The sequence below is a fragment of the Chryseobacterium indologenes genome, assembly GCF_018362995.1.
GTDB classification, from domain to species: domain Bacteria; phylum Bacteroidota; class Bacteroidia; order Flavobacteriales; family Weeksellaceae; genus Chryseobacterium; species Chryseobacterium indologenes_G.
Map to the genome: position 1 here is coordinate 1151244 of NZ_CP074372.1, position 57671 is coordinate 1208914.

The window sequence follows — 57671 nt, forward strand, 5'->3', positions numbered from 1 at the left end:
TTCGGGCAGTCCCCAGGTTTTGAGGACACCACTTCAGCGTGCATCGGACAGGTATAATACGTTTTTGTATTTTGTGCGAAAGTAAAAACAGAGAATAACAGCACCAGAAACATTATCAGTTTTTTCATAATATTTCAAAGTTTTTAGAAGTTGTACAGCTTAAAGTCAATTATAACTTAAGCTATACAACTTGTTATTTTAAAGAATAATAGACTAATTATTTAATCTCTGACTTTACACTTCCGCATGAAAGCATAGACTTCCCGTAGTATGGGTTGGCAATCTGTTTTTCATCGCTCAGCCAGCTGCCGTCTGCCATTGGGCAATATTGTACATAGACTGGGTTTTCAGAAAGTTTGAACTCCTTGGTTAAAGCGATCATATTGTCTGAAAGGTTGAGAAAGGTTTCTCTTTGGGCAGTAACATTTCTTGCTTCGGAAATAACAGAAGCATCTTTTCTGAGAACATTAAGATTCCCTTCCGAAACCATTTTATAGTCAATGGTTGAAGCTGTTTTAATGAATTCTGTTGCAGCTTTTGAAGTTTTGTCAGCATCATCTGAAGCTAGTGCTGATTTGATTGCGATATAGTTCTGATACAGCTTAGAAACCTGAGCATCCTTTTTAGATTGTGCTGATAGTGAGATAACTGAGAATATAGATAAAGCTGCTGTGATGATATATTTTTTCATTGTTTTAAATTTTAGAATTAATTTTTAATAAAGAATAATGGTAACGCATCAGGAATATGCATCAGGACATGTCGCCTGTAACTGTACATGGTAATGATACAGAAAACGACAGACGGATTCTAAATTCTAAAATTACAATGATTGATATAGATTGGGACCGGCTGGTATTCAGGCGGTGCATTAATCTGGATTTGAGTAAATTTGGTGGCTGAAAAAGACTTATCAATAACAGCAAACTGATGTTTCACCGGAATTTCTGAAATCTGGCCTAAAAAGTCAATTTTAAGCAAATCTGATTTCTGGGAATCATCTACTTTTACTACTTTGATCTCTGTTTTGCAGCATCCTTTTTTGTCTTTAACGCCGCATTTAGCACAGATACCATCTGTTTTCTGGCTTACAGAAACAAATTCCTTCATGCAATAATGAATGCTAAAAGCCGCTCCGGAAGAAAACCCGAAGTAGAAAATAGAAAACAATATGGCAAGAATCTTTTTCATTGATAGGACAAAGATAAAAATATCTCTGAGACCGTTGTTATAAAATTTGGTAATGATGTTACAAAATTCGGGTAAAATAAAAAGCTTCCGAATTTCTCCAAAAGCTTTTATTTATTTTTTGAGAGATTAACACCAACCTCATCTTTTAATTTTTTACAGTTTAAATTCTAACTTCACATTGAAGAAACGTCCTGTAAGACGTACCGGAACAGGATACATATAATTGCTGTTATAGTCAGTGATCCATTGATTCGCTACTGTGTTGTTGATGTTGAATGCGTTGAAAACCTGAACTCCTAATGTCAGCTCCTCAAAATTACCCCAGAATCCTGATCTTTTATTTTTCTCTTTCGGATCAATGAATACTTTTGTCAATCCCAAATCTACTCTTTTATAAGAAGGAAGCGTCTGCTGATAATTATAAGCTGCATTAAAATCCGGCTGCCCGTTACTGTTGAATAGTACAGGAGCACCTGTCGGTAATCCCATAGCATATACTAAAGTAAGGTTCACCCGCATAGACGGGAAGCTTGGCATATAATCCTGATAAAACATCGCAAATCTTAATCTCTGATCTGTAGGTCTTGGAATATCACCTTTTCCATCAATATTTTCGTATACTCTGGCATAACTCGCAGACAACCATGAATCTACACCAGGTACAAACTCACCAAATAATCTTGTATCAATACCATACGCATATCCTTTGGAATTATTCTGCCCGGAATAACGGATTCTCACATTATCCATATAATACGGAATCAGATTATCCATTTTCTTATAGTAAAGCTCTGTCGTAAGCTTAAATGGTCTGTCATACATCTGGAACTCATAATCATTGGCAAGAATCACCTGAATAGAGCGCTGTGACTTTATATTGGAGTTAAAATTACCATCCAAATCTTTAATCTCTTTATAGAAAGGAGACTGATAGTAGATTCCTCCTGAAATTTTGAACAACATATCGCTGTCCCAATCAGGTTTTATCGCAAACTGAGCTCTTGGAGAGAATATCGTTTCTTTATTGAAGCTCCAATTCGCAACACGTACTCCGGCATTTACAAACACTTTACTGGCTCCCCAGTAGAATTTTTGTGAATATTGTGCATATGCTGAAACTCTTGTAGGTTCAATATTATTCTGTCCTGCAATATAATATGCCAGTTTAAGGTCACCGGTAGTTCCTGTTCTTGGATCAATAATTTCCGGTCTTGGAAGGCTGTATCCTGCGGAGTCTACCAATTTCCATTCATTGGTAAGATCTTTCAGGTTTTCTTTCTCATATTTAAATCCAACTTCAAAGTCGGTGTTTACATTAGGAGAAAATTTGGCTCTGAACTGTGTTCCGTATGTTCTTACAAATAAGTCATTTCTTGCATGCTCTATCTGTCCGCCAACATCGAAAGAAGTCACAGGCTGCTGTGTTACCGGATCAAACGTCTGAAGCTCATATGCTGACTGAATGGTATAATATTCTCTTTCTCTGTTCTGATACGCAAAAGCATCCAAAGTAAGCTTCCATTTGTCAGCCGGCTTATAATTCATGGAGAATGTCCCCATCATATTTTTATACTGGTCGTTTTCTTTCCCAGCATATCCTATATTTACAGTGATAGGCTGCTGAAGACTTCCGAAAGTAACACTTTTTGCCTTAGGAATCATCTCGTAATCATTCTTGGAATAATATCCGATAAATGACATGGAGAATTTATCACTGACATGATAATTCAGATAAGACTGGAAATCCCAATACGTCGGGTTAAAGTCCGTATCTTCCTTCAAGGTATTAAGAACAAGATTGGTGTTTCTGTATCTTCCCGAAAATAAGGCTGTAAATTTTTTATTTTTTGAAGCCAGACCTGTTGTCAGTCTACCTCCAATTAAACTGGCCTCTCCTGAAACTTCAAATTTTTCAGGTTCACGGTAATAGATATTTAAAGCAGAAGACATTTTATCACCATACTTGGCTTCAAACCCTCCTGCAGAGAAATTGACCGCAGAAACCATATCCGGATTGATGATACTCATCCCCTCCTGTTGTGAGTTTCTGATCAGGAAAGGTCTGTAGATCTCAATATCATTGATGTAGATAAGATTTTCATCATAGTTTCCACCACGAACCATATATTGGGAAGACAGCTCGGTATTGGAGTTTACGGAAGGAAGTGTCTTAAGCAATCCTTCAATTCCACCGTTGATAGAAGCTACAGATTTTGCTTCTTTTGCTGAAATTCTCACATTGGTAAGGTCGTTTGTTCTTCCTGTTGCTTTTTTCTGGAAGACAACTTCCTCTATATCGGTTACTCTAGTGGTCGCTGTATCCTTTTTTCTTTGTTGGGAGAAAATCAGAAACGGGACCATAAGGCTTAGCGGTAAAACTAGTTTTTTCAAAAGAAATGTTTTAGAATTTCTAAAATTAATGTTTTTTTAACAATTACAAAATCGATTCTCTAATTCTTGTCAATTTTTGTAACAAATCTTCTAATAAATCTAACCTTAGCATGTTGGCACCATCAGATAAAGCGGTTTCCGGTGTAGGATGTGTTTCGATGAAAATTCCGTCTGCTCCTACTGCAATTCCTGCTTTAGCAACAGTTTCAATAAGATCCGGTCTTCCACCTGTAACCCCTGAATTCTGGTTAGGCTGCTGTAAAGAGTGTGTAACATCTAAAATAACCGGAGCATATTCTCTCATGGTAGGAATTCCTCTGTAATCCACGATAAGATCTGTATATCCGAAAGAATTTCCTCTTTCAATAATCGCTACTTTCTGGTTGTCAGAATCTGTTACTTTCTGAACGGCAAACTTCATTGCTTCCGGTGAAAGGAACTGTCCTTTTTTAAGGGTAACACATTTTCCTGTTTTCGCAGCTGCGATTAATAAATCAGTCTGACGAACAAGGAATGCCGGAATCTGCAGAACGTCTACATATTGTGCTGCCAGCGCTGCATGCTCATTTTCATGAATATCTGTTGTTGTAGGAATATTAAAGGTCTCTCCCACCTTTTTAAGGATTTCAAGGGATCTTTCTTCACCAATGGTTGTGAAAGAGTCTACACGGCTTCTGTTAGCCTTTTTGAAACTTCCTTTGAAAATATATGGAATATTATATTTATCTGTGATATTGATTACTTTTTCAGCAATTCTCAATGCCATATCTTCCCCTTCAATAATACAAGGTCCGGCAATAAGGAAAAAGTTTTTTGAATCTTTGTGCGAAATATTATCTAAATACTGAATCATTTTGTTGTAATTAAAAAGTTCAGTAAAAATACTGAGAAAGTTTCACAAATGGAAATTATTTGGTTGCTTTAACAGGCTATGGTTGCAATAGTTTTTAACTCATTTAGATTTTTGATTATTAATTAATAGATGCTTCGACAGGCTCAGCATGACAACTCTAATACTAGCTGTTTTTATTAACGTGTCCTTACAATAGACATATGGTAATCAAAAGAATATTGAATTTCCGGTTTTTGAATTGACAGATGCTTCGACAGGCTCAGCATGACAACTCTAATACTAACTGTTTTTATTAACATGTCCTTACAATAGACAATATGGTAATCAAAAGAATCTTGAATTTCCGGTTTTGAATTGACAGATGCTTCGACAGGCTCAGCATGACAGTCCTAATACTAGCTGTTTTTATTAACGTATACCTTACAATAGACAATATGTTAATCAAAAGATCTTGAATTTCGGGTTATGAATTGACAGATGCTTCGACAGGCTCAGCATGACAAATCTAATACTAGCTGTTTTATTAATGTGAAAATTATAATAAAACAGTATAAATAATCAATGTACAAACACGGCAAGGCCACATCACATTAGCGTCATTTTTTAGTGATGTCATGCTGAGCCTGTCGAAGCATCCGCAATAATTTATTTAGAATTTCTTCAGAATTTTCTCAAAAGTATTTGCATTCCTGCTGGTCAACTGATCTTTAAGACTTTTCTTTCCCAAAACCTTCCCAAAGGTAGAATCCAATGTATTCCCTTTCGGGACCTGCCAGTAAAATATATCATTGATAATCTCGGCCTTTTCTCCTTTTGCCTGGGCAGCTTTTTGAAACTCCTCCATCAAAACTTTTTCCACGCCCGGAATTCCTACAAAACTATAAATATGGAAGTTTTCATTCTTCTCAAAAGGAATACTCTTCCAGAAAACTTCTGTCTCTGCCTGAGATTTTACAAACAGAAAAGCTTCATAAGAAAAATGTTCTGACATTGCTTTTTCAAGGACGGTCTTTAGCTCTTCTACACTTTTATCTGAAGAAAACACAATATTTCCAGAAGCCAATATTGAGCTCACCTCTTTCATGCCGGCATCTTTAAAAACCTGGCAGACATCAGCCATTTTCATATTGGTTCCTTTTACGTTGACACCGCGGAGAAAAGCACAGTATTTCATTTTTTCAGGGATTAGGGATTAGATACTAGGTTGTGAGTTTGAGGGTTTGAGGGTTTGAGAGTAAAAAGTTATAAGGACTCCTTATTTTTTAATCTTTAAATGCTTAAATATTTCAATCTTTTAATCAACCCTAATGTACAAATTATAGTCTGTTCCGGAAGGTTTCAGGTTGTAAATTTTTTCTAAAATCTTATTATCACTTTTCAGATGATCTTTCACTCTGAATTCCTTCAAAAGTCTATAATGGGTTTGATAATAGAATGAATTCGCATTGTTTCCTTCGTATAAATTTTGGTAAGAAAGAAGATATTTCGGTTTTCTTGTTTTTACAGTATTGATCCAATAGTTTACTTTATCCTTTTTAATCTCTTCCTGAATCTGTTTATCAACCAATCCAACCTCATCAATTGTTTTTAATCCTGAAAAGTAAGGTACATAACCCGCCGGTTCCAGTAAGATCCATTGATTTTTATCTTTTTCATATTGATTTAAAAACGTTCCGATTGTTCTGCGGTAGTTCCACTCTCCGTTTCCTGTTGCAATACAGTGAACAGTCTGGAAGACAAGCATCGGGAAAATATAAAATACAACAAGTAATGACAGCCATAGGTTTCTCTTCTCTTTCTGCTCTAATACAAAAATAAGAACCGGAACAAAAAGTAAAAGCTGCGGCACCCAGTAATACCAGTCGAACAAGCTCTTTTGAGAAATAAAAATCATTTGTTTTACCCATCCGAAAATAAAGATCATCCATAAGAAATAATTTCTCTGTTCTCTTTGTCTGATCAGATAAATAAAGCAAAGCAGTTCAAAGATCAACACCACAACTGTAATCGGATTAAAATCTCCCGGAAGTTTCAGCATTCCCCAAAAGTTTCCAAAACTCTTAAAAAAGTAGCCAATATGCTGCTGGATCGTAAAGTTCTCACTGTAAAGAAGCTTTTTGGCTGTAATGGTATTATTAACCAACTCACCAAAATAAAACCAATTGAAAGCAACCGTTGATAAAACACCCAGAATGCCTCCAAAAATATAATTCCATCTGATTTTTCTGTTCCAGAATATATCTACAAGAAATACAATTCCCAGGAATATCACGGTATCGATTCTTGTAAACATGATTAATACCGGAAGAAGTGTCAATACCCATTTTTTTCCTTTATGGAAGCCATAATACAGCAATGCCATCTCGAGGAAAAACAGGATTCCGTATTCCATTCCGAGGATTGATATTTTAATGGCTGGTGGTAAAATACCGATCAAAAATATAAAGATTGCTTTATTCCACGGGTTTTTAAGAACCAAATGGGAAAGCAGTAAAGTTCCTATCGTAAACAGTATGGAATTAAAAATCAAAAGAGGTTCAATAAAGTCTTCTTTTCCAAAAACAAGATTGAAAATATATGATACAAACACATAAAGATGAGTGGTAGATGCAGAGATTTTAGTATCTCCGTTGAAGCCAATTACACCGTAATCCAAAAGATTCTGGGCTACTCTCCAGGTAATAAATGCATCTTCCTGGATGTAGTGCGTCAATAAAAAAAGTAGTTTAAAAAGAACCGTAACAATTACGGCATAGATTGGGAATTTGCTATTTTGTGTTTCAGCCATTATGTATTTTTACTTTCACAAATATAGCCTTAATATTCAGGAATCCCAATAATAAAAAAACGGGACCGAAGTCCCGTTTTAAGTATTTTATTTAGTTGCTTTGATAATCGCAGTAGTAATCTGATTTTCTTTTTCTTTTGAATAAGTAGAATCGTAAGGTTCCATGACATCAAATAAATACTGATAGAATGGCGTGATCTGCTGTACATTTTCAGACTCTTTCATCGCCTTCTCTTTGCCCATTTCCTGAAGATCTTTTACAAATACATTGAACTTCTTATCAATAGGCTCAATAGATTTTACAAGATAAGCATATGCTTTTTCTTTCTGTCCGATCTTAGTGTAAGCATCCGTTACAGCAGCTACTACAAGAGAATATTCCATAGGTTTTGTTCTCATTTGTCTTCTCAGGTAACTTTGATCTGCTTTGGAAAGACTTAAATAATAATCGTATTCTTCAAAGATTCCTTTTTTAAGCACTTCAGCAATCTGAAGACCTTTCTGCTCCTGCCCTGCAATGATATATCCTGATACAATTGAGCTTAATGAACGAGGGTCGTTATATTTCTCAGCAGGAATTTCTTTGGCTGCAAGATCCAGAATTTCTAAAGCTTTAGCTTTTTGTCCGCTCAATGCAAGTGCTGCTGCAGCTCTGCTCGCTGACATTCTGTAACTGATGATATTGGAAGTAGCCGTTTCATCAAAGTGAGCATTTAAGTTTTTGAAGTTCCCCCATCTGAAGTTTTTCACCACATTATAAAGAGAATTCGCATCTACTCTTCCCATATCTCCATCAGCCGTCGGAGGCGTTTGGATAGGGATTAATCTGTAACTGAATCCGTCAAACTGAAGGTAATCGTTAAGATAGAAAATATTTTCACTGTCATAGATACCTCCTGATGAGAAGTTGATCGGACGTTTCCAGTCGAAGTTCGCTAAAAGATCCATCAAAATCAGGTTGTTCTTATACAATGTATTTCCTTTGTAAGTAATCATAATCTGATTGGCTACATTCGGAAGATCTTCTTTGTTGATGATTCCTGCTTTTAAAGCATTTTCTTTATTGACAGGAAGAATGAATTTGTTTACCGGAAGGATATTGTATTTTTCAAATTTCTCTTCCCCAAAGTACATTTTCAATAATTCGTCTTTTTCAGGAGATTTGAATTTAATGAATTCAATTGCTTGTTTCAATGTTAAAGAATCCTGAGTAAGATACTTTCTGAAAGACTGAAATTCTGTTTCCGGTGCTCCCTGTTCTTTCAACATAGAGAAAACACCTTCCCAATCTTCTTTCTTCATCATATAGATCTGGTCATTTACACCATCTCTGTAATCTTCATGAGTCAACTGGCTAGGGATTCCCATAGCGTTGTAAGTTCTTCTCTTGATCTGATCAAGGTTCCAGGGCGTTGAAGCAAGGGTAAAGTTTACTACCTTCACATCATCTCTGAATCTTTCTGTTTCCTGAATGGCCCAAACTGGATACGTATCATTATCTCCGTAAACGAAAAGGATATCGTTTTTCGGTAATGATTTTAAAACTGAATATGCATAATCGTAAGCGGTATATCTGTTGCTTCTGTCATGAACATTGTAGTTCTGAAAGCCCATCATGAAAGGCACACCTAATAAAACCACTCCTAGAGCAATGTTAGCTCCGTTTGATTTTATTTTAGACTGCAGGAACCATAGAATTGCTCCTGCTCCCATACCAATCCAGATTGCAAATGCGTAGAATGAACCTACCATTGCATAATCTCTTTCTCTTGGCTCAAAAGGTTTTACCCCTGTATAGAAAATAATCCCTACACTTGTTAATATAAATAATGATAACAGTGCATAGAATCTTCCGAAGTCCCTGTTTAACTGGAAAAAGAATCCAATAAGACCTAAAATCAACGGAAGGAAGAAGAATTTTACCGTACTTTCATTTTTGAATTTAGCAGGCAGCTTATCCTGGTTTCCTACGTTTACATTATCTATAAAAGGAATTCCGGAAATCCAGTTTCCTTTTGTGCTTTCCATGTTTCCTTCAAGATCGTTCTGTCTTCCTACGTAGTTCCACATCAGGTATCTTACAAAGTAGTATCCGTTCTGGAAAGAAATGAAATACTCCATATTTTGAAGGAATGAAGGCTTCTGAACATTGATAAGGTTATAAGGTTTTACTTTCAGATAATCTGCAGCAGTGATTGATTTGTCTTCATATTTTGCTCTCAGCTCGTCAAAAATCTGCTTAGCCTGTGGGTTATCTGCCACGTCTTCATTTCCATAATTGAATGTAAAATCAGGAGCTCCATACATTGAAATATAGTTAGCCATTACATCTTTATCCTCATTAAACATTCTCGGCATTAAGCTTACCTGAGATTTGTTGAAAACATAATTGAAACGGTCTCCTGTCTTTCTGTATGTTCCGGTTTTCTCATCTTTTTCATAGATCTCACCGGTTTTTTGTGTCTTAAAGCTTCCGTCTTCATTCTTTTCAATTCCGTTAGCATCAAGGAATGCTGTATAGTTCTGTCCGTAGATCGTAGGCCAGTCACCATACTGCTCTCTGTTATAATAATCCAGCATACCAATTGCAGTATCAGGATCATTAAGGTTCATTGGCGGATTAGCATTTGCTCTGATAGGAATAACCATCCAGCAAGAGAATCCGATCATCATGAAAACCACAGATAATGCAGCAGTCTGGTAGATGTTTTTCTTTGCTTTTCTTGCATATTTGATTAAGAAATAGCAGATCGCTACCATTAAAACAAAAGCGGCAATTGTTCCGGAGTGGAAAGGAAGTCCAAGACCATTCACAAAGAAAATCTCAAGTCTTCCGAACATTGTCATAATCAAAGGGAAGATAATTTTGAAAACAATAATCAAAATCCCCAGTGTAATAAGGTTGGCCCAGATAAAGTTTTTCCAGGTAAACTTATAGTTTCTTGCATAATATACCAGACATACTGCAGGAATTGCCAGCATACCCATCATATGCACCCCTACAGAAAGTCCTAAAACGAAGAAAATAAGAATAATCCATCTTTCACTGTCTCCCGCTTTGTACTCATTCTCCCATTTGGTGATTAACCAGACCAAAAGCGCGATAAACATAGAAGCCATAGAGTAAACCTCTCCTTCTACTGCAGAGAACCAGAATGTATCTGAGAAGGTAAAGCAAAGTGCTCCTACTGCTCCTGCAAATAAAATAGAGATTTCCTGATGTTTTGTAATTTCTTCAAAATCTTTGTTCAGAAGTCTTCTCACAAAATGTGTGATCGTCCAGAACAAAAATAAAATAGTCAGCGCACTGAACAATGCAGACATCGCGTTGATCACGATGGAATAATTTTCGCCTTTCCCTAATGCAAAAATGGCTGCCACGGCACCCACTATCTGGAATAAAGCTGCTCCGGGAGCGTGCGTTACTTCAAGTTTTACTGCAGAAGAAATGTACTCGCCACAATCCCAAAAACTGAAATTGGGTTCTATGGTGGACAAGTACGTGAAAAACGCAATGACGAAAATCACCCATCCTAAAACGGTGTTCCATTGCCTAAAAGTCCAATTTTTCATAGTATTAAATCAATTATGCGAAAATAAGGCTTTTATCTTATTTTATGCGGGTTTTAACAAAATTTAAAAATTTTGGCGTAGTATTTGCGATTATAGACGTGTCAAAACTGTAAATACGAAAATAACTTTTTACAAAACTATGCCCTAGAAATCAAACAAAAGTTTAGTAATTATTTATTTTTTTGTATTTTTGCAGTCAGATTTTTATTGAAAATAACAAATAATGAGTAATGTTTACGATAATATTCTTGGCCTGATAGGACACACTCCGATGGTGAAGCTAAATACTGTTACAAAAGATATTCCAGCAACCGTTTACGCCAAGTTAGAATCATATAATCCTGGACATTCTACCAAAGACCGAATCGCACTTCATATTATAGAGAACGCAGAGAGAAAAGGCCTTTTAAAAGAAGATTCTGTAGTTGTAGAAACTACATCCGGTAATACCGGGTTTTCTATTGCGATGGTATGTATCATTAAGGGATATAAATGTATTCTTGCAGTAAGTGATAAAACAAAACCTGAGAAAATTGCTTATCTGAAAGCATTGGGTGCTACGGTGTACATATGCCCAGCCAATGTGCCGGCAGATGATCCGAGATCATACTATGAAGTTGCTAAAAGAATCGCCCAGGAAACTCCCAATTCTATTTACATCAATCAATATTTTAACGAGCTGAATATTGATGCGCACTATCAGACTACAGGTCCCGAGATCTGGGAACAGACGGAAGGTAAGATCACTCACCTTCTTGCCTGCACCGGAACCGGAGGTACGCTATCAGGTTCCGCAAAGTTTTTGAAAGAGAAAAACCCGAATATCAAGATTATCGGAGTAGATGCGGATGGCTCTATACTAAAAAGCTATCACGAGACAGGAGAAATTCACAAAGAAGATGTACATCCTTATCAGATTGAAGGAATGGGTAAAAACCTGATCCCTGCTGCCCTGCTTTTCGACAAGGTGGATGAGTTTGTAAGGGTAAATGATGAAATGTCCGCGTACAGAACCCGCGAAATTGCTTTGAAAGAAGCCATCATGGGAGGTTATACTACCGGAGCTGTAACACAGGGATTGATGCAGTATGCACAGTCTCATGAGCTTACAGAAAATGACTTGGTTGTTTTAATATATCCTGACCACGGTTCAAGATACATCACTAAAGTTTACAGTGATCAATGGATGGCCGAACAGGGATTTGTCAACAACTGTGTTCACAATTATGACGAAGTTTTCAAAACGGAGTTTATCAAATAAGAACGAATAAAATCACGATACAAATAAATAAAGCCTTTTGCGTATTCAGACAAAAAAGGCTTTATTACTTAAAAATTACGATACAATGTTGGATATTTTTGAAAGAATAAAAGAAAATCCAGGACCACTTGGACAATTTGCAGATTATGGTGAAGGCTATTTTATTTTCCCGAGATTAGAGGGACCCATCGGCCCTAGAATGCAGTTTCAGGGGAGAGAAGTAATTTTCTGGAGTGCCAATGACTATTTAGGGTTGTGTAATCATCCTGAAGTAATAGAAGCGGATGCAAAAGCGGCTGCAGAATATGGAATGTTCTATCCAATGGGAGCAAGAGCGATGTCTGGAGAAACAGATCAGCACCTTCAGCTGGAAAGAGAATTGGCAGACTTTGTAAAAAAAGAATCAGCATACTTATTGAACTTCGGTTACCAGGGAATGGTTTCTACCATTGATGCTTTGGTAAGCAGAAATGATGTAATTGTTTATGATATGGATTCTCATGCCTGCATCGTGGATGGAGTAAGACTTCATTCCGGGAAGAGATTTACCTACAAGCATAATGATATGGCAAGCCTGGAGAAAAACCTTCAGAGAGCAACTAAAGTAGCTGAAGAAACAGGAGGTGGTATTCTTGTGATTACAGAAGGAGTTTTCGGGATGAGAGGACAACAGGGAAAAATCAAAGAAATCTGCGATCTTAAATCTAAATACCAGTTCAGATTATTGGTAGATGATGCCCATGGTTTCGGGACACTTGGTAAAACAGGTGCCGGTGTAGGTGAAGAACAGGACTGTAATGATCAGATTGATGTATACTTCTCTACGTTTGCTAAATCAATGGCTGGTTTCGGAGCATTCCTTGCGGGTGACAAAGAAATCATCAGATACCTGAAATTCAACCTTAGATCACAAATCTTTGCAAAATCTCTTACGATGCCAATGGTAATCGGAGGATTAAAAAGATTGGAGTTGTTGAGATCAAAACCTGAGATCAAAGCTAAACTTTGGGAGAATGTTTACAAACTACAGAACGGACTTAAAGAAAGAGGATTCAACATTGGAGATACCAACACTTGTGTAACTCCGGTCATGATGCAGGGAACTCCGGTAGAAGCTACTCTATTGGTAAAAGACTTAAGAGAGAAATACGGTATCTTCACATCTGTGGTAGTATATCCGGTAATTCCAAAGGGAATGATTCTTTTAAGATTAATTCCTACCGCTTCCCATACAGACGCAGAGATTAATGAAACTCTGGCTGCATTTGAAGCAATTCATGATAAACTAGTAAGTGGTTACTATAAAGAGCAGGAACAAAAATTACTGCAGGAACAAGGATTAAGTTTTAAACCGATTTAATTTGAAAATAAAAAAAACCACTGATTGATTCAGTGGTTTTTTATTTAAATACCGATAACAATACATGAAACTTAAAGGTTACGCATTGGGGATTCTGTCAGCTGTTTCCTATGGACTGATCCCGATTTTTATTCTGCCTATCAAGCAGGCACATTTTTCATTGGACATTACCCTGTTCTATAGATTTTTCTTTTCAGCTTTAATGGTTGGAGGATATTTGCTGTATTCCAAAGAAAGTTTTAAAATCAATAGAAAAGAAGCGTTAATCCTGGCCATACTTGGAGTCTGCTATGCTCTTTCTTCAGAGTTTTTGTTTTTAGGGTATGATTTTCTTACTGCCGGAATTGCTTCTACTGTTTTATTTATTTATCCGGTTATCGTAGCCTTGATTATGTTTTTCTTTTACAAGGAGAAGCTTACCAGGTTATCCGTTGTTTCTTTGCTTCTTGCTTTCACAGGAGTCATTGTGTTGTGCCTGAAAGGTAACGGATTGGAAATTAATTTTACAGGATTGGGAATTGTAATGCTCAGTTCATTATTCTATGCGCTGTATATGGTTATTGTGAACAAATCGAATATGAAGGTTTCCGGGTTTAAGCTTACTTTCTACTCTATGCTTTTCACATCCACGTTCTTTATGACAAAAGCTGTGGCGGCTCATGAGTCGTTCGCTATTCCTTCAGCAGAAATCTTTTTTAACTTTCTTATTTTTGCATTCCTTACTACAGTGATCTCCAGCCTTTGTCTTGTGTATGCAATCAAATATATCGGATCTACTCCTGTATCTATTCTAGGTGCTCTGGAACCGGTAGTTGCTGTACTGATTAGTGTATTGATATTCCATGAAAAGTTTACCAGCAACTTACTGATCGGGATTACCCTCATTTTGATGGGCGTTACTTTAAATGTCATTACAGACCGTAAAAATCTGAATCATGTATAATGATAGCTTTTTTAGGTCTTCTTTAAATAATATTTTACGATACAAATAAGATCAGTTTTACTGATTAAAAAAGAACTCATTCGTTTCTTTTATCTGATTTGAAAAATATTAAAAAATAAAGCTGTCTCTCTGGCATAAAAAAATTTATCTGACTATATTGCAATGGTCTATTGATAGGCATTCCCTCCTATAACAGATCAACGCATTTAGTTTAAAAGCCGATGAAAGAATTACAAAAACTCACGAAAGATCAACTATATAAAAGACTCAAAGAAAAATCCGAAAATCTATATACGATCGCTCACGAAGCTCTGGAAAACAATTTCTTCAATGAAAGCTCTTTAGATGAAGAAAGCCTTGCCGAGTTTCTTGAAATGCTGGATGATGAAACGGCAGAAAAAATAAAAGACGCTTCACTTCACATTAATAATGAAGATGACGCTCCCGGGATTGTCCTTATAGAAAACGAAAACACTATTTCTCTTGAACTTGTTACCAAAGAAGATGAAGGTTATAAAATCATTTTCATAGAAGATGATATCCATTTATCCAAAACCCTTTTTGTTGAAGACTTTATCGTCCTCATTACAACAGGTAATATACAGGCAGAAAATATCATCATCAACGGTTCACTTTACTGTGCCGGAAATGTTACCAGCAAAGTATTATTCGGAGCATCAGGTAATGATAATGAAACGTATATCGGTGGAAGTATTATGACTTCTCTTATTGCAGAAAACGGACATTATACTGTTGCCGAGGGAAATATATATTCCAGATATTTAATTAGTTTTCATAATGAAATAACAGGAAAAACAGGAAAGTTCATCGAGAATATCAGCCTGGAAAAACCCAGTGAAATTGGATTACTGAACCCCGAGATTCTGGACGAGGACGGATACTTTGATGAAGATTCTTTTTTAAACTTTATTGATCATAATCCTCCGGATACCTTATTTGTTAAACCGACTAACTTATTTTGATATCAATTATCTTAATATCATCATTTTACTATTCATATCCTGGTTTAAATTGCTGCAGAAATAATAAAGTGATTAAATCCCCATAGGAACAGATTCTCAGAAACCAAAGTGCTAAAGACTTTTCTTCACTGTTTATAATCAGGAGAAAAAATTTTTTTCTGAAAAAACTTTAGAATAACTTTGCAAAAAATTTCTGTTGAAAGACCTGCTTCTTATTACTCCGCCTTTTACCCAACTTAATACTCCTTATCCTGCAACGGCTTATATTAAAGGATTTTTAAATACCAAAAATATTTCCTGTTATCAGATAGATTTGGGGATTGATGTTATTTTGGAATTATTCTCAAAAGACGGAATTCAGAAGGTTTTCAGCAAAAAAATTGATCTTCAGGATACCTCTGAAAATTCGCAGAGAATCTATGCCTTAAGAGAAGAATATATCAAAACCATAGATCAGGTTATTCTGTTTTTACAGGATAAAACGCCCACATTGGCAAGACAGATCTGCAGTATGAATTTTCTCCCCGAAGCTTCCCGCTTCAACCAGCTGGATGATATGGAATTTGCTTTTGGAAATATGGGACTTCAGGATAAAGCCAAACATTTGGCAACCTTATACTTAGAAGACATATCAGATTATATTGTTGAAAATATCGACTCCGATTTTGGTTTCAGCAGATACGCTGAACGTCTCGGGAAAAGTGCCAATTCTTTTGATGAATTATATTCAAAATTATCTGGTGATCTAACATTTATTGATGAATTTACATTAAAAATTCTTCGTGAAAAAATAGAAATGGTTCAGCCGAAACTGGTTTGTTTTTCAATCCCTTTTCCCGGCAATCTGTACTCTGCTTTTAAATGTGCGCAATGGATCAAAAAGAATCATCCTCACATCAAAATTGCGATGGGCGGTGGTTTTCCCAATACTGAGTTAAGGGAAATTAAAGACCAGAGAGTTTTTGAATTCTTTGATTTTATTACCTTAGATGACGGTGAACTTCCTATTGAACTTCTTCACCAAAATTTAGAAATTTCCAATGAGGAAGGTGAATTTAAAAGAACTTTTCTCCTCGAAAATCAGGAAGTTGTTTATAAAAATAATTCTAAAAGACACGATTACAAACAGGCTGATATCGGCACTCCTGATTATACGGACTTAAGACTCGATCAATACATTTCCGTTATAGAAATCGCCAATCCCATGCATAGTTTATGGAGCGACGGAAGATGGAACAAACTCACGATGGCTCATGGATGCTATTGGGGAAAATGCACATTTTGTGATATTTCATTAGATTACATCAAGATTTACGAACCTATTTCTGCTAAAATACTGGTAGACCGGATTGAAGAATTGATTAAAACAACGGGTGAAACCGGATTCCATTTTGTGGATGAAGCTGCACCACCTGCCCTGATGAGAGAAGTTGCTCTGGAAATCCTCAGAAGAAATCTTGTCGTTACCTGGTGGACAAATATCCGTTTTGAAAAAAGCTTTACCCGTGATTTATGCTATCTTCTGAAACTTTCAGGATGTGTTGCTGTTTCCGGAGGGCTTGAAGTAGCCAGTGACCGATTGTTAAAATTAATCGACAAAGGAGTTTCTGTGGAACAGGTTGCCAATGTAACAAGAAATTTTACAGAAGCCGGAATTATGGTGCATGCTTATCTGATGTATGGCTACCCTACCCAAACTGTTCAGGAAACGGTTGATTCTCTGGAAATGATTCGGCAGATGTTTGAAATGGGAATTCTTCAAAGTGGTTTCTGGCATCAGTTTGCCATGACTGCTCATTCACCTGTTGGAATGAAGCCTGAAGATTTTGGCGTTGTTCCGGTAAAACAAGAAATTCTGTTTGCCAATAACGATATAGACTTTCAGGATAAAACCGGAATTGATCACAACAAGTTCAGCTTCGGATTAAAAAAATCTCTGTTCAATTATATGCATGGAGTAAATTTTGAACTGCCGCTTCAGGAGTGGTTTGATTTTAAAATTCCAAGAACAACAATTCATCCGGATTATATTCATGACTGTCTTCTAGAAAATGGCCAGTTTCAGTTGAAGACCAACTCCAAAGTTATCTTTCTGACCAAAAATGTAATCGCTGAGAATCGCGTAAAAAATAAAAAGAAATATTCTGGTACATATACGTTACTTACATTCCACTTAAAAACCAATATAGTGAAGGTGGAACTGGAACAGGAAAAGGCAGAATGGCTGATGAATGTATTGGATGAGAATTCTATTGAAAACGCAAAAAAACCTACTATTCAGCAACTTAAGAATCAATTTGAAGAGAATTTTGAAGATTTTGAACTATTCTGGTTTTCAAAACCGATGCAGCAATTGAAGGAAAACGGGGTGATTTTAAGTTTATAAAAATTTTCAATTTTTTCTCAGGGATTTTTAAAATTGAGAATTTTCTTTGAATTTTCTTTTCTGAATGTATAAAACCTGTTTTTGAAAGGATCATAATATCTCACAAAAACATACATCGAAAATTCTCACCATCATCGAATAAAACGGCAAAATATTCCCCTCCTCCGGAGGGGTGGCAAAAATTCAAAGAATTTTTGACGGGGTGGTTAGACTAAGAGGTTTCCAACAAGTTTTGGCTAAAGCCAAATGAGTTATCTATAATAAAAAACGGGCTAAAGCCCGTTCCTATTGATATAAAAATATATTTCTTTTTAATTAGGAGTTTCTTTTGATACGTCACCCACAGATACTTTTTCCTGTATTTTAATAAAATTAGGATCCATGATAGCCATGCGCTCTGCAAGTGCCTTATAAGTTGGAAACTTCAGAATAGAAGCTCTTCCAGACATTTCCTTATAAATGGTAAAAGATTTTCCACCTGCTGTTTTTAATTGCTTTGTGGTAGTAATATACCTCCCGATAAGTTTACTTTTAGCATCGTAAATCTCAATATCTATGGAGGTTTTATCCATGATGGTATCATCTGAACCGAAACTTATTGGTAGATTAGTAAAATATCCCACCGGAACGCCATTACTCAGGATCTCTCCCACTTTATTGACCTCAATATTCATCTTATCAATCTTCTTTCTGATAGCATAAGCATCTTTGGTCTTAGTATCCAGCTTTCTTTTCGGAACATTTGAAAAGATTTCGTCAAGGTTTTTCACATTGATTCCTTTATTATCAATGATTTTAAGATCCTTAACCGAAGTAAAGACCGCTGACTTTTCTTCACCAGAGAATGCTGAAGGTGATGAATAATCAATCTCGATTGTTTTCTCCCGGTTATAGACTCTATTGATGCTGATATAGCTGTCGCGAACAGAATCAACGATACTTTTATCAATGAATTTTATAGTATACATCGGGGTCTCCTTCAGATCCATAAACGTATATTCGCTGGATTTGCTGGTCAGTTTCGCTACCGGAATCCCATCCAGGTTGATAATTCCTCTTTTGGTTTTTATATTCTGAGCATGGAGGAAAACACCCAGAACTGTAAAGAATATGATTATGCCTCTCTTCATACAATCAGACTTTTACAAATAAAAAAAGTGTAACACAAAGTTACACTTTCTTGAAAATATATTTAGCTTTTCATTTAATTATTCACAAAGGATAATTCCTTTATCATGATTAAATTCTACAACACCGCTTTTGATAGCATAAGCAAAAACAGAGTCTTTTCCAGCTTCTTTGGTAAAGTTTTTAGCAAAAGCCTCATCAATAGATTTAGCAAAAAGCTTTACATTACCTCCGACTAAAGAAGAAACAATTCCCGCGTGGTTTTTCATGATGTGAAATTCACCATTTTTTCCAGGCAACAATACTGAATCTACTTCTCCTTCAAAAACTACGTATTCTGGTGTTAAAATTTTTATATTCATTTTTTATGAATTATAGATTATAGATTTTAAATTTTAAATGAATTTTTTTCAATCTAAAATCTAAAATTTAACATTTAAAATTTTCTTAAGCGTTTTCAGCTAACATTTTTTGTCCTGCTTCGATAGCTTCCTCGATAGTTCCTTTCAAGTTGAAAGCAGCTTCTGGTAAGTGATCTAATTCACCATCCATAATCATAGTAAATCCTTTGATTGTATCTTTGATGTCTACTAATGATCCTGGGATACCTGTAAACTGTTCTGCTACGTGGAAAGGCTGAGATAAGAATCTCTGAACTTTTCTTGCACGGTATACAACAGATTTATCTTCTTCAGAAAGTTCTTCCATACCAAGGATTGCAATGATATCCTGAAGAGCTTTGTATCTCTGAAGAATTTCTTTTACTCTTTGAGCACAGTCATAGTGTTCCTGACCGATAACTTCCGGAGCAAGGATTCTTGAAGTAGACGCTAGTGGATCTACCGCTGGGTAAATACCTAATGAAGCAATCTTTCTGTCAAGTACCGTAGTTGCATCCAAGTGAGCAAACGTAGTTGCAGGAGCCGGGTCAGTTAAGTCATCCGCAGGTACGTATACCGCCTGTACTGAAGTAATTGAACCGTTTTTAGTTGAAGTAATTCTTTCCTGCATCGCACCCATTTCAGAAGCAAGAGTTGGTTGGTAACCTACCGCTGATGGCATACGACCAAGAAGTGCAGATACCTCAGAACCAGCCTGTGTAAAACGGAAGATGTTGTCTACGAAGAAAAGTACGTCTCTACCTTGTCCGCTTTCTCCACCGTCTCTGTAGTACTCAGCCAATGTAAGACCAGAAAGTGCTACTCTAGCTCTTGCACCTGGCGGCTCGTTCATCTGTCCGAAAACGAATGCTGCTTTAGAATCTTTCATAGCTTCTAAGTCTACTTTAGAAAGATCCCAACCTCCGTTTTCCATAGAGTGCATGAAATCATCACCATACTTGATAATACCTGATTCCAACATCTCTCTTAAAAGGTCATTTCCTTCTCTCGTTCTTTCACCTACTCCGGCGAATACAGAAAGACCTCCGTGTCCTTTTGCAATATTGTTAATCAACTCCTGGATCAATACTGTTTTACCTACACCGGCACCACCGAACAAACCAATTTTACCTCCTTTTGCGTAAGGCTCAACTAAGTCGATTACTTTAATACCTGTAAATAAAACTTCTGCAGAAGTTGAAAGTTGATCAAATTTTGGAGCTGGTCTGTGAATTGGTAGACCACCATCCTTAGAAATATCTTGAAGTCCGTCGATAGCATCACCAACAACGTTGAATAGTCTTCCGTTTACAGCCTCTCCGATTGGCATCATAATAGGATTTCCGTATCCAATTACGTCCTGCCCTCTTTTAAGACCGTCAGTAGCGTCCATTGCGATACATCTTACTGTATCTTCGCCAATATGTTGTTCTACCTCTAAAACTACTTTTTCACCGTTTTCTTTTGTAATTTCTAACGCGTCATAGATTGCTGGAACAGCTTCCACATCTGTGAAGACAACGTCGATTACCGGACCAATAATTTGAGAAATTTTACCTTTAATTTGGTTTGCCATTGCTAAATTTTTTCTTGGTGCAAATATAGTGATTCTTCATAAACCCGCAATTGGTAAAAAAAAGATTTTTATCATGCTTTTGAGAATAGATTATTTTAGTATTATACGGATAAAACAATGAAGCAGTGCTGCAATATTAAGGTTATAGGTATTACGCCATTGTTATATTGATACATTGGCACATTATTTCTATATTTGCAGTCAAATTTTTCCGTTTTGAAAGTTTTCAAGAATTTTACAGATTATTCCTCTCAGAAGCCTTTAGCATTGTCTTTAGGAATGTTTGACGGGGTACATCTCGGGCATAAGAGTATTATTGATGAACTGACTAAAGTAGGTACAGAGAACAATCTGGAAACTGCAATCCTTACTTTCTGGCCGCATCCGAGGTTTGTTTTTAATCCTAATGAAGATTTAAAACTTCTGAATACCTTAGAAGAAAAAAAGCAGCTGGTTGAGAAATATGGCGTTGATAATCTATTCCTGAAGGAGTTTGATGAAGAATTCAGAAACTTAACCGGCGAAGAATTTGTACGTCAGATCTTAATTGATAAGCTTAACGTTAAATACCTTATTATAGGATACGATCATTCTTTCGGAAAAAATAAAAGCGGAAATTTTGAACTTCTTCAGAAATTATCCAAAGAGCTGGATTTTGATGTGGAACAAATGGAAGCAATCAATATTCACGAAAACAATATCAGTTCCACAAAAGTACGTAATGCACTTTTAACAGGAAATATCAAGGAGGCCAACGAAATGCTGGGATACTCCTACTCTGTTTCAGGAACTGTTGTTCATGGGAAAAAAATCGGGAGAACAATTGGCTATCCCACAGCCAATATTGATACGAAATCTATTAAGCTTTTACCTAAAAAAGGAGCTTATATTGTAGAAGTATTTGTAAAAGGCAACCAATATAAAGGAATGCTGAGTGTGGGAACCAACCCTACGGTAAATGGAGAAAAGCTCACTGTGGAAGTTTATATTCTTGATTTTGACGGAGATATTTATGATGAACAAATTACAGTAAGCTTCAGAGATTTTCTTCATGATGAAATTAAATTTGAAGGTCTTGAAAAACTGATTGAAAGGCTGGATGAAGATAAAAGATTAACACAGGCGTATGATTTCAAGGAGTAATAATTTTGATTTTCTAAGGCTTGTTTTTGCAAGTCTTGTTATTATTACCCACTCCTATGCTCTTTCCGGAGCTACTCAAGGCGATCCTTTATCACAACTTACCAACAGCCAGATGGAATTCTCTTATCTCGGAGTTCATGGTTTTTTTATTATCTCCAGATATTTAATTTTCAAAAGCCTGCTTCGCTGCAAAGGTCTGCTTGATTATTACTGGAAAAAGACTGTTAAGACTGTTTCCTGCGTTATTCGTAGTGCTTTTTCTCACCGTTTTGCTGGCGCCTGCAGTGTATGAAAGTTCCGTTCCTTATTTACAGAACAAATCCGTTTACACTTACATTCCTCAAAATTTAACCCTGTTTTTCCGTCAGAAAGGTATTGACGGTGTTTTTGAAAACAATCCTTACAAACATAGTATCAATGGGAGTTTATGGACCATATGCTACGAATTCAGCATGTATGTGATGGTCTCTTTGCTGTTCTTTATCCGTAAAAAAACTTTTGTAAAAGCCGTTGTTATCCTGTTATTTATATCAAGTTATATCTTAACTATTTTCCAGCCTTATTTTCTATATGGAGTTTTTGTGAAACTGGGACTGGGAAGTAATCATTTTTATAATCTGATGTGCTTTTTTGCAGGAGGAATGGTACTGACTTACCTTAATGCCAGTAAAAGGACACAAAACATACTTATTATAGCATCTTTTATTGTTCTTAATATCAGTTTATATTTAAATATTTTCAAATATACCTGTTATATTACGCTGCCTTTACTGGTTATTCTTCTTGGTGAGAGATCTACCCGATATCTCAATAAAGTAGGAGAAGTAATTGGAGATACATCGTACGGAATTTATATTTATTCTTTTCCGATACAGCAGGCACTAGTCTATTTTTTTAAGCTTGACACAGTTATGCTATTTATATTTTCACTGCCACTTTCAATTCTACTTGGATATATTTCATGGCATCTGATTGAAAAGAGAGCATTAAGTTATAAAGATTTATTTGCAAAAAAGGCTATTCAGTGATGAACAGCCTTTTTATTTATTTCAATACTTTTAGATAAATTTTCTGGGTTTCATTATTCAGTTTCACAGTAGGAAACTGCTTATCGTAATCAATAAATATATCTCCTTTTTCATCAGCTTTTCCGTTGCCATCAGAATCCCAGCTTATTGTTACATAATATTTTGCAGGTCCTGCAGGTTTTGGATTGATCTTGCTTTCAGCATCTTTAGGTATTGGCAAATTGATGGTGAAAGGTATCGATTTCTGCTCGTATTCTTTTTCTGTAATTAAAGTAGCGGGAGCATCAGCCAGTTTTTCGTCCATTCCATATAAGCTTACCTTTAGCAATGCATTCTTTATGGTAAGATTATCTGTTCCTGAAAATTCTATTTTAATATTTTCGGGAAGTGTTTCAGTAGCTGAGACAGCTGAGGCAGGGTTTTCAGCAGTACTTTTCTTTACTGGCTTGGTGCAGCTTGACAGCATCAATGTACCTGCTGCTACGAATAATAAAAGGTGGTTTCTCATTTGTTCTTTATTTTGTTACTAGGTAAAATATATTTCACTGGTCATAGATAACAAATTTTATACCTCAATTTATTCTTACTATCTTATAAAGAATTTACTGCATTCTGAGCCTTCTTTGTCAGGGATTTAAAAACCAAATCATAGGAATGGTCAATGAGTTTAAAGATCAGATCTCTTTTCAAACCATCTGCTGTTACAGAGTTCCAATGGGTTTTGTTCATGTGATAAGCGCCTGTAATTTGAGGATACTGTTCACGGAGTTCTGCGCTCCATTCGGGATCTGTTTTTACATTTATCGATAACGGCTGTCTTTCAAGGCCCATCAGTAAAAACATTTTGGTGTCTACTTTTAATACAAGAGTCTCGTTATCAAACGGAAAGCTTTCCGTAACTCCTTTTTTGGCAAGACAGTAATCTAAAATTTCGTTGGCATCCATGCAATTATTAGTAATGGGTGATAAGCAATTAGTAGTGATTAAATGATATAATTCTTTAATCTTTAATTCAAATTTAGTAAATTTAAGAAAGAAATAATCTCACAAAACCACAATTATTATGAAAGCTTTGGTAATAGGTGCTACAGGCGCCACGGGAAAAGATCTTGTCAATCAGTTATTGAACGACAAAGAGTTTGATGAAGTGGATATCTTTGTAAGAAAGCCTGTTGATATTCAAAATGATAAGCTAAAAGTTCATGTGGTGAATTTTGAAAAGCCAGAGGAATGGAAAGATATGGTGAAAGGAGATGTGGCGTTTTCGTGTCTCGGAACAACTTTAAAGGATGCCGGAAGCAAAGAAGCCCAGAAAAAAGTAGACTTTGACTACCAATATGAATTTGCGAAAGCTGCGAAAGATAATGAAGTAGAAGATTATATTCTGGTCTCAGCTTACGGAGCAAATCCACAGTCTAAGATTTTCTATTCCAAAATGAAAGGTGAACTGGAAGAAGCTGTAAAGCAGCTGCATTTCAATAAGATCACTATTTTCAAACCGGGAATGCTGGAACGAACAAATTCTGAACGAACCGGAGAAGTTTTAGGCAGCCGGATTATAAAGTTTGCCAATAAACTAGGATTATTAGAAAGCCAAAAGCCGCTGCCCACCGATATTCTGGCAAAAGCAATGATCAAATCTTCAAAAATAAAAAGTAACGGATACTCCAGCATAAAGCTTGGAAATATTTTCTGTTTTGCGGAGAAAACCAATGAATAGTTAAAAGATGCGGGTTTCGGGTTTCGGGGACATGTTAAAGTTGAAAATTTTCTTATTAATTTCCCTAAAAACTAAAACCTGCTGCCTCTCATCTATTACCTGCTATTTTGTGATTTTACTTCCCATTTTTTGTCCTAGCTTTTCATATTCGATATCATTAGGCTCCCAAAGTTCTATTTTGTTACCTTCTATATCCATAATATGAATAAATTTTCCGTATTCATAAGTCTCCATCTTATCAACAATGGTTACATTTTCTTTTTTTAGCTGCCCGATGAGTTTTTCAAGGTTTTCTACCCGATAATTGATCATGAAATCTTTTTCAGAAGGCTGAAAATATTTTGTTTTTTCACTGAAAGGACTCCATTGGCTGAATCCTTTTTTAGAATTATCCGCTCCCTGATACCACTCAAATACAGATCCATATTCATTGGTGGCAAGTCCCAGATGGCTTTCGTACCATTCTCTCATCTTTTTAGGATCCTTACATTTAAAAAAGATTCCACCGATACCGGTTACTCTTTTCGTTTCATCAGATTTATTTTCTGTAACGGCTTTAAAAGCAAATCCCAACATAAAGGAAGCCAGGATACAAAGGGTAAAAATTATTTTCTTCATAAGGAATCATTAATGGTTGTAAAATAAAAAAAGTGGATGTAAACACCCACTTGTAAAAATATACTTTTTTCTCTTTATTTAAGATATTTTGTAATAGCCTCGTCAGTAGGCTTTGTAGTACTTACAAAAGAATCGATCAGTTTTCCGTTTTCGTCTACCAGGAATTTTGTGAAGTTCCAAAGAATAGTTGTATTCTTTACTCCGTTTAGCTCCTGTTCTGTTAAATACTTGAATATTGGAGCGGTATCATCTCCTTTCACAGAAACTTTAGCTGCCAAAGGGAATGTCACCCCGTAATTTTTCTGGCAGAAAGCGCCAATTTCAGTATTGGTCCCAGGTTCCTGTCCTCCAAAATTATTGGCAGGAAATCCTACTACTACCAGTTTATCTTTATATTCCTCATATACTTTCTCAAGATCAGCATACTGAGGGGTAAACCCACATTCTGAAGCGGTATTGACAATCAGGATTTTTTTCCCTTTGAAATCTGCAAAATTGATTTCTTTCCCATCAAGACTTTCTACTTTGAAGTCGTATATTGTTTTTCCCATAAGTTCTGTGGTTTTGGCTTTAGAAATTTCACTTTTTTGGTTGGTGCAGCTTTGCAGGAATGCGATACAAGAAAGCATCATTAAAAAAATATTTTTCATTTTTTATCATTTTATGCAGGCGGGCTGCAGTTAAATTAAAATTTAAAAATGTTTGCCGGAAAAACTTTGTTGATTTCTATTTTATTTAGTAACATCACATAATCTCCGTCTTTTTTGGTACTGGAAGACTCAATTCTGAAAGGCATTGTAAGGTTTCCTATTTTTTTAAAATCAGAATAAACAAGCGTTTCGTCTTTTTTCACTTCTTTTATCAACATATAAGTTTTTGTATCAAAATAATACATGTTCTTATTGACATTTTTGGTAAGTTCTACTTTATGGCAGTAGATCTCTCCTACTTTTTCTTTTCCAAGGTATTTGGCATCAAAACCTTTATTTTCCCAATCAATGAAGTCATTATCAAAACTTTCCGGTACATATTCAGGATATTCCTGAAGTTTATTGGCAGCATAGTTCATTGCATATCCTTTTGTTCCATCAAAACCTTCAATTGCCGTTTCTTTTCCACCGGTAGTAATTAATGTTTTAGTAAGATTCGGACGCTGCTGATAAATTTTTATCGGATATTCATCTTTGATTCCCAATACCACTTTTCCCTGAAGCAATACAGAATTTAAAAGTTTCCAATTGGTTAACCCTCCGGATAATTCAATGTTTTTGTCTATAATTTCCTTTGCGGTCTGTGCCAATATCACATGCGAAAATATCAGTCCAAATACTAATAGTAACTTCTTCATTAATTTTATTTATAAATTCAAATATAGGGGGATTTATGTAAAATTGCAAAAAAAGGCGAAAGAGCAAATCTGTGAATCTGCTTTTTTGCCTCAACATTTTTTAAATCAGCTTTCTGGCTTTTTCCAGGTCTTCCGGTGTATCAATACCTACTCCTATGAAATTGGTTTCTATCATTTTGATTTTCATTCCATATTCCAGGTAACGGATACATTCAATTTTTTCGGATATTTCCAATGGTTTCATTTCCAGTTTTGAAAACTGCAACAGCGCTGCTTTCCTGAAAGCATAGACCCCAATATGTTTAAAATAACTTATATCATAAGAAACTTCCCTGTGAAAAGGAATTACAGAACGGCTGAAATACAGCGCAAAATTATTATTATCTGTAATAACTTTTACATTATTCGGGTTTTCAACTTCCTCTTTTTCATGCAGCTGTATTTTCAGAGATGCCAGGGAAATCTCCTGCTGATCATCGTGTTTAAAGACTTCAATCAGCTGCTGTAAAGGTTCCAGCTTAAGAAAAGGTTCGTCTCCCTGAACATTGATCACAATATCGCAGTCTATATTCTGTACGGCTTCTGCAATGCGGTCGCTTCCGGTCTCATGCTGTCCTGTCATAACGGCTTTTCCGCCATTTTGTACAATTTCATCAAAAATAATTTCAGAGTCTGTTGCTACAAATACTTCGTCAAACAGTCCGGTTTCTACTACATTCTGATACGTGGTCGTAATAACGGTTTTTTCTCCTAAAATCTGCATTAGTTTCCCGGGAAAACGGCTTGCTTCGTAACGTGCAGGGATGACAGCGATTATTTTCATTCAATAAAAATATTAAGTAATTCTCTTTAATTCAACAGGTTTCATTCCAGTATTTACAATCGTTGGAATGTTCCTTTTATATTGAGATCAAATGTAGTGAAAAGTATCTTATTTACTCTACAAAACAGAGATTTCGACAGTTTAAAAAGAAAGTTTTACGCCTATCATATTATATTCCCATTGGCGGGATGCCGTAAAGTTGAGATTATATTTTGTTTTTCCGATGGTTCCTTCTGAAGAAGTATATCTGCTTTTTGAAATGGTTTTTCCAATAAAATATCCCATTAATAAAGCCAGCGGGTAATCTGAAGCCCAGTGAACTTTACTTTGCATCATCTGAAAACATAAGGCTCCTACTAAGGTGTACCCTACCGGTTTTATCCATTTTGCATCCGGATAATTGTCTGCTATCACAGTGATTCCGGCCATAAAGGTTGTTAAGTGTCCGGACGGCATTGCATCATAATTTGAGGTATTCTTTCCAAATTCTGAAAAGCTTGGAAAAGGATTCCATGCACCTCCTTTATTACCGTTTATCTCTGCAATAAAAGGGCTTTCTCTTCCGGTAATTCTTTTAATAGTTTGGGTGAAAACTCCGGAAAGAATTAAACTTTCCACCAAACCACTCGCTGTAGCCTGCGCCCTGTAATCATTTTTAATTAAACCATATGTTCCGAAACCAATTCCCAGTAAAACCAGCGTGGAACCATTTCCAATAAGATATAAAGTAGAGCCAATATCTTTAGGGATTTTAAAAACACCACCTATTTTATTGTAGTTATTATCTTTATCCATTCCCCATCTTTCTCCCAACTCTCTTGAATTGTCAATCAGTTTCTGGTCCACCGGCAGGAGAATCAGAGTAGCTGCAACGGCACCTCCAAGATAATAAGCATTATCTTTGGCAACAAAATCTTTATTTGTATTGATAAAGTTTCTGGGTAATTTCGTTACAAAATCCAAGAATTTGGGCTTTGGGTAAGTTCTGACAGAACCGTCTTTCAAAGTGTAAGTCTGTACTTTTGGCAGCTCAGATTCCTTAGGTAGTTCTTTTATTTTCAATGTATCAACTTCTTGTGAGCATACCAATATTGAAACTGGTAAGAGTAGAAATCTCAGTTTTTTCATCGTGTAATTTTCGACTTTATTATATTTAGGTGTGTAAAAGTCTCAAAGATAATTCCTAGATGAGTGTTGTACAAAGTGGTTGTTAACTTTTAATGTTTATTTAATCTTTTACAGATAAACGTACATCTAATTCAAATGTTTGATGTTTATATTGTATTTGAAACGCTTCGACTCCGCTCAGCATGACACAATTAATACTCATTTTGGGATTTAACGATGCCATGCCGGACAGAGTCGAAGCATATATTTTTTTATGGAAAGACTACTTTAAATTATTCAAAGCACTTTCCAGTTTTGGAAGCATTACTTTAATCTCATCGGTAGCCAATCCTCCTACAGAAGCACGGAACCAAGGTTCAGATTTATCTTCTCCGAAGGCTGAGAATGGTACTAAAGCCACTCCTGCTTCATTGATCAGATAAAATACAAGGTCTGAAGAGTTTTCAATCACAGCTCCGTCCGGCTTTGTTTTTCCGATATAGTTTAACTTAATGGTAAGATAAAGAGCTCCCATTGGCTCAATACTGTCTACTGAAAGTCCTTTTCCTTTTAAATCCTGAACTCCGTTGTGAAGAACTTTTAAACTCTCTTCAAGCTTACCTTTAAAATCCTCAACAAAAGTATCTACATTTTCAGAATTTTCATAGAATTTAGCAGTGGCTTCCTGCTCTGGTTTCGGTGCCCATGCTCCAACGTGGGTAAGAAGCGCTTTCATTTTATCAAGGATATGCGAAGGCCCGAATCCCCATCCTACACGTACTCCTGTTGCTGCAAGGCATTTTGAAATACCGTCGATATAGATTGTATAATCTTTCATTTCAGGGAAAAGAGAAACCGGATCTACATGCTCAGCTCCAAAAGTAAGACAAGAATAAATCTGGTCATACATTAAGTATAACGGTTTTTCGTCTGCTCCCCTTTTTTTGTTTTCAGCGATCACCAATTCACAGATTTCTGAAAGCTGTTCTTTTGTAAACATTGTTCCTGTAGGGTTCAATGGAGAACACAATGCCAATAATACAGCTCCATCCAAATGAGGTCTTAAATCATCTGCTGTTGGAAGGAAGTTGGTTTCAGGTTTTGTTTTTACTTCTACAGCATTGGCAGAAGTAAGATAAGCATAGTGATTGTTGTTCCATGATGGTGTAGGATACACTACTTTATCACCTTCGTCTACAATTGTTTTGTATACGGCATAGATCAAAGGTCTTGATCCGGCAGTGATCAAAATATCCTCTGGAGAATAGTCCAGATTCCATCTTTTTTTAAGGTCTTTGGAAACTTCTTTTCTTAAAGATAAAAGTCCGTTGGCAGGCGGATAATTCGTCAGATTATTCTGATATGCTTTCTGAATCTCTTCCTTCAGCAATGCCGGAATAGGATAGATATTAGAATTCAGATCACCAATAGTAAGATTGGCAATTTCTGCTCCCTTTGCTTTTAGATCATTTACTTCGTTACCAATTTTTACAATTTCAGAACCGATCAGGTTCGCTGCTAATTTTGAAACTTTCACTTTTTCTTATTTTAAATTTATATTATCTTTCTCCATTGATCTTCTCATATATTTCATCTACTGGCATTTGTGCATCAAAAAGGGTTATTGCTTCTTTTACTTTTTTTGCCGTATTGGAATTCGGATATTTTTTAATTATCCTGTTGAATTCCGCTCTGTTTTCATCGTTTAGTTTTCCGGTTCCTTTGTCCATGTCTCTTTCAAAGGTTGGTGTGTTGTCCATTCCCAAAAGATAATCAGACAAATATATTTTATAATCCTGTTTTACAGCCTTTATAAGATTGCTCTTAGGGTATTTGTTCATAAAGTTTTCCCAGAACATAAGCCTGTCTCCCAGCTGTTCCCAGGTAATTATTAATCCAGCATCAGCTGCATAATTGGATTCACTTTCTTTATCAGTCTGTGAAATATAGACTTCATAATCAGGAGTTACTTTATTCTTAAACATGGAAGAATAATATCCCGGAACGGTCCAGATTTCAGTCATTCCTTCTCCTACTTCCCTGAACTCAAGGCCTTCTTTTTTCAGTTCTGAAACTAATTTTTTAACATTGTCCGGTAAGTTGTACTGATCCTTATCATAGTTATAATAATTCACATATTTATCTAAAATATCAGTATGCAGGGTCATCAGACATTCTGTATACTTTCCTCTTATTTTTAAATAATCTTCGTATACATTGTCATTCTGCTCCGGACTGTTTCCAGCCATTTCTTTTTCGATTTTTGTACGGTACCATTGAAGTGATGTGATATAATCCTCCGTTTTATGAGCTGGAGAACATGCTGTATCTATCGGTTTGTACTGATCTTCTTTGGTTTCTGTAGTAGCAATCGAATCATTTTCAAGTTTGGTCTCTGAAACTGCAGTTTCCTTTTTACAGGAAACTACAGCTGCAGAAAGCAGGCAAACTGCTATTATTTTTTTGATCATCTGCTGTTTTCGGGGAAATTAATCCAGTTTCAAATCTGTTTTAACAGCTCCGATTTTAGCTTCCAATGATTTTAATTTATCTCTGAAATCCGCTTCTGAAGTAACAGAATCTTTTACAGAAACATAAAACTTAATTTTAGGTTCTGTTCCTGAAGGTCTTACGCATACTTTTGTTCCATCCTGGGTGTAATAGATCAATACGTTAGACTTTGGAATATCATTCATTACTTTTTTCTCGTTGGTAGAAATGGTAAGGCTTGTCTGTTCTTTGAAATCCTTTACTTCTTCCACTAATGATCCCGCCAGCTCTTTTGGAGGGTTTTCACGGAAGTTTTTCATCATATTTTCAATCTCTTCAGCGCCTTCTTTTCCTTTTCTTACAATGTTGATTAATCCTTCGTAATACATTCCAAGGTCTTCATAAATCTCGATCATGTACTGATACATTGTTCTTCCGTTCGCTTTGCACCATGCTGCAATTTCACAGGCTAAAAGAATACTTCCACAAGAGTCTTTATCACGAACGAAATCTCCGGTCATAAATCCGAAACTTTCCTCACCACCACATACAAATTTCTGTGTTCCTTCTGCTTCACGGATCATTTTTCCGATCCATTTGAATCCGGTAAGACCTACTTTACATTCTACTCCGAATTTTTGTGCAATATCAAAGAAGATATCTGAAGTTACGATCGTAGAACCAATAAATTCTTTTCCTGTTATTCTTTCTTGCTTTCTCCATTCATTCAGGATATAATAAGTAAGGATCGTATTGGTCTGGTTTCCGTTCAACAGCTGCATTTCACCATCAAGATTTCTTACCGCAATTCCTAATCTGTCCCCATCCGGATCTGTTCCGATCACGATATCTGCATTGGTAATTCTTGCAAGATCCATTGCCATTTCCAATGCTGCAGGCTCTTCCGGATTGGGAGAGTCTACTGTTGGGAAATTTCCGCTCGGGATCATTTGTTCTCTCACAAGATCAACTTTCTTGAATCCTGCTTTTTCAAGAGCTTTTGGAATCGTTGTATAGGTTGTTCCGTGAATAGATGTGAAAACAATATTTAAATTTTCTTTTCCAACATTCTGATAGGTAGAGTTTTCAATACATGCATCGATATAGACATCATCCTGCTCCTCTCCGATCCATTCGATAAGATCATCATTTCCGTTGAATTTAATTTCTTCAAATTTTACAGAATATACTTCCTTAATAATGGCTTCATCATTAGGCGGAACAATCTGCGCTCCGTCATTCCAGTATACTTTATAACCGTTATATTCCGGTGGATTATGAGAAGCTGTCAGTACAATTCCTCCGTTACATTTTTTATCACGAACGGTGAAAGACAATTCCGGAGTAGGTCTGTGATCTTTGAAAAGCAATACTTTAATTCCATTTGCAGTCAAAACATCAGCTACCAGCTTTCCGAATTCTTTTGAGTTATTACGAACATCATAAGCGATAGCCACTTTAATCTCTTCACCTTTGAACTGCTGTAACATGTAGTTTGCCAATCCTTGGGTAGCCTGTCCTAATGTATATTTATTCAAGCGGTTGGTTCCTACTCCCATTATTCCACGCATTCCTCCTGTCCCGAATTCCAGTTCTCTGTAGAAAGAGTCTTCCAGATCCGGAGAATTGCTGTCGATCAACGTCTGTACAGCATCTCTTGTTTCTTTATCGAAGGTATCACTTAACCAAAGTTTCGCTTTTTCTAGTGTATTCATATTTATATGTTGTTCTTTTATAGTTTGTAAAATTCCTAGTTTCTAGTTTAAATAATACTGTTTTTAATCCAGTTTTTTGTTTTCAACTTTCGTCGTCTTATCGATTTTGAAGGCTCTGATCGGATCATTATAATAAACAAATTTTGCTGTATTCTGAATATTTCCTTTCAAAGAATCTTTCACATTTACTTCTGCATAATTTCCGTTTTTAGAATCAATATTCAGATTGGTGATTTTCCAATACGGAGCAATTAAACTTGCTGTATCTGAAATCTTTATAACAGCTTCTTTGGACAATCCCAGGAAATTAGCGCGGCTTCTGTTATGCATTTCCACTTCTGCTCTTCTCGTGTTGACAGATCCCATGAAACTTGCATTATTTTTCATATTAAGTCTGAAATTGTCGGTCTTTATTTCACTTGAGATATTCACTTCCACAGAGTCGGAAATAGCTACTTTTTCCAGGTTATATTTTGAATAAATAGTTACATTATAAAAATCTACACCTTTTGTACCTCTTTTTTCTTTAATGAAAAGTGTTTTGTCTTTTACATCCACATCCAGATTGCTCGCCACATTCGGATAGGTTTCAATCTCTACAAAATTCTTTGGACCTTTGGCATAAAATACACGGAATTTCCCTTCCAGATCAAGGTTGACGAACTCTGAAACATCCACATCCTTCTTTTCAATATTTCCTTTCGGAGAAACTTTTCCACAGGAAACTACTGCCATCAGCATCAATGTGTATACAACTTTTTTCATATTTAATTTTAAATATTCTATATTATAACCGTAAAGATATTTACTGAAAATCTTTGAAAGCTTTTTTCATAGCTCTTACTGGACTTTCAATATTACTTTTGAACAAAAATAGGATTAAAATTTCTAAAAATCTTTGTCTTTTGACAATAAAATACCTGATAATTTTCAATTTTTTGCTTTTCGGGAAAGACTATTTCTCCTTTCCTTTTATTTTTTATAAAACCAGGTTTTAGGGCTGCCAGCAAGTGAAAACAAAAGCAGATGATCTTTACTTATACCTGAAATTTTCATTGGGGTTTCCTCTTTATCATCATTATACTTCATTTTCAACAGATCATTTTCTACCTGATAAGTCCCGCTATTCCCCATCGAACTGAAAGTTTTATCCTTATAAAAAGTGAGAATTCCTGTTCCGTATCTGGAATTGGTTGTATTGGTTTTCAATGTATCTGCCTGATGGATTTCCCCATCATAAATATCAATAAATTCCCAGGAACCAGAAAGTTTATTTGATGAACATGAGGCAGCAAAAAGTAAAAGAAAATAAAAAAGAATAGGTTTGAGTTTAAACATCCGGATTAAAAGTTTTTATAAAATTACAAAAAAGCACCCTGCTGACAGAGTGCTTTTATTTGAAGATGAAGCTGTTATAATGAATTGTGATGTATTATTAAAAACCACAAATTACACTAATTTTTTACACTAATATCACAAATACCAATAGCGTCATTTGTGAAGCATTCGTGCCATTAGTGTTTAAAAATTATATCACTTCGTCGATATTATAGTTCTTGTGCTCACGATTGGTTCTGATAATCATTTCTCCTAAGAATCCTGCTACAAAAAGAAGGCTTCCCAAGATCATCATTGTTAAAGCAATAAAGAACCATGGATTATTGGTAATTAAATGCCCGTAGATTCCTCTTGCAACATCGATCAGTTTAGAAATTCCCAGCCAAAGTGCAGAAAGAAAACCAACAATAAACATTAACGTTCCTACTGCTCCGAAGAAATGCATTGGTCTTCCTCCAAAACGGCTTACAAACCAAAGCGTTATCAAATCCAGAAAACCTCTTACAAATCTTTCTGTACCGAATTTTGAAGTTCCGTAAGGTCTCGCCTGATGCTGTACTTCTTTTTCCGTGATTCTTCTGAAACCTGCATTGGCAGCCAGTACCGGAATATAACGGTGCATATCTCCGTAAACGTCAACAGATTTTACAACCTGCTTTTTGTACGCTTTCAAACCACAGTTGAAGTCATGAAGATAAACTCCAGAAACTTTTCTTGCTGCTGCATTGAATAGTTTTGACGGAATATTTTTCGTCATTACATTATCAAAACGCTTCTTTTTCCAACCGGAAACAATATCGTAGTTATCATGGACTACCATATTGTACAGTTCCGGAATTTCTTCAGGGAAATCCTGAAGATCGGCATCCATAGTAATTACCACATCTCCGTTTGTTCTTTCAAAGGCTGCATGAAGCGCCTGTGATTTTCCATAATTTCTGGAAAATTTAATAGCGTGGATCTGAGGATACTGAACTTTCATATTCTCAATAATACTCCACGACAAATCCGTACTTCCATCGTCTACAAACCAGATTTCATAAGATAAATCACTGGTTTTGCATACTTTATCAATTCTTGAAAAAAGCTCTTCCAGAGAGTCTTCTTCGTTCAGTAACGGAATAACTATAGATAAATTCATTTAATTTTAATAAAAATTAGGCTTGATTTGTTTCTTCGGGCTGATGTATTGTTCTTGTTCTGAAAAATGCTCCGAAAAACACCGACAAAACTACGTAAAATATAAGAATTGCTGCAAAGTATCCTGAAAAATGACTTGCAGTAAGCATATCTTTTCCTTTAACAGCTTCCGGAGTGAAGCTTTGTAGCCTTTCTTTGTACTTCTGATCCAGCTCATCAATATCTTTCTGATGCTTCAGAATTTTTCTTGCAGAGGTATATTCTGTATCCAATTCTGATTTTTGTCTCTGAACATATTGGTAGTTCAACAGCTTTTTGGCCGCCGGATCTACAAAGTTTAAAAAGGCATAAATACTGAAGATGGAAAGAATTCCTCCGACAAACATCGGAACGAATGCTCTTTTGAAAGCGTCTTTGAATTTTACTACTCTATGGTTGTTCCAATAGGATTTTACAGACCAGAAAGCAGCCCCCGCATAGAGAAGAGGCAAAACAAAAGCATTGGCTTTCAAAGAGATATCAAAATAATTGATTCCTGAGAAAAAAATGTAAACTACAAAGAAAACGATCATTGTAGCGATAAAAAGTATAATTCCTAGTGTTGATGGACTTTTCGTCATATTTAAATTTTTAGAAAAAAGTTGAAAAATTTTCCCTCTAAATGTCAGGCGTTTAGCTTTACCACTGCATTTTTTCAACTAATTTTCTTTAATAAAGTTTTGAAGTTTATAAAATATTCCTACCTTTGCAACGGCAAGTCCTAAACAACCAGCTCCTGAGAATCCTCCAGGGTGGGAACGCAGCAAAGGTAATCGGTCGTAGCGGTGTGATTTAGGTAGCTTGCCATTTTTTTTTGGTTTAAAGTGAGAAGAGAGGTAATTTGATAATTATCTTTTTTTGTTTTTAATACCTTACGCATCATTTTCATTTTTTCTAATTTTCAGATTACCGACTCCCGTTATTGATTAAAATTCGAACGTCTCTCCTAATTTCGGTAAAACAAGTTCTACATTTTTATCTGCAAAATGTTTTAATGCACTTTCATGATTGATCTCAATGGCAGGAAAAGTATCAAAGTGACATCCGATTACTTTTGGAGTTTTCAATAGTTCTGCTGCTGCAAAAGAAGCTTTTCTAGGACACATTGTGTAGTGACTTCCGATGGGAAGGATAGAAAGATCAATCTTTCCGTATAATCTTGGGAATAGCTCCATATCAGCCATTACTCCTGTATCCCCGGCCAAATAGATGTTCTTACCTTCAGGAAGTCTGAAGATATACCCTACAGGAACGCCTCCATAGCTCCCATCCGGGAAAGAACTTGTATGATGAGCCGGAACCATGGAAATTTTAAGATCGTCGATTTTTGCTGATCCTCCGAGGTTCACATCGTCTTTGTTTTTTGCCTGTTGGAAGTAACCGCATACTTCAGGAACTCCAATGACGGTAGCTTCAGGGTAATGCTGTAAAACTTCCGCTACATCAGCAATATGATCACCATGTGCATGAGTCAGCAGGATGTAATCGATTTTTTGAGCAGCAATATCAAACCCTGATTCTGCTTTTTTGTAGTTGTAAAAAGGGTCGCTCAAAATTGTTTTGTCCTTGTAAGTGAACAGGAAACAATTTTGCCCTAAGAATTGTATTTTCATTTTAAATTTAGTTTCAATTGTTATTAAACACAAATGACTCAAATAATTTCACAAACAACACCATGAGATTAGTGATATTCGTGAAAGCATTCGTGCCATTCGTGTTTTCTTTAATTTATTATTTCGATAGGAATTTATCTTCAATAAGTCTAAGATTAATCCCATGTTCCAAATATGCTTTACAGCCATCTAAAACCGTTGTAAAACCACCTGTATTGTCATTAATTACTTTTAACAGATCTTCGCCATTCTGGCTGAATCCGTAGCTCTTAATGATAACAAGAGTTCCTTTTTCCATGGTTTTGAATTCATAGTCTACATTTGTTGAAGGATCTCCCCACTCTGTTCTGATCAGTTGGTTCGGAATGATCTGATGTACATTTACTGCGTTTTTCACGCCATACATTTCCCATTCCCAGGTAATAGTTTTACCTTCTTCTAATTTTCCGGTAGATTTTGTGAACCAGAAATTCGTTGTTATTTCAGGATTGATAAATGCTTCAAAAACATCTTCAACCGGTTTTCTGATAAGCATTTGAGCTTCAACATAGACATTAGAACTCATAATATACTATTTTAGATTTAGTTAAATAAATTAAGTCCGGCTGCCGTAAGAATGGCCATTACAAACGTCATGATACCTACCTGCTTTAAATATTGGTCTAATTCTTTTGGTTCTTTTACAGATAAAATCTTTCTTCTCAGCTTTGATAGAGGAATCAGCAAGATCATTACGATGAAAACGTAATAATTTTGCTGCTGCATAAATCCGTTTATTCCCAAAAATGCAAGAATCAGCAATAAAGGAAGCTGCAACAGAACCATTTCATAGATCATTGCGTTTCTGAATCCTATTCTCAAGGCAAAGCTGTTTTTTCCTGATAGTTTATCGCTTTCAATATCTCTCATATTGTTCAGGTTAAGAACTGCCATACTCATCATTCCAACAGCCGTTCCAGGTAATAACATATCCCAGCTGAAGGTTTTTGTAAATAAGAAATAGCTTCCACATACAGAAACCAGTCCGAAGAAGATAAACACGAAGATATCTCCCAGTCCCATGTATCCGTAAGGTTTTTTACCTACTGTATACCCAATCGCTGCCAGAATACTTGCTACCCCCAGTCCTATGAAAATATAAAATTCATTCATATAGTTGGGAATGAAAGCAACGTACAATAAAGCAATAGTAGCAATGAAAGACAATGCTGCGAAAAGAATCACTGCATTTTTCATCTGTTTTGCCGTAATTTTTCCTGATGCTACAGCTCTTGCTTCAGCCTCATTGATTCTCTTGGCATCGGTACCTTTTACTCCATCACCGTAGTCATTGGCATAATTTGATAAAATCTGGTATAAAAGCGTTACCAAAAGAGCAAGTGCCAGAATCTTCCAGTCCCAGATTCCACCTTCTCCGTAAAGTCTCCATTTTGCAATGAAGGCTCCCATAATAATTCCGCTTAAGGAAAGCGGTAAAGTTCTTAGCCTTGCGGCTTTTATCCAATCAGTCATATATTTATAAGTAATGAGCAATGGGTAATAGGTAATGAAAAATTGCTCATTACTTATTTCCCATCACTAATGTTAGGATATCCATTGATCTTCTCCGAAGTTTGGTTTTCTTTTTTCAAGGAAAGCATTTCTTCCTTCCTGAGCCTCTTCTGTCATATAGGCAAGACGGGTTGCTTCTCCTGCAAAAACCTGCTGTCCTACCATCCCATCATCTGTAAGGTTCATAGCGAATTTCAGCATTCTGATGGAAGTAGGAGATTTTGCTAATATTTCCTGAGCCCATTCGTAAGCTGTATCTTCCAACTCAGCATGAGGAACTACTTTGTTTACCATTCCCATCTCGAAAGCTTCCTGCGCGGAGTAATTTCTTCCTAAAAAGAAAATTTCACGGGCTTTTTTCTGTCCTACCATTTTAGCAAGGTAAGCAGAACCGTAACCACCATCAAAACTTGTAACATCAGCATCTGTCTGCTTGAAAATAGCATGTTCTTCGCTTGCTAACGTTAAATCACATACAACATGAAGTGAGTGCCCTCCACCAACTGCCCATCCAGGAACTACTGCTATAACTACTTTAGGCATAAAACGGATCAAACGCTGAACTTCAAGGATATTCAAACGGTGTCTTCCATCTTCTCCTACGTATCCCTGATGCCCTCTGGCTTTTTGATCTCCTCCACTACAAAAGGCCCATCCACCGTCTTTAGGGCTTGGTCCTTCTCCTGAAAGCAATACAACTCCTATTGAAGGATCTTCATAGGCATCATAAAAAGCATCGTATAATTCTGAAGTTGTTTTAGGCCTGAAAGCGTTACGTACCTCTGGTCTGTTGAAAGCAATTCTTGCTACACCGTTAGATTTTTTATAGGTAATATCTTCGTATTCCTTGGCGGTTTTCCACTCGATCATCTTATAAAAATTTTTCTCAAAGATACGGAATTACAGAGAAATTATCTGTGTGAAATTTACCCATCATTTCAATAAGGAAGAGAAATTTTTCATCCAAAAATTCTACTTACAAATATTGGATAAAAATGTATTTTTCAGAATGAGCAACGGACTCTGTTTTCTTACAAAACAAAAGCCGGAACATTGCTGTTCCGGCTTTTTATAATTGAGTTATCAAATGATTACTTTGTTGCTGCAGCACTAAGCTCAGCTTCTTTAGCTTTCATTTCTTTAACTTTTTCAATGTTTTTAGTTACTACATAAATTTCTTTTAATGCAGAAACAGCATCAATGCTCTTAGGATTTGCTTTATACCATCCTTCAGCGTATGGTAATGCTTTTCCAAATCTTTCTCTTCTTGCGTCGATTAATTTAGAAGCTTCATCCGGTTTGTCTTTTCTCAATGCATTGATCTCTCCTACTACTTTAGCATCATCACCAATAGTTGTATACACTAAGTTCTGGTATGCATCAGAGAAGTCAGGCTTAAGTTCAATTGCTTTTTTAAATGCTTCTAAAGCATCATTAACAGTCGCAGGATTTTTAGCCTGCATTACCCCAAGGTTGTACCAGTTTGTTGCATCGTTAGGGTTCTTAGCTAATTGTTCTTTCAATCCGGAAACAAATTTATCTGTATTTCCTGACTGAAGATATGCTGTAGTCTGAGCTTCTTTAAGCTTAGCACTGTTTGGGAATTTAACTAATCCTTTTTCGATAACAGCAAGAGCCTCAGGCGCTTTTTTTGCATTAAGAAGTAATGAAGCCAGAGTTTCATACAAATCTGGTTCTATACTTTTTGTCTGCTCTGTTTTGAAGTCAGAATAGTCCGGGTTCTTTTTCATAAGCTCCCAAGTCGCTTTATCAAGATTCACTACCTGTCCTGTTTTCTTCTCTTTTGCAGTATATGTAGTTTCTACTCCTGTAAATCCGGAATTAACAAGGTCTGTATATATTTTGATAGACTGATCACTGTTATTCGCTAACGCATGGCTAAGTCCTGCATAATACATATATATTTTGTTGTCTTGTCCATTAGCCTTCAATAGGTCATAAACTTCTATAAACTTAGGTGCTGCAGCTGCATAATTTTTTGCATTATATGCATCCATAGCAACTTTGTTAGCTTCCTGAAGCTGAGCATTTAAAGCAGCAGCATCTTTTTTCTGCCCAAAAGCAAAAGCAGACGCTACGATAGCCATTCCTAAAATTAGTTTCTTCATAATAACTATTTTATATTTATATTGTACAATTTATTCTTCAGAATCAGAATTCTCATTTTCCTCTGCTGCATTTTCATTTTCAGCCTGAGGGATTGTATCGTTTTCCTGGTTATCAGCTACAATGTCTGTTCCTTCTTCAATTTCTTCAGAATCTTCTTCTACATCCTTATCCATCGCTACTTTTGCAATAGCTGCAATTTCGTCATTTTTCTTAAGATTGATCAGTTTCACTCCCTGAGTATTTCTACCCATTACTCTCATTTCATCCATTCCCATTCTGATCGCAACACCGGATTTATTGATAATCATCAATCCGTCTTCGTCTGTTACGTTCTGAATAGCAATCAGATTTCCTGTTTTTTCGGTAATGTTCAGAGTGATAACTCCTTTTCCACCTCTGTTTGTAATTCTGTAGTCTTCTACTGCAGTTCTCTTACCGTATCCTTTTTCAGATACTACAAGTACTGTTTCATTCTCTACATCGTTCACAACAATCATACCAATAGCTTCATCACCATCTTCAAGCAAGATTCCTCTTACCCCGATAGATCCTCTACCTACTTCTCTTACTTTTTCTTCAGGGAAACGGATACATTTACCATTTTTAGTAGCGATCATAATCTGAGATGTTCCGTTAGTAAGGTAAGCACCCAACAACTGGTCATTATCTCTGATCTCAATAGCATTCACCCCATTTACTCTTGGTCTTGAATAGGCTTCTAATGATGTTTTCTTGATTGTACCGTTTTTGGTAACCATCACAACGCTCATTTGATTTACATATTCGGAATCCTTCAGGTTGTTGGTTCTGATATATGCTTTGATCTTATCATCCGGTTCAATGTTGATAAGATTTTGTACTGCTCTTCCTTTTGCTGTTTTGGAGCCTTCCGGAATTTCAAATACTCTTAACCAGTAACATCTTCCTTTTTCTGTAAAGAATAACATATACTGGTGGTTGGTTGCAGAAACAATATATTCAAGGAAATCGGAATCTCTTGTTGTTGCTGCTTTATTTCCTACACCACCTCTACTTTGAATTTTATATTCTGAAAGTGAAGTTCTCTTGATGTATCCTGCGTGAGATATGGTAAGAACTACAGCTTCGTTCGGGATAATATCTTCAATAGACATTTCACCTCCTGAGTAATCAATTTCTGTTCTTCTTTCGTCTCCGTATTTTTCTTTGATTTCGATCAATTCATCCTTGATGATCTGGAATCTTCTTGGCTCATTAGCTAAGATATCCTCTAGATTTTCAATTTCTTTCATGATGGCATCGTATTCATCACGGATCTTATCAAGCTCCATTCCTGTTAAACGAGCCAATCTAAGATCAAGGATCGCCTGAGCCTGAATGTCTGAAAGTTCAAACGCTTCAATCAAGCCTTCTTTTGCAGCCTGAGGGTTTGCACTGTGACGAATAATAGAAATCGCTCTGTCTAAAGCATCCTGAGTTCCGATCACTTTCATGAATCCTTCAAGGATGTGTGCTCTTTCTTTTGCTTTCTTAAGCTCAAACTGAGTTCTTCTTACGATTACCTCATGCCTGTGCTCTACAAAGTGATGAATGATATCTTTGAGGTTCAGCTGCTCTGGTCTTCCGTGTACCAATGCAATATTATTTACACTGAAAGAAGTCTGAAGCGCTGTATATTTATATAATAGATTAAGAACAACATTTGGAATAGCATCGTTTTTCAATTCATAAACAATACGAAGCCCTTTTCTGTCCGATTCATCTCTGATCTCGTGGATACCTGGGATTTTCTCATCTTTAACAAGCTCAGCTGTTCTTGCGATCATTTCCGCTTTGTTAACCTGATAAGGAATTTCACTAACGATAATAGCGTTTCTGTTTCCGATTTCATCAAAGCTAACCTTAGCTCTTAAAACAACTCTACCTCTTCCTGTATGGAATGCATCTCTTACTCCGTCATAACCGTAGATAATACCTCCTGTAGGGAAATCCGGAGCAATGATGTGCTGCATCAGCTCATCAATCGTAATTTCTTTATTATCGATATAAGCACAGATAGCATCTACAGATTCTGATAAGTTGTGTGGCGCCATATTGGTAGCCATCCCTACTGCAATACCGGAAGTACCGTTTACCAAAAGGTTCGGGATTTTAGTTGGCATTACTGTCGGCTCCTGTAAACTGTCGTCGAAGTTATTCTGGAAATCAACTGTTTCTTTATCTAAGTCTGAAAGCACCTCATCAGAGATTTTTTTCAATCTTGCCTCAGTATAACGCATTGCTGCAGGCGGGTCACCATCCATTGAACCAAAGTTACCCTGGCCGTCAACCTGAGGATAACGTAAGCTCCAGTCCTGAGCCATTCTTACCATAGCATCGTATACAGAGGAATCTCCGTGCGGGTGATATTTACCTAAAACATCCCCAACAATTCTCGCAGATTTTAAATATTTTCTATTAGAAAACACCCCTAATCCATACATACCATAAAGTACTCTTCTATGAACAGGTTTCAAGCCGTCTCTTACATCCGGCAACGCTCTTGAAACGATAACGGACATCGAATAATCGATATAAGACGACTTCATTTCATCAACAATGTTGATAGGAATCAGTCTTTCTCCTTCTTTTTGCATAAACAAATTTTATTGTAATGATATTCAAACTCTTAGCTGTAAGTCTGAAAATTATTTATTTCCAATTTTTATTAACGGGCTAATTTACGAAAAAAATGCCGATTTTTGCTGTAGAATTTATCCAAAAAATCTTAAAAATTCATAAAAATATGGGAGTATTAAGTATAACTTTCCACTGTACGAAAGATAACCTGGAAGAATGGGAAAATTATATTGATGAAACATTGGTTTTAATGACTGAGAACCTGATGGATGTAGACAAATATATTCTTTCTGAAGTACATAGTGATTATATTGAAGATGGTAAAAATTACAACCTCTTACTAATCTTTGAAAATGATGAATTGCGGGAAGATTTTATTAAAAGCGAGCTTTTGAACATCTCTGAAAGAATTGAGAAAAAGTTCGGGCAGGAAGTAATGATCTTTAATACCTACCTGAATCCGAAAAAAACGAGATTATAATGTATAATAAAAAGCACTGAAAAATCAGTGCTTTTCTTTTTTATCTGTGATGTCCATGACCACGGCCTCTGTGATGATGACCGCGCTCTTCATAAATATACACTTTCTGAACATGGCCAGGTGCATAATATCTTGCACTTCCTCCATAATACCTTTTTGCATGGCCCGGTGGCATTCTTCTTCCATAAGGCTCACTCACCACACACGATGACAGCATTAGCAGAACGATGCCTACCCCAGCAATTTTAAACAAACTTTTCATTATTTTCACTTTTTCAATTTCGATAGCGAAATATATCAATGTTAATGCCAAAAGAAATTGAAATAAAGCTAATATATGTTAAAACTGTTTCTAGTTTTTCATTTCACACAAGTGGTTAATAGCCACTTCTTTTTTTCACCTGCCCCGGTGCATAATCCTTTGCGCTTCCTCCATATATTTTCTTAGCCTGTCCGGGAGGAAGTGTTTTAGCCCGGTGTCCATTATCATGAACGACGCAGGATGACAGCATAAATGCCACAATAAGTACTCCGGTAATTTTAAACATATTTTTCATTATTTCTATTTTTTCAGTTTAATATTACAATGGTAGTGCCAAAAAATAAAAATTCAAAGCTCAAGGTTTAAAGTTTAAGGTTTAAGGTTCAGAGTTTAAAGTTATGGAGCTATCATAAATTGGTTGCCAATTCAGAACTCATCATTTATAATTTTTTAAATGATTTCGCTTCTCTTTTCCATCAATACAAGATCTTTCCACTCTCTATTAAGCTTTCCGATTTTTTTACGAACTCCCACTACTCTGAAGCCATTTTTCTGATGTGATTTGATGGCCATTTCATTTTCGGAGAAGATATTGGTCTGCAATGTCCAGAATCCGTGGTCCTCGCTATCCAGAATTATCTTTTTAAGCAATATGGAACCCAATCCCCTTCCCTGGTATTCGTTATCAAAATAAATGCTTACTTCTGCAACTCCTTTAAAACTTTCTCTTTTGCTGATTGGTTTCAGAGCGCACCATCCTATTACTTCATCATTTTCATTTTCAAGTACCCAGCGGCAGTCATTGAAATATTCCATACTCCAGGCTTCAGCGGTAGGAACTTCTGTTTCCAAAGTGGCAATTCCACCGTCTACTCCCTGACGGAAGATCTCAAGCACACGGGTTTCATCACTGGGCAACATTTCTCTTAATTCGTAATTCATCTTATTTAATGGTATTTTCTTTTTATTTTCCTTTTAATTCTTGAATAGTGGGTCTGTTTGCTTTTCTCATCCTGAGAAACGACACTGATATTCCCATCCACTTCCAGAACGGAAAGTTTTACATTGTCTATGTTTTCAATTCCATGTTCTCTTATTGCTTCTTCCAATTCACTTTCTGTAATTTTCACACGGTTCAGGGCTGCCTGATCTGCAACGCCATCTCTGATAAGAATTACCGGCTCATCCTCCATAAAGGTCTGAAAGGAACGGCTGGAAAACATGATCCTTTTTAAAATAAAGTTAGCAACAAACAAAACCAATGCCGCAATAATTCCTCCCTGAAGAGAAGTGTCAGGACCTACCATCGCATTCTGGACAGCATTTGAAATCAGCAGCAACAATACTACATCTCCTGCATTGAGCTGAGAAAGCTGATTTTTACCAAATAAACGGATAGCAATTACCATGAAAAGGTAAACGCAGAGAGAACGGACAGCAACGTTAAGAATAGGATCCACAATTTTTTTTATCTACTCAAATGTATTGATTTTTTGTTATTGTATGAATGCTGCGGAATAAATATGTTGTTAATTACCGGATAGTGATTGGTTGTTTACAGAAAGAGATTATTGGTATAAGATTTGACAGCCTTCATAACATTATAATTCAAAGATGAAAAAACAACTATTTTTATATCTGGCTATTTTCCTGATTTTTACTGCCTGTAAAAAAAATGACATTCAACCTGGAGATAAAGCGATCAATGAGAAAGTGAATGAGCTTTACACTCAATATGGTAAATCTAATGAAGCTTTCTATAATCAGGCAATCTCCGGGGACTTATTTTCTAAGGATTTAAAGAAGGTTTTGGAAGATGCGATAAATGCTTCAAAAGCTGATATTGAGAAGGTAAAAAACAGTGATCATCCTGATGAGAAACCCCTGATCTTTGAGGGCGCAATGTTTTCAAGTTTATACGAAGGGTATACCAGTTATAAAATACAGTCTGTTACAACGAATGATAAGACAGCAGAAGCGCTGGTAGAGTTTGAATACAATATGGCTAGCCCCAAAGTGACATGGATGGATACCATACACCTCATCAATACTGAAAAAGGATGGAGAATAGACAATATTACTTTTGACAAAATCGGAAATTCCAAAGATCTTAAAACGAGATTAACAGAGTTTGTTCAAAGTACACAGCAGTAGAAAAGCCGCTTATCAAGCGGCTTTATTTTTTTTACGGACATTGAACGATTGGAACATCACTGCAAATTACTTTATTTGCCCATTCGCAAAACGTACAGTATTTTTTAGGCTCTCCTCCGTACACTGACTTCAAATCTGACTTCGTCAGCTTCTTTAAATTTTTCATATAGTTTTAATTTTATGGTAGAGCAAAATTAAAACTATATGATTATTCTTTATTACAACTTACTTTGATAAGTTTTCATTATTCACACTTTCATGAATAATATGTAATAAATATTATCTGCTGTGGATCTCTACGGTTACAGGCATTACGTAAGTGTAGGCAACCATATTATCAGTCAGTTTATTGCGGTCTACTTTATAATCAAGATCGCTTAATACTGTTTCGATTTCTTTGCTTACGGTTTTACAATCCCCTGTAGAGTGTACATTTACAATTTTACCATTTTTTGCAATATCAAATTTCACTACTGAATTTACGGTTCCCTGCTTGTAATCAGGATTGGTAAGGTCAAAATTGGCTTCCAGTTTATTTCTTATATCTGTAAAAGTCTCACTCTTATTCAGCTGAATAGGCTCAATGGTATTATGATTGGTAGTTTGGGCTTTGGCAGTGTTCAAAACGGCAGCAAATCCACAAACGAAAAGTGAAGCAAACAATATTTGAATTCGATTTTTCATAACTAATTGGTTTTAAATATTATACTAACCTTTTTTTGTATCTCTTACCCAAAGTTATTAAAAATAATTCATATTAATTTTACATTGAGTTAACATTGAGTTAACATTAAGATTTAATTAATTGATTTACAGCGCGATAAATTTTAAAAATAATTGAAAAATTAATATTGGAATGCGATTTTAAGCATAAAAAAAGGCTAAACCCTGATTAGTTTAGCCTTTTTTATATGAATTTTTATGAAATACTTATTCAAGTTCTCTCTTCAAAAACTTCCCTGTCAAACTTTTCTTAGACTTCACAATTTCTTCTGGAGTACCCTGTGCTACGATCTGTCCTCCATGCTTTCCTCCTTCTGGTCCAACGTCGATAATATGGTCTGCTAATTTGATTACATCCATATTATGTTCGATGATAATGAACGAGTTTCCAAGTTCTACCAATTGATTGATGGCTTCCATCAGAATTTTTACATCTTCAAAGTGAAGTCCTGTAGTTGGTTCATCAAGGATATAAAGGGTGTTTCCGGTTTGTCTTTTTGCCAATTCGGTGGCTAACTTGATACGTTGCGCTTCACCTCCTGAAAGGGTTGTCGACTGCTGTCCCAGAGTAATATATCCTAATCCGACATCCTGCAGCGTTTTTACTTTGGCAAAAATCTTAGGAATCGGCTGGAAGAAATCTACCGCTTCATCAATGGTCATATCCAGAACATCAGAGATTGATTTTCCTTTGTAACGAACTTCAAGGGTTTCTCTGTTGAAGCGTTTTCCGTTACAAGTTTCGCAATGAACGTATACATCCGGAAGGAAATTCATTTCGATCACTTTCAATCCACCACCCTGGCAGGTTTCGCATCTTCCGCCTTTTACGTTGAAAGAGAATCTTCCCGGCTTATAGCCACGGATCTTACTTTCCGGAAGCTCAGCAAAAAGGTTTCTGATATCAGTAAACATTCCTGTATAGGTAGCAGGATTAGAACGTGGCGTTCTTCCGATAGGAGTCTGGTCAACGTCTACAATTTTATCAATATTCTCTAACCCTTCAATTTTTTTATAAGGCAAAGGTTCCTGAACTGCTCTGTAGAAGTGTTTGTTAAGAATCGGATATAATGTTCCGTTAATCAAAGAGGATTTTCCGCTTCCTGAAATTCCGGTTACTACTACCAGTTTTCCAAGAGGGACATCAAGGGTTACATTTTTAAGGTTGTTTCCTGTAGCTCCTTTTAAAACAATATTTTTACCGCTTCCTGCTCTTCTTTCTTCAGGAATTGCAATTTTTCTTTTCCCATTGATATATTGAGCAGTGATGGTATCTGCTTTTAACAGGTCTTTTGGTTTTCCCTGCCAAAGGATTTCTCCACCGAATTTTCCGGCTCTTGGACCAATATCCAGCACCTCATCAGCTTCCAGAATCATGTCTTTGTCATGTTCTACCACCAATACAGAGTTTCCGATATCTCTAAGGTTTTTCAGGGAATGGATCAGTCTTTCGTTATCTCTCTGGTGAAGCCCAATACTAGGTTCATCAAGAATATATAGGACATTCACCAACTGAGATCCGATCTGTGTCGCCAGACGGATTCTCTGTGATTCTCCTCCTGAAAGGGTTTTTGAACTTCTGCTCAAACTTAAATAATCCAACCCTACATCCAGCAAAAACTGAAGTCTGGTTTCAATTTCTTTTAAGATCTCATGAGCAATAATTTTATTTTTTTCCGAGAATTTATCTCTAACATCAGCTAACCAGTCTTTTAAGTCTGATAAGCTTAAACCATTGATCTCAGCAATATTTTTACCGTCAATTTTAAAACTTAAGCTTGAAGGCTGAAGACGTGTTCCATGACATTCCGGGCAGGTTTCTTCTGTTGTGAAGTGTCTTTCCAGCAAAATAGCTTCGTAAGATTCTCTTTCCTCAATAATTTCTTCCATGAAAGCAATCAGACCATCAAAACCAATTTTTATTTTCTTGGTAATTCCTGCATATTTCAGGTCTTTATTGAATTCTTTATGGCATCCGTTGTAGATATAATCCAATGCTTCTTCAGGAATATCCTGCAAAGGCGTTGTTAATCCCAGTCCGAAAATCTCAAGAATATTTTTGATTTGGGAAAGAATCCATTTATTGGACTTGATATCTTCCAATGGTAGTAATCCTCCCTGATTGATTGACAATTTAGGATTGTCTATGAAATAATCGGTATTGATATTTTTGATGGTTCCCAATCCTTTACAGTTCGGGCAGCTTCCTTTCGGAGAGTTGAATGAGAAAGTATTCGGTTCCGGCAGTGCCAGAGAATGACCTGTTTCTGCATCCATCAGGTTTTTGGAAAAATATTCAATGTCTTTACTTCCCAACTTCTGAATTCCGATAATTCCTTCTCCCATTTCCATCGCAGTACGCAATGATTTTTCCATTCTGCCTTCTGAAGCATTCTCCCCGATAATCCAACGGTCGATAACGATGTCAATATCGTGGGTTTTATAACGGTCAAGTTTTAAATCATATTCAATATCCTGCAATTCGCCATCAATTCTTGCCTGTCCGTAGCCTTTTTTAGCCATCTGTACAAAGAGTTCATGATAATGCCCTTTTCTTGAACGCACGACTGGCGCCAAAAGCATTATTTTCTCTTTTTTATAGTTTTCTTTGATGGTTTCAAGGATCTGATCTTCGGTATAGCTCACCAACTTTTGTCCGGTAGACAAAGAGTATGCATCCGAAACTCTTGCATATAAAAGACGAAGAAAATCGTAAAGTTCCGTTACAGTTCCTACAGTAGAACGCGGGTTTTTATTGGTTGTTTTCTGCTCGATAGCAATTACCGGAGAAAGTCCTTCAATTTTATCTACATCAGGACGCTCCAATCCACCTAAAAACTGACGTGCATAGGCTGAGAATGTTTCGATATAACGACGCTGGCCTTCTGCAAAAATGGTATCAAAAGCCAATGAAGATTTTCCACTTCCGGAAAGGCCGGTAATAACGACCAATTCGTTGCGTGGAATTTTAACATTAATATTTTTAAGGTTGTGTTCACGTGCTCCGTAAACTTCTATATATTCTGTTGATTTGCTCATAATTCGGAGTGACTTTGCCTGAAAATCACAACGTGCAAAAATACGAAATTTTATAGACTTTTTTTGAATATTAGAACGATAAAAGTTTTATAAAAAATTCCTAGGTTTTGTTAATAGATTGGATCTTACTTTATTGAATTTTGCTGAATGATTCCATACGTTCTGAATATTATGTTTCGGCTAAAGCCAATCGAAAACCTCATTTAATAAAAAAACGGGCTAAAGCCCGTTCCTATTGATATCATTCAAAATGCCATATTAATCGGCATTTATATTTTAAACTGATTTTAATTTTCTTTAAAGATTTACATGTCCTGGAAATCGACATCTTCATTGTTTATTCTTACCACATATTCAATCCCGTCAATGGCTTTGGCTATGATCTGATTTCTGATAATATTGGCCATGTTTTCCCAATAGGCCCTTCCATAGAAAGAATAGTTCTGCGGAATAATTTCTACCTCAACGGTTCTTACAAAACCTTCTTTGGGCTTGTTGCTGATCATGGTTCCTCTTCTTACCCTTACTTCTCTTACCTCATCTTTCAGAATCATACGGCAAAAGTTTTTGACATCTTCTAAAGAAATTATTTTATCTCTTGTCGTAAGTGCATATTTATAAGCCTGAATACTGTCTGTTCCTTTCTGTTCTTCAGCACCACCCAATGTTTCGGTAAGCAATACAACTGTCTGCGACTTCAACTGATTGGATAGTTCGGTTCCCGGACGCATATGATTGGCCAGAGTACAATGGGTAACCCAGAAAGAGGCGTAGGTATGATCGGTCTTTTCTACCGGTTCCATGATGACATAATTCAGTTCCTGTCTGATATTCCTTTTGGCATTGTTTACTTTCTGCACCATGGTCTTCATTTTATCGGACATTTCACTGAGAACTCCTTTTACGTTATCTCTGTTCAAAAGGGAAAATGCTGCAATTTCGTCTCTTGTCAATTCAAGAACATTGGCAATCATGTCAACGGCATTTCTGCTTGTGAAGCGTTCCATTCCTCCTTTTCTTACAGTATATAAGCCTTTCTTAAGATCATCGGCCGGTGTAAAAGGGATTTCTGTGTACTTTCTTCCGTCACCGTCCTGTACTTCGTCTACATAAAGAAAATGTTCTCCTTCATCTGTTACCAGAGGAATATTATTTCCCATAATATCAAGACTATATTCTGTTTTTTTCCAGCCTCTGTTGTAGATCGGGAAAGCATTCAGCACAAACGAGAAGTTATCCAGGATTTCGGCGGAAAACTGTGGTGGGAATTCAAAGGTAAGCCATAAGAAAGTTTTATTATCCAGGAACTTTGTAATTTCTTCTTTTCCTGCCAGGAAATCAAGATTTTGAGGAAGTTGTCCTGGTTCTGAGAACAGGCTTTGAGAAATTCCAGTGACTTCAATAAATTTATGGCGATAAATGCTTTTAATATCATTAATCACCTTATTTCTGATGGACTGTTCTTTGAACATCTGCTCGTAGCCATCAGTATGATTTTCTGTAAGATAGCTTAGTCCTTCTCTTACAAATAAAGGATTTCCATTGCTGGACACCGAAATGTACGGTAATAGTTTATAGACAAAATCAAGGTGTTCAAAAGCAGGATTGGAGCAAAATATACTCAGGTATTTAGGAAAGTTTTCACTTATATATTTGCTTACATCTACTCCTATTGTAATTTTTCTGTAATCTTCAGGTCTTCCCTGAAATCTTGCAATAGGAATTTTATTAAACCGGTCATCTATGCTGTAGCAGGTATTTCCTACAAACATTACAGAGGTGTGAACTTTATTGATTCTTACGTTTCCTACCGGTGTAAAAGGGATATTCAGCTGCTTATCGGATTCTGACTTTACTGTGGAAGTCATCTGTTTACGGAAGAAAAACTCCGTGTGTTCCAATAAAACCTCTGAAGAATCATAAGGCTGTGTAAAAGCTACGGAATGCGCCGGGATAGGATGTGTATAAATAGACGGTGTAAGAAGTTTTGCCAGTTTTTCCAATATACGGGCATTTACCGTCTGTATTTCATTATTCGCTTTAAAAACTTCTGTACTGAACGCATCTATCAACAGTTTTACAAATGGATCTAAAGACTGCGGGCTTCTTAATCCCCATACTTTAGTTGCATTCTGAAGCATCCTTGCTTTTACAGATTCTTTGGAATAAATATTCTGATCTAAATTCATAATTTTCTTTCGCTGTTAAAAATATTAATCAATAGACATCGGGCTTAGAAACAATTCTGTTGAAAAACTGAAACGTTCTCCTGTTTCTTCCATTTTTGCATTGATGGCAATTCTTACTTTCTTTTTAATTTCGGTGTGTTCTTTAGTATCGTAGCTGTGCTCTACAAATTGTATATGGGCATCGATCTGCGGGTTTACAATTCTTGGTTCGTATTCCTGGATTTGTCTTCTCAGGCTTTTAACAAAAACGTTTTCCCAGATGGCACTTGTTACTCCGTTATCAAATTCAAGGTTCCAAACATCGTTTCCATAGTTTTCATCATATCTGTTCTCCCCTTTTTTGGTGGTGATCAACAGCATAATATTGTGAGCAATACTTTCCCCCATATCGCAGGTATCGATACTTCCGCCTTCAGTCATTAAAGTAGACGGTACGAAAGGCATTCTGTAATTTGGTGTATCCATAACTTATAGTTTTTACTTCATGGTCCGCTTATTTAAAAACGGAATACCAAAATACGCATTTTCACCAAATAATTGTTACAATACCTTAAAATATTATTCAAAAAGAAGGGCCTTCAAACTGAATTGAAAGCCCTGAATCTTTTATATCTTTTATTTTATTTAAGCATCTGCCTTTTTTCGGTTGATAAAATAATATACCGGAAGTCCCAGCAATACCAATACAAAGCCCGGCCATGTGTACTGCTGTTTGTAAATTAACAGTAAAATACAGAAACACGTTCCTATGAGAAGGTAAATAACAGGGGTTACCGGATAAAGCCATGTCTTGTAAGGTCTTTCCAGTTCCGGCTGTTTCATTCTTAAATAAATAACTCCAAAAACCGTAATCATATAGAACAGAACAATCACGAAAGAAATCATATCCAATAAATTCCCGTACTGTCCACTCAGACACAAAATAGAAGCCCAAACTCCCTGCATCCATAAAGCATTTTCAGGAACTTCATTTTTATTGTTTTTAACTGCCGACTTGAAGAACATTCCGTCTTTTGCCATGGTCTGGAAAACTCTCGCTCCAGCCAGAATTAATCCGTTATTACATCCAAATGTAGAGATCATAACCAATAAAGCAATGATGATAGTTCCTGCACTTCCAAAAATATTCTGAGACGCAGCTACCGCTACTCTGTCATTGGCTGCAAATGCAATCCCGTCTCTGTCCAGAGCATTTAAGTATACATAGTTTACTGCTATATAAAGAATCATTACAGCAGAAGTACCGTAAATCATCGATTTTACTACATTTTTTTTAGGATTTTCAATTTCACCGGAAACAAAGGTTACACTTTCCCATGCAACAGAACTGAAAACAGAACCTACCATGGCAGCAGCAATTCCACCCAGCAAAGTCATTCCGCCAATCGGTTCCCAGCCTTCTTTAAGGAAATTGCCACTCAAATCTTTTTTAAGATTATTAAAAGAGTCTGTTCCCCAGCTGAAGTTTTCTGATAAATGAGAAATATCTACCAATATAAATCCGGCTGCTATTAAGCCTAATAATGCAATGATTTTAGAACCCGTGAAGATATTCTGAAGGATTTTACCACTCTCTACCCCTCTTGTATTGATATAAGTAAGCAAAACAATAACGGCAATCGCCAGAATCTGTATCCAGGTGATCTTAAACTCACCACTTTGAAAAATTGGAGCAGCATCGTTCAGTGAAGGGATCAGATAGGCCGTAAATTTACCAAAAGCCATCGCTACTGCAGCAATTGTTCCGGTTTGTATTACAGTGAACAATCCCCAGCCATAAAGGAATCCCATCCTTTTACCGAAAATTTCTTTCAGATAGGTATATTGTCCGCCGGCTTTCGGAAACAGTGCAGAGAGCTCTCCATAGCTTATTGCTGCTGCTACAGTCATTATCCCTGTAATAACCCACACCACAATCAGCCAAAAACCTGATCCCAGGTTTCGCGTCATATCAGCACTTACAATAAAGATCCCGCTTCCGATCATAGAACCCATTACCAGCATGATGGCGTCCCATAGTTTCAGTTTTTTTTGCATAGTCAAGTATAGGGGTCAAATATAATCAAATCTCTCTTTGATTTTGAATTTTATTGAAAAATCCTTGAAACAGCTGTTTTTTATCATTTTTAAATCGGTTATGATTCGATATTAATTAGTATTTTTGGGAAAAATATTAAACATGAAATTTAAATCAATATTATTGGGTGCAGGTTTAGTGGCTTCTTCATTAGCGTTTGCTCAATCTGGTCCACCGGAGGGAAAAGCTTTAGTAGGTGATACTTATGGAGGTCAGGTAACCTCATCCGCTGAATCTAAAGCGATCACAGTAGATAAATTGAATAAACAGCTTAAAAAAGACAACAAAAAAGTTGAAAATGTAGCTGTTAAAGGAAAAGTAACTGATGTTTGCGATAAAAAAGGATGCTGGCTTACCATTCAGACTGAGGATAATTCTAAGTTTTTTGTAAAAATGAAAGACTATGCCTTCTTTGTTCCTACAGCTTTAAAGGGTAAAAACGTGGTATTGGAAGGTAACGCAGAAAGAAAAGTAACTTCTGTAAATGAGCAGAAACATTATGCGGAAGATGCCAAGAAGCCACAGGCAGAAATTGATGCGATTACACAGCCTAAAGAAGAAATCAGATTTGTAGCAAACGGAATAAAAGTGGTTAACTAAGCTTTAATTATTGAATAAAATCTAAATTTTATATTTCCAAGATTAGGTTTTGGCTAAAGCCAGATGAGTATTTATTAGAGTGATAATGGGCTAAAGCCCATTCCTATTGGTACTAAATTATTTTATGTTCAATTTAATACTAATCTATTACAAGAAATAAGTATAAAAAAATAAAGCCGATGTTTTTTTAATCATCGGCTTTATTTTTGGAGTCATTTTAATTTATAAAAAATGTTGGATTTATTGTAAAACCATTAAGGAAAAGTTAAGAAATAAAGTATAGTTAAGATAAATCATGCTAATTTTTAAGCTTAAAGCGAAGCTTATCTTAATACCCTTAAACCCTTATTACATCTTAATGGTTCAAAAATAAAAATTTAAATAAGTTTTTTTAATCTTCAATTTTAAAATCTACTACAGAATCCAGTTTCGGATATTTAGTGGCAGAAATAAATTTCTTTCCGGTACAGTCTATTTCCAGCCAGCCTTTTCTCTTATTTACGTCTCCGGCCTCCATTACAAAAGGAATAAAAGAGATTTCATCTTTCCCTTCTTCTTTGATCTCTCTGTACTGAACTGCTATATCCAAAATACATTCATGGTCTGTATTCAGTCTTACATTTCTGTAAACGATATCATAATGCGTTTCTTGATTTTCAGGGATATCCAGATAAGTTTCCCAGCCTGTAATATCAGAGTTCAGTTCACTGATAGCCTTCAACGCATAATAAAGAGCGATAGTATAATATTTTCTCGTTCCTTTTCTGGTATAATCATCTACAAAGTGTCCGCCTTCAAATAAGATCGTAGGCATTCCGGCTTTGATGAAATTGTCTCCTGTGGAAGTAGGATAAAATTCGTCAGAATATCTTCCGATCTGGTTCGGGATCATTTCTTTCAAATGGTTATATACACTTGCAATCACTGCCATACATTTTTTCCTGTTTTCAGTCACATTACGTTCTACATTTTCTGAAGGTGCCAGGAAGGAAAGCGTAGCGGGATGAATACCGTCAGTGGTAAATATGGTTCTCTGCTCATGAAGGTTTAATGCATAATCATACTTTTTTGAAGCGGCAGCATGTTTCAGAAACTTAATCTCTTTACTGGCTTCGTTATGAAAATCTCTGTTCAGATCAATATCAGCAGCATTTAGTCTTGTCCATCTTTCAGATCCGTCCGGATTCAGCATGAATATAAAATCAAGCTGTATTTTACTGAACAGTTCCTCTTTCATTTCAGGTGCTTTATCAAGACTCACCAAAAGGTCCAGCATCGCATGGGTAGCGTTGGATTCATTTCCGTGCATTTGTGACCAGGCTAGTACCTGAATCTTTCCGGTTCCTATAGTTAACCGATAAATAGGCTTATCCAAATACGATGTTCCGATCTCCTGAATATAATCGCTGAGATTCGTCTGTAGGTAAGAAAATAATTTTTCAGGGGAAATATAGCGATTTGAGAAATCGGGTGTCTGAGAATAGATCTGTTCAAAATTCATCTTGAGAAATAATTTACAAGAATCAAATTTAACCATTTTTAGGCAAAAACTTAAATTAACATTTGTAAAAAAAAATAAAAATACAGGAATTTACATTTGACATGTATTTTTAGAATAATTTACAAGTATTAAATATCATTGTTTTTATCTAATAGAACTTAGTTAACATCTGTAATATTGTTAAACAGTCTATAGTGACAAATTGTCTGTTGATAAAATTGTGGATTGCGAATAATTTAATTGTATTAATTTAAATATCATTAAATCAATTAGTTATAAAGTTTATCTAAATTATATTTAGAATATTACTTGAAGTGTAAAAAAGGCTGTTTTAGCTGTTTTGAGGGTTATTTTATCAAACATAATAATTGTGGAAAACTTTGTTATTTACTCTGTTATACAAATGTAAATAGCTGAAAAAATAGAAATCTTCCCAGAAATTCTAGTTAATTTATATTTTTTGGGACTAATTTAGCAGACAATAAAAATTGTTGTTTAGCATAAGTTCATTTTTCTTCAATAAGGAGCTATATCAGCTTAAATCAAGGAGTTTACATTAGTAATTTACTACTGTAACACCCTAAAATAACTATTATAATGCTTAAAATAGACATTTATCAGTATCATGACTCCCGAAAAAGTAATTTAGTCGATTATTTATGTAAACAGTAAAAAGAACTCATTTTAAGAGACTAAATTCCTTTTGAAGACATCATAATTTACAATTATAAACATGTATAAGAGGTAAATATTGGAATAATATTGCATCTTAATACTTGCACAAGATATACTGCAAGAGGTTAAGATTATTATTAAATACAATTGTAATTTATATATAATTGATTGATTTAAAATATCTTATTATTTATTTACAATTGTATACAAATAATAATTTCAATTATTTACATTTGTATTTTGCAATTGTAAATTATATGAGTTACATTTGTAAAATAATTAAAGGCTTATTTTTATGAGTTTAAATGAAAGAATTTCCAAAATTATAGAATATTCTAATCTTACTCCTTCTGAGTTTGCTGATGAGATAGATGTGCAACGTTCTTCCATTTCACATATTACGTCAGGAAGAAACAAACCGTCTCTTGAATTTATCATAAAAATAAAATCCCGTTTTCCGGAACTTCTGTGGGATTGGCTGGTTACGGGTGAAGGTGAGATGCTGAAATCCCAGCTACCCGAATCTGAAATTAACGAAGAACATACCGAAGAGGAGAAAATAAAACCGACTCCACTACCCGATCTTTTTACGATGATGAATGACGATGATGAATTCGGAAGTGATGAAACAGAGGTGGAAGTTCCAAAATCAAGTGCTGGAGAATCGTTTATATCAGCCCAGGATAAAGCCCCAGAAAAAATATCCGATTCTCAGCGATTAGAAAATTCCAGTGATCAAATATTAGGACAAATACT

At 35.9% G+C, this 57671-nt stretch carries 55 protein-coding genes and 1 other RNA gene (2 of these 56 cut by a window edge); 14 read left to right on the plus strand and 42 right to left on the minus strand.

Annotated features, from left to right (window positions below):
• The 8 genes from DYR29_RS05165 to DYR29_RS05200 form a co-directional block, all read right to left on the minus strand.
• Positions 1 to 128, minus strand: the 5' end (the start) of a protein-coding gene (locus tag DYR29_RS05165) for a multicopper oxidase domain-containing protein (protein ID WP_249413620.1). It extends 2611 nt beyond the left edge of the window; the window shows 128 of its 2739 coding nt (coding positions 1-128); it begins with the start codon at positions 126 to 128; the stop codon falls past the left edge of the window.
• 89 nt (positions 129 to 217) lie between these two features.
• Positions 218 to 691 (minus strand): DUF3347 domain-containing protein, encoded by a 474-nt coding sequence (locus tag DYR29_RS05170; RefSeq protein WP_047423157.1) that lies wholly within the window; start codon positions 689 to 691, stop codon positions 218 to 220.
• Positions 692 to 810: 119 nt separating this feature from the next.
• Complete coding sequence (locus tag DYR29_RS05175; RefSeq protein ID WP_249413621.1) at positions 811 to 1191, minus strand: HYC_CC_PP family protein; 381 nt, start codon at positions 1189 to 1191, stop codon at positions 811 to 813.
• A gap of 153 nt (positions 1192 to 1344) precedes the next feature.
• The gene (locus tag DYR29_RS05180) at positions 1345 to 3582 is read right to left on the minus strand and encodes a TonB-dependent receptor plug domain-containing protein (RefSeq protein WP_213279591.1); all 2238 of its coding nucleotides are present in this window, start codon (positions 3580 to 3582) and stop codon (positions 1345 to 1347) included.
• Between the two features lie 43 nt (positions 3583 to 3625).
• Complete coding sequence (gene kdsA, locus DYR29_RS05185) at positions 3626 to 4435, minus strand: 3-deoxy-8-phosphooctulonate synthase (RefSeq protein ID WP_213279592.1); 810 nt, start codon at positions 4433 to 4435, stop codon at positions 3626 to 3628.
• 649 nt (positions 4436 to 5084) lie between these two features.
• Positions 5085 to 5609: a DUF1697 domain-containing protein gene (locus DYR29_RS05190; protein ID WP_213279593.1), complete on the minus strand. Its 525-nt coding sequence runs from the start codon at positions 5607 to 5609 to the stop codon at positions 5085 to 5087.
• Between the two features lie 120 nt (positions 5610 to 5729).
• Complete coding sequence (locus DYR29_RS05195; RefSeq protein ID WP_213279594.1) at positions 5730 to 7223, minus strand: hypothetical protein; 1494 nt, start codon at positions 7221 to 7223, stop codon at positions 5730 to 5732.
• Positions 7224 to 7310: 87 nt separating this feature from the next.
• Positions 7311 to 10796, minus strand: a complete 3486-nt coding sequence (locus DYR29_RS05200; RefSeq protein ID WP_213279595.1) for a glycosyltransferase family 117 protein — start codon at positions 10794 to 10796, stop codon at positions 7311 to 7313.
• Between the two features lie 223 nt (positions 10797 to 11019).
• On the opposite strand from DYR29_RS05200, the gene DYR29_RS05205 reads away from it, so the two are divergent.
• The 5 genes from DYR29_RS05205 (at position 11020) to DYR29_RS05225 (ending at position 17729) form a co-directional block, all read left to right on the plus strand.
• Positions 11020 to 12057, plus strand: coding sequence for a PLP-dependent cysteine synthase family protein (locus DYR29_RS05205; protein ID WP_213279596.1), 1038 nt, complete (start codon positions 11020 to 11022; stop codon positions 12055 to 12057).
• A gap of 88 nt (positions 12058 to 12145) precedes the next feature.
• Positions 12146 to 13417 (plus strand): aminotransferase class I/II-fold pyridoxal phosphate-dependent enzyme, encoded by a 1272-nt coding sequence (locus DYR29_RS05210; protein ID WP_185114264.1) that lies wholly within the window; start codon positions 12146 to 12148, stop codon positions 13415 to 13417.
• 64 nt (positions 13418 to 13481) lie between these two features.
• A complete protein-coding gene (locus DYR29_RS05215) occupies positions 13482 to 14360 on the plus strand; it encodes a DMT family transporter (RefSeq protein ID WP_213279597.1) in 879 nt (292 codons plus the stop codon).
• Positions 14361 to 14581: 221 nt separating this feature from the next.
• Positions 14582 to 15343, plus strand: a complete 762-nt coding sequence (locus DYR29_RS05220; protein WP_213279598.1) for a hypothetical protein — start codon at positions 14582 to 14584, stop codon at positions 15341 to 15343.
• Positions 15344 to 15539: 196 nt separating this feature from the next.
• Positions 15540 to 17729 (plus strand): B12-binding domain-containing radical SAM protein, encoded by a 2190-nt coding sequence (locus tag DYR29_RS05225; protein WP_213279599.1) that lies wholly within the window; start codon positions 15540 to 15542, stop codon positions 17727 to 17729.
• A 311-nt stretch (positions 17730 to 18040) separates the two neighbouring features.
• Here the strand turns inward: DYR29_RS05225 and DYR29_RS05230 are convergent, their stop codons facing one another.
• From DYR29_RS05230 to atpD, 3 genes are all read right to left on the minus strand, one after another.
• Complete coding sequence (locus DYR29_RS05230) at positions 18041 to 18859, minus strand: hypothetical protein (protein ID WP_213279600.1); 819 nt, start codon at positions 18857 to 18859, stop codon at positions 18041 to 18043.
• 78 nt (positions 18860 to 18937) lie between these two features.
• The gene (locus DYR29_RS05235) at positions 18938 to 19219 is read right to left on the minus strand and encodes a FoF1 ATP synthase subunit delta/epsilon (RefSeq protein WP_047425521.1); all 282 of its coding nucleotides are present in this window, start codon (positions 19217 to 19219) and stop codon (positions 18938 to 18940) included.
• A gap of 85 nt (positions 19220 to 19304) precedes the next feature.
• Positions 19305 to 20813: a F0F1 ATP synthase subunit beta gene (gene atpD / locus DYR29_RS05240; protein ID WP_047425519.1), complete on the minus strand. Its 1509-nt coding sequence runs from the start codon at positions 20811 to 20813 to the stop codon at positions 19305 to 19307.
• A gap of 216 nt (positions 20814 to 21029) precedes the next feature.
• Between atpD and DYR29_RS05245 the strand changes: the two genes are divergently transcribed.
• The 3 genes from DYR29_RS05245 to DYR29_RS05255 are packed head-to-tail and all read left to right on the plus strand — an operon-like array spanning position 21030 to position 22984.
• A complete protein-coding gene (locus tag DYR29_RS05245; RefSeq protein ID WP_213279601.1) occupies positions 21030 to 21956 on the plus strand; it encodes a bifunctional riboflavin kinase/FAD synthetase in 927 nt (308 codons plus the stop codon).
• Complete coding sequence (locus tag DYR29_RS05250) at positions 21940 to 22248, plus strand: hypothetical protein (protein WP_213279602.1); 309 nt, start codon at positions 21940 to 21942, stop codon at positions 22246 to 22248. Before DYR29_RS05245 ends, DYR29_RS05250 begins: the two co-directional genes overlap by 17 nt.
• Positions 22208 to 22984 (plus strand): acyltransferase family protein, encoded by a 777-nt coding sequence (locus DYR29_RS05255; RefSeq protein ID WP_213279603.1) that lies wholly within the window; start codon positions 22208 to 22210, stop codon positions 22982 to 22984. The genes DYR29_RS05250 and DYR29_RS05255 overlap by 41 nt, the downstream gene beginning before the upstream one ends.
• Before the next feature lie 16 nt (positions 22985 to 23000).
• Here the strand turns inward: DYR29_RS05255 and DYR29_RS05260 are convergent, their stop codons facing one another.
• A complete protein-coding gene (locus DYR29_RS05260; protein ID WP_249413622.1) occupies positions 23001 to 23492 on the minus strand; it encodes a YbaY family lipoprotein in 492 nt (163 codons plus the stop codon).
• 83 nt (positions 23493 to 23575) lie between these two features.
• Entirely contained in the window at positions 23576 to 23929 is a 354-nt protein-coding gene (locus DYR29_RS05265; protein WP_213279604.1) for an MmcQ/YjbR family DNA-binding protein, read from the minus strand.
• A gap of 118 nt (positions 23930 to 24047) precedes the next feature.
• Between DYR29_RS05265 and DYR29_RS05270 the strand changes: the two genes are divergently transcribed.
• Positions 24048 to 24704 (plus strand): NAD(P)H-binding protein, encoded by a 657-nt coding sequence (locus DYR29_RS05270; protein ID WP_213279605.1) that lies wholly within the window; start codon positions 24048 to 24050, stop codon positions 24702 to 24704.
• 102 nt (positions 24705 to 24806) lie between these two features.
• Here DYR29_RS05270 and DYR29_RS05275 read toward each other — a convergent pair whose 3' ends face one another.
• From DYR29_RS05275 to DYR29_RS05330, 12 genes are all read right to left on the minus strand, one after another.
• On the minus strand, positions 24807 to 25322 hold the full coding sequence (locus DYR29_RS05275) for a VOC family protein (protein WP_342213464.1): 516 nt from the start codon (positions 25320 to 25322) through the stop codon (positions 24807 to 24809).
• 74 nt (positions 25323 to 25396) lie between these two features.
• The gene (locus DYR29_RS05280) at positions 25397 to 25972 is read right to left on the minus strand and encodes a glutathione peroxidase (protein WP_213279606.1); all 576 of its coding nucleotides are present in this window, start codon (positions 25970 to 25972) and stop codon (positions 25397 to 25399) included.
• Between the two features lie 35 nt (positions 25973 to 26007).
• Positions 26008 to 26670, minus strand: a complete 663-nt coding sequence (locus DYR29_RS05285; protein ID WP_213279607.1) for a histidine kinase — start codon at positions 26668 to 26670, stop codon at positions 26008 to 26010.
• A 100-nt stretch (positions 26671 to 26770) separates the two neighbouring features.
• Positions 26771 to 27493, minus strand: a complete 723-nt coding sequence (gene kdsB, locus DYR29_RS05290; RefSeq protein WP_213279608.1) for a 3-deoxy-manno-octulosonate cytidylyltransferase — start codon at positions 27491 to 27493, stop codon at positions 26771 to 26773.
• A gap of 141 nt (positions 27494 to 27634) precedes the next feature.
• Complete coding sequence (locus DYR29_RS05295; protein ID WP_213279609.1) at positions 27635 to 28621, minus strand: phosphatase PAP2 family protein; 987 nt, start codon at positions 28619 to 28621, stop codon at positions 27635 to 27637.
• A gap of 262 nt (positions 28622 to 28883) precedes the next feature.
• Positions 28884 to 30137, minus strand: a complete 1254-nt coding sequence (locus DYR29_RS05300) for a pyridoxal phosphate-dependent aminotransferase (RefSeq protein WP_213279610.1) — start codon at positions 30135 to 30137, stop codon at positions 28884 to 28886.
• 22 nt (positions 30138 to 30159) lie between these two features.
• Positions 30160 to 31071 (minus strand): hypothetical protein, encoded by a 912-nt coding sequence (locus tag DYR29_RS05305; RefSeq protein WP_213279611.1) that lies wholly within the window; start codon positions 31069 to 31071, stop codon positions 30160 to 30162.
• Between the two features lie 18 nt (positions 31072 to 31089).
• Positions 31090 to 32805, minus strand: coding sequence for a phospho-sugar mutase (locus tag DYR29_RS05310; protein WP_213279612.1), 1716 nt, complete (start codon positions 32803 to 32805; stop codon positions 31090 to 31092).
• A gap of 63 nt (positions 32806 to 32868) precedes the next feature.
• A complete protein-coding gene (locus DYR29_RS05315; RefSeq protein WP_213279613.1) occupies positions 32869 to 33570 on the minus strand; it encodes a GIN domain-containing protein in 702 nt (233 codons plus the stop codon).
• Between the two features lie 207 nt (positions 33571 to 33777).
• A complete protein-coding gene (locus tag DYR29_RS05320; protein WP_213279614.1) occupies positions 33778 to 34143 on the minus strand; it encodes a lipocalin family protein in 366 nt (121 codons plus the stop codon).
• A 190-nt stretch (positions 34144 to 34333) separates the two neighbouring features.
• Complete coding sequence (locus DYR29_RS05325; protein ID WP_213279615.1) at positions 34334 to 35284, minus strand: glycosyltransferase family 2 protein; 951 nt, start codon at positions 35282 to 35284, stop codon at positions 34334 to 34336.
• Positions 35285 to 35300: 16 nt separating this feature from the next.
• Positions 35301 to 35903, minus strand: a complete 603-nt coding sequence (locus DYR29_RS05330; protein ID WP_213279616.1) for a DUF4199 domain-containing protein — start codon at positions 35901 to 35903, stop codon at positions 35301 to 35303.
• A 131-nt stretch (positions 35904 to 36034) separates the two neighbouring features.
• On the opposite strand from DYR29_RS05330, the gene ffs reads away from it, so the two are divergent.
• An RNA gene (ffs, locus tag DYR29_RS05335) (signal recognition particle sRNA small type) lies at positions 36035 to 36132 on the plus strand.
• A gap of 116 nt (positions 36133 to 36248) precedes the next feature.
• Here the strand turns inward: ffs and DYR29_RS05340 are convergent.
• The 6 genes from DYR29_RS05340 to gyrA all read right to left on the minus strand — a co-directional run bounded on the left by DYR29_RS05340 (position 36249) and on the right by gyrA (position 43231).
• Positions 36249 to 36935: a metal-dependent hydrolase gene (locus tag DYR29_RS05340; protein ID WP_213279617.1), complete on the minus strand. Its 687-nt coding sequence runs from the start codon at positions 36933 to 36935 to the stop codon at positions 36249 to 36251.
• 118 nt (positions 36936 to 37053) lie between these two features.
• On the minus strand, positions 37054 to 37500 hold the full coding sequence (locus DYR29_RS05345; RefSeq protein WP_213279618.1) for an SRPBCC family protein: 447 nt from the start codon (positions 37498 to 37500) through the stop codon (positions 37054 to 37056).
• 17 nt (positions 37501 to 37517) lie between these two features.
• Positions 37518 to 38447 (minus strand): 1,4-dihydroxy-2-naphthoate octaprenyltransferase, encoded by a 930-nt coding sequence (gene menA, locus DYR29_RS05350; RefSeq protein WP_213279619.1) that lies wholly within the window; start codon positions 38445 to 38447, stop codon positions 37518 to 37520.
• A gap of 72 nt (positions 38448 to 38519) precedes the next feature.
• Positions 38520 to 39356: a 1,4-dihydroxy-2-naphthoyl-CoA synthase gene (locus DYR29_RS05355; protein ID WP_034697698.1), complete on the minus strand. Its 837-nt coding sequence runs from the start codon at positions 39354 to 39356 to the stop codon at positions 38520 to 38522.
• Between the two features lie 221 nt (positions 39357 to 39577).
• Positions 39578 to 40615 (minus strand): tetratricopeptide repeat protein, encoded by a 1038-nt coding sequence (locus tag DYR29_RS05360; protein ID WP_213279620.1) that lies wholly within the window; start codon positions 40613 to 40615, stop codon positions 39578 to 39580.
• Between the two features lie 30 nt (positions 40616 to 40645).
• A complete protein-coding gene (gene gyrA, locus DYR29_RS05365; RefSeq protein ID WP_213279621.1) occupies positions 40646 to 43231 on the minus strand; it encodes a DNA gyrase subunit A in 2586 nt (861 codons plus the stop codon).
• Between the two features lie 95 nt (positions 43232 to 43326).
• Here gyrA and DYR29_RS05370 point away from each other — a divergent pair, with 95 nt between their 5' ends.
• Positions 43327 to 43695 carry a DUF4286 family protein gene (locus tag DYR29_RS05370; RefSeq protein WP_081983644.1) on the plus strand — a complete coding sequence of 123 codons (369 nt, stop codon included), beginning with the start codon at positions 43327 to 43329 and terminating at the stop codon, positions 43693 to 43695.
• 40 nt (positions 43696 to 43735) lie between these two features.
• Here the strand turns inward: DYR29_RS05370 and DYR29_RS05375 are convergent, their stop codons facing one another.
• From DYR29_RS05375 to DYR29_RS05390, 4 genes are all read right to left on the minus strand, one after another.
• A complete protein-coding gene (locus DYR29_RS05375) occupies positions 43736 to 43957 on the minus strand; it encodes a hypothetical protein (protein WP_167498849.1) in 222 nt (73 codons plus the stop codon).
• A gap of 115 nt (positions 43958 to 44072) precedes the next feature.
• A complete protein-coding gene (locus DYR29_RS05380) occupies positions 44073 to 44252 on the minus strand; it encodes a quinol oxidase subunit 4 (RefSeq protein ID WP_213279622.1) in 180 nt (59 codons plus the stop codon).
• Between the two features lie 155 nt (positions 44253 to 44407).
• Positions 44408 to 44899: a GNAT family N-acetyltransferase gene (locus DYR29_RS05385; protein ID WP_213279623.1), complete on the minus strand. Its 492-nt coding sequence runs from the start codon at positions 44897 to 44899 to the stop codon at positions 44408 to 44410.
• Between the two features lie 5 nt (positions 44900 to 44904).
• Positions 44905 to 45417: a DUF421 domain-containing protein gene (locus tag DYR29_RS05390; protein ID WP_114821366.1), complete on the minus strand. Its 513-nt coding sequence runs from the start codon at positions 45415 to 45417 to the stop codon at positions 44905 to 44907.
• A 154-nt stretch (positions 45418 to 45571) separates the two neighbouring features.
• On the opposite strand from DYR29_RS05390, the gene DYR29_RS05395 reads away from it, so the two are divergent.
• Positions 45572 to 46111: a DUF3828 domain-containing protein gene (locus tag DYR29_RS05395; protein ID WP_213279624.1), complete on the plus strand. Its 540-nt coding sequence runs from the start codon at positions 45572 to 45574 to the stop codon at positions 46109 to 46111.
• Positions 46112 to 46142: 31 nt separating this feature from the next.
• Here DYR29_RS05395 and DYR29_RS05400 read toward each other — a convergent pair whose 3' ends face one another.
• The 6 genes from DYR29_RS05400 to DYR29_RS05425 all read right to left on the minus strand — a co-directional run bounded on the left by DYR29_RS05400 (position 46143) and on the right by DYR29_RS05425 (position 54099).
• Positions 46143 to 46277 carry a bacteriocin-like protein gene (locus DYR29_RS05400; RefSeq protein WP_077417018.1) on the minus strand — a complete coding sequence of 45 codons (135 nt, stop codon included), beginning with the start codon at positions 46275 to 46277 and terminating at the stop codon, positions 46143 to 46145.
• 113 nt (positions 46278 to 46390) lie between these two features.
• Positions 46391 to 46795, minus strand: a complete 405-nt coding sequence (locus DYR29_RS05405) for a hypothetical protein (protein ID WP_213279625.1) — start codon at positions 46793 to 46795, stop codon at positions 46391 to 46393.
• A 246-nt stretch (positions 46796 to 47041) separates the two neighbouring features.
• On the minus strand, positions 47042 to 49873 hold the full coding sequence (uvrA, locus tag DYR29_RS05410; protein ID WP_213279626.1) for an excinuclease ABC subunit UvrA: 2832 nt from the start codon (positions 49871 to 49873) through the stop codon (positions 47042 to 47044).
• A gap of 305 nt (positions 49874 to 50178) precedes the next feature.
• Positions 50179 to 52062: a type VI secretion system baseplate subunit TssF gene (locus DYR29_RS05415; RefSeq protein ID WP_213279627.1), complete on the minus strand. Its 1884-nt coding sequence runs from the start codon at positions 52060 to 52062 to the stop codon at positions 50179 to 50181.
• 24 nt (positions 52063 to 52086) lie between these two features.
• Positions 52087 to 52527 carry a GPW/gp25 family protein gene (locus tag DYR29_RS05420; protein WP_103235398.1) on the minus strand — a complete coding sequence of 147 codons (441 nt, stop codon included), beginning with the start codon at positions 52525 to 52527 and terminating at the stop codon, positions 52087 to 52089.
• Between the two features lie 159 nt (positions 52528 to 52686).
• Positions 52687 to 54099 carry an APC family permease gene (locus tag DYR29_RS05425; protein WP_142717982.1) on the minus strand — a complete coding sequence of 471 codons (1413 nt, stop codon included), beginning with the start codon at positions 54097 to 54099 and terminating at the stop codon, positions 52687 to 52689.
• A 142-nt stretch (positions 54100 to 54241) separates the two neighbouring features.
• Between DYR29_RS05425 and DYR29_RS05430 the strand changes: the two genes are divergently transcribed.
• The gene (locus DYR29_RS05430) at positions 54242 to 54739 is read left to right on the plus strand and encodes a DUF4920 domain-containing protein (protein ID WP_213279628.1); all 498 of its coding nucleotides are present in this window, start codon (positions 54242 to 54244) and stop codon (positions 54737 to 54739) included.
• A 391-nt stretch (positions 54740 to 55130) separates the two neighbouring features.
• On the opposite strand, the gene DYR29_RS05435 is transcribed toward DYR29_RS05430, so the two are convergent.
• A complete protein-coding gene (locus tag DYR29_RS05435) occupies positions 55131 to 56240 on the minus strand; it encodes a M14 family zinc carboxypeptidase (protein ID WP_213279629.1) in 1110 nt (369 codons plus the stop codon).
• Between the two features lie 970 nt (positions 56241 to 57210).
• On the opposite strand from DYR29_RS05435, the gene DYR29_RS05440 reads away from it, so the two are divergent.
• On the plus strand, positions 57211 to 57671 hold the 5' portion of the coding sequence (locus DYR29_RS05440) for a helix-turn-helix transcriptional regulator (protein WP_213279630.1). It continues 76 nt past the right edge of the window; the window shows 461 of its 537 coding nt (coding positions 1-461); it begins with the start codon at positions 57211 to 57213; the stop codon falls past the right edge of the window.

Excerpts from the sequence above, each read along its gene's own strand:
- DYR29_RS05330 (WP_213279616.1), bottom strand. The coding sequence starts at position 35,903 with ATGACGAAAAGTCCATCAACACTAGGAATTATACTTTTTATCGCTACA.
- DYR29_RS05310 (WP_213279612.1), bottom strand. The coding sequence starts at position 32,805 with ATGAATACACTAGAAAAAGCGAAACTTTGGTTAAGTGATACCTTCGAT.
- atpD (WP_047425519.1), bottom strand. The coding sequence starts at position 20,813 with ATGGCAAACCAAATTAAAGGTAAAATTTCTCAAATTATTGGTCCGGTA.
- DYR29_RS05400 (WP_077417018.1), bottom strand. The coding sequence starts at position 46,277 with ATGAAAAATTTAAAGAAGCTGACGAAGTCAGATTTGAAGTCAGTGTAC.
- DYR29_RS05285 (WP_213279607.1), bottom strand. The coding sequence starts at position 26,670 with ATGAAGAAGTTACTATTAGTATTTGGACTGATATTTTCGCATGTGATA.
- DYR29_RS05305 (WP_213279611.1), bottom strand. The coding sequence starts at position 31,071 with ATGATCAAAAAAATAATAGCAGTTTGCCTGCTTTCTGCAGCTGTAGTT.
- DYR29_RS05295 (WP_213279609.1), bottom strand. The coding sequence starts at position 28,621 with ATGAAAAAACTGAGATTTCTACTCTTACCAGTTTCAATATTGGTATGC.
- DYR29_RS05405 (WP_213279625.1), bottom strand. The coding sequence starts at position 46,795 with ATGAAAAATCGAATTCAAATATTGTTTGCTTCACTTTTCGTTTGTGGA.
- kdsA (WP_213279592.1), bottom strand. The coding sequence starts at position 4,435 with ATGATTCAGTATTTAGATAATATTTCGCACAAAGATTCAAAAAACTTT.
- DYR29_RS05395 (WP_213279624.1), top strand. The coding sequence starts at position 45,572 with ATGAAAAAACAACTATTTTTATATCTGGCTATTTTCCTGATTTTTACT.
- DYR29_RS05355 (WP_034697698.1), bottom strand. The coding sequence starts at position 39,356 with ATGATCGAGTGGAAAACCGCCAAGGAATACGAAGATATTACCTATAAA.
- DYR29_RS05345 (WP_213279618.1), bottom strand. The coding sequence starts at position 37,500 with ATGAGTTCTAATGTCTATGTTGAAGCTCAAATGCTTATCAGAAAACCG.
- DYR29_RS05250 (WP_213279602.1), top strand. The coding sequence starts at position 21,940 with ATGATTTCAAGGAGTAATAATTTTGATTTTCTAAGGCTTGTTTTTGCA.
- DYR29_RS05280 (WP_213279606.1), bottom strand. The coding sequence starts at position 25,972 with ATGAAAAATATTTTTTTAATGATGCTTTCTTGTATCGCATTCCTGCAA.
- kdsB (WP_213279608.1), bottom strand. The coding sequence starts at position 27,493 with ATGAAAATAATCGCTGTCATCCCTGCACGTTACGAAGCAAGCCGTTTT.
- DYR29_RS05380 (WP_213279622.1), bottom strand. The coding sequence starts at position 44,252 with ATGAAAAATATGTTTAAAATTACCGGAGTACTTATTGTGGCATTTATG.
- DYR29_RS05260 (WP_249413622.1), bottom strand. The coding sequence starts at position 23,492 with ATGAGAAACCACCTTTTATTATTCGTAGCAGCAGGTACATTGATGCTG.
- DYR29_RS05415 (WP_213279627.1), bottom strand. The coding sequence starts at position 52,062 with ATGAATTTAGATCAGAATATTTATTCCAAAGAATCTGTAAAAGCAAGG.
- DYR29_RS05195 (WP_213279594.1), bottom strand. The coding sequence starts at position 7,223 with ATGGCTGAAACACAAAATAGCAAATTCCCAATCTATGCCGTAATTGTT.
- DYR29_RS05325 (WP_213279615.1), bottom strand. The coding sequence starts at position 35,284 with ATGAATTTATCTATAGTTATTCCGTTACTGAACGAAGAAGACTCTCTG.
- DYR29_RS05275 (WP_342213464.1), bottom strand. The coding sequence starts at position 25,322 with ATGAAGAAAATAATTTTTACCCTTTGTATCCTGGCTTCCTTTATGTTG.
- DYR29_RS05170 (WP_047423157.1), bottom strand. The coding sequence starts at position 691 with ATGAAAAAATATATCATCACAGCAGCTTTATCTATATTCTCAGTTATC.
- DYR29_RS05190 (WP_213279593.1), bottom strand. The coding sequence starts at position 5,609 with ATGAAATACTGTGCTTTTCTCCGCGGTGTCAACGTAAAAGGAACCAAT.
- DYR29_RS05205 (WP_213279596.1), top strand. The coding sequence starts at position 11,020 with ATGAGTAATGTTTACGATAATATTCTTGGCCTGATAGGACACACTCCG.
- DYR29_RS05220 (WP_213279598.1), top strand. The coding sequence starts at position 14,582 with ATGAAAGAATTACAAAAACTCACGAAAGATCAACTATATAAAAGACTC.
- DYR29_RS05435 (WP_213279629.1), bottom strand. The coding sequence starts at position 56,240 with ATGAATTTTGAACAGATCTATTCTCAGACACCCGATTTCTCAAATCGC.
- gyrA (WP_213279621.1), bottom strand. The coding sequence starts at position 43,231 with ATGCAAAAAGAAGGAGAAAGACTGATTCCTATCAACATTGTTGATGAA.
- DYR29_RS05375 (WP_167498849.1), bottom strand. The coding sequence starts at position 43,957 with ATGAAAAGTTTGTTTAAAATTGCTGGGGTAGGCATCGTTCTGCTAATG.
- DYR29_RS05215 (WP_213279597.1), top strand. The coding sequence starts at position 13,482 with ATGAAACTTAAAGGTTACGCATTGGGGATTCTGTCAGCTGTTTCCTAT.
- uvrA (WP_213279626.1), bottom strand. The coding sequence starts at position 49,873 with ATGAGCAAATCAACAGAATATATAGAAGTTTACGGAGCACGTGAACAC.
- DYR29_RS05270 (WP_213279605.1), top strand. The coding sequence starts at position 24,048 with ATGAAAGCTTTGGTAATAGGTGCTACAGGCGCCACGGGAAAAGATCTT.
- DYR29_RS05430 (WP_213279628.1), top strand. The coding sequence starts at position 54,242 with ATGAAATTTAAATCAATATTATTGGGTGCAGGTTTAGTGGCTTCTTCA.
- DYR29_RS05340 (WP_213279617.1), bottom strand. The coding sequence starts at position 36,935 with ATGAAAATACAATTCTTAGGGCAAAATTGTTTCCTGTTCACTTACAAG.
- menA (WP_213279619.1), bottom strand. The coding sequence starts at position 38,447 with ATGACTGATTGGATAAAAGCCGCAAGGCTAAGAACTTTACCGCTTTCC.
- DYR29_RS05200 (WP_213279595.1), bottom strand. The coding sequence starts at position 10,796 with ATGAAAAATTGGACTTTTAGGCAATGGAACACCGTTTTAGGATGGGTG.
- DYR29_RS05315 (WP_213279613.1), bottom strand. The coding sequence starts at position 33,570 with ATGAAAAAAGTTGTATACACATTGATGCTGATGGCAGTAGTTTCCTGT.
- DYR29_RS05370 (WP_081983644.1), top strand. The coding sequence starts at position 43,327 with ATGCCGATTTTTGCTGTAGAATTTATCCAAAAAATCTTAAAAATTCAT.
- DYR29_RS05230 (WP_213279600.1), bottom strand. The coding sequence starts at position 18,859 with ATGAAGAGAGGCATAATCATATTCTTTACAGTTCTGGGTGTTTTCCTC.
- DYR29_RS05175 (WP_249413621.1), bottom strand. The coding sequence starts at position 1,191 with ATGAAAAAGATTCTTGCCATATTGTTTTCTATTTTCTACTTCGGGTTT.
- DYR29_RS05385 (WP_213279623.1), bottom strand. The coding sequence starts at position 44,899 with ATGAATTACGAATTAAGAGAAATGTTGCCCAGTGATGAAACCCGTGTG.
- DYR29_RS05235 (WP_047425521.1), bottom strand. The coding sequence starts at position 19,219 with ATGAATATAAAAATTTTAACACCAGAATACGTAGTTTTTGAAGGAGAA.
- DYR29_RS05425 (WP_142717982.1), bottom strand. The coding sequence starts at position 54,099 with ATGCAAAAAAAACTGAAACTATGGGACGCCATCATGCTGGTAATGGGT.
- DYR29_RS05320 (WP_213279614.1), bottom strand. The coding sequence starts at position 34,143 with ATGTTTAAACTCAAACCTATTCTTTTTTATTTTCTTTTACTTTTTGCT.
- DYR29_RS05265 (WP_213279604.1), bottom strand. The coding sequence starts at position 23,929 with ATGGATGCCAACGAAATTTTAGATTACTGTCTTGCCAAAAAAGGAGTT.
- DYR29_RS05360 (WP_213279620.1), bottom strand. The coding sequence starts at position 40,615 with ATGAAGAAACTAATTTTAGGAATGGCTATCGTAGCGTCTGCTTTTGCT.
- DYR29_RS05420 (WP_103235398.1), bottom strand. The coding sequence starts at position 52,527 with ATGGATACACCAAATTACAGAATGCCTTTCGTACCGTCTACTTTAATG.